We start from the raw sequence: 57671 nt of genomic DNA, 5'->3' as shown, positions 1-57671 counted from the left end.
TGAAGTACATCGTCGCGCCCGCCTGCTTCGCGGCCTCGACGACCTGCTCGTCGCGGACCGAACCGCCGGGCTGGACCACGGCCTTGACGCCGGCGTTCAGCAGGATCTCCAGTCCGTCGGGGAACGGGAAGAACGCGTCGGAGGCGGCGTACGCGCCCCTCGCGCGCTCCTCGCCCGCACGCTCCACCGCGAGCTTCGCGGAGTCGACGCGGTTGACCTGCCCCATGCCGACGCCCACCGACGCGCCGCCCTTGGCGAGCAGGATCGCGTTGGACTTCACGGCGCGGCAGGCGCGCCAGGCGAAGGCCAGCTCGGCGAGTTCGCCGTCGGACAGGGCCTCGCCGGTGGCGAGCGTCCAGGTCGACGGGTCGTCGCCCTCGGCCTGGAGCCGGTCGGTGACCTGCAGCAGCGCGCCGCCGTCGATCGCCTTGACCTCGACCTCGTCGGACGGGGCATCGGGGCAGACGAGCACGCGGATGTTCTTCTTGCGGGCCAGCACCTCGACCGCGCCGTCGTCGTAGCCCGGCGCGACGATGACCTCGGTGAAGATGTCGGCGACCTGTTCGGCCATCTCCACGGACACCGGGCGGTTGACGGCGATCACGCCGCCGAAGGCCGACAGCGGGTCGCAGGCGTGCGCCTTGCGGTGCGCCTCGGCGACGTCCGCGCCGACGGCGATGCCGCACGGGTTGGCGTGCTTGATGATCGCGACGCACGGCTCGGTCTGGTCGTACGCGGCGCGCCGCGCGGCCTCCGTGTCCGTGAAGTTGTTGTACGACATCTCCTTGCCGTGCAACTGCTCCGCCTCGGCGAGGCCGCCCGTGCCGGAGGTGTAGAGGGCCGCCGGCTGGTGCGGGTTCTCGCCGTACCGCAGCACGTTCTTGCGCGCGTACGTCGAACCGAGGAAGTCGGGGAGACCGCTGTCGTCGGCCGCCGCGTAGTCGGCGGCGAACCAGGAGGCGACCGCGACGTCGTACGCCGCCGTGTGCTGGAAGGCCTCGGCCGCGAGACGCTTGCGGGTCGTCAGGTCGAAGCCGCCGCCCTTGACGGCGTCGAGGACGTCGGCGTACCGCTCGGGGCTGGTGACGACCGCCACGGAGGGGTGGTTCTTGGCGGCGGCGCGGACCATCGAGGGGCCGCCGATGTCGATCTGCTCGACGCACTCGTCGGCGGTGGCGCCGGACGCGACGGTCTCCTTGAACGGGTAGAGGTTGACGACCACCAGGTCGAACGGCTCCACCCCCAGTTCCTCCAGCTGCGCGCGGTGCGCGTCGAGCCGCAGGTCGGCGAGGATGCCGGCGTGCACGCGCGGGTGCAGCGTCTTGACCCGGCCGTCGAGGCACTCGGGGAAGCCGGTGAGCTCCTCGACCTTGGTGACCGGGACGCCGGCCGCGGCGATCTTCCCGGCGGTGGAGCCGGTGGAGACGAGGGTGACGCCCGCCTCGTGCAGGCCGCGGGCCAGCTCTTCGAGGCCCGTCTTGTCGTAGACGCTGACCAACGCGCGGCGGATGGGCCGCTTCGTACCTTCGGCGGTCACTGGATAACTACCTTTCGTCCCTCGATGTGAAAGCCGTTACGGGCCAGGCGCCCCACGACATCGACGAGCAGCCGTCGCTCGACTTCCTTGATGCGCTCATGAAGAGCTGCACCACCGTCTTCGTAATCCTCGTCCCGGACCTCGACCACGCCCTGCGCGATGATCGGGCCGGTGTCGACACCGTCGTCGACGAAGTGGACCGTGCATCCGGTGACCTTCGCGCCGTACGCGAGAGCGTCGCGTACGCCGTGGGCCCCGGGAAAGCTGGGGAGCAGGGCGGGGTGGGTGTTCACGCAGCGGCCCCCGAAGCGCGCGAGGAACTCCCTCCCGACGATCTTCATGAAGCCGGCCGACACGACCAGGTCGGGCTCGTACGCCGCCGTGGCCGCGGCCAGCGCCGCGTCCCACTCCTCGCGGGTGCCGTAGTCCTTCACGCGGCACACGAAGGTCGGCAGCCCGGCGCGCTCGGCACGTTCGAGACCCGCGATGCCGTCCCGGTCGGCGCCGACGGCGACGACCTGCGCGCCGTACGCGGCCGGGTCGTCGCCGATGGCGTCGAGCAGGGCCTGGAGGTTCGTACCCGAACCGGAGACCAGCACGACGAGTCGGGCGGGAGCGGCGGGGGGAGGGGAGGAAGGGGGCGGGGAGGCCACAGCGGGTCTCTTTCTCGCGGATGGTGCGGTTTGTGTGGTCGTACGAACGAATCGTGTCCCCCGATACGGGGAACTCTACGAAGGCGCCAACCGTCGGCAACGATACCGGCACACCGAGCGGCCCCCACGGGACGGGTGCGTGGCCGGGAGGTAGCGTCAGGGGACAGGTTCGTACTGCGGACTGCGACAATCCGTCTCCGGACGGGAACAGATCGACACACAAGACCCGTGTGCACCGGGTCTGAGGGGAAGACGTTCACCAGATGACGGACCGACGCCGCCGCGCGGCTCTCCGCCTGCCGCTTTCCGCGACGCATGCCGGACAGCGGGGTTCTCAGTTGCTGCTGCGGGAACGCCAGTCCTCGTCGACCCCGCCTCCGTCGCCGCAGGGCGACGACAACCCCTTCGCGCCGCCGCCCGAGGGGCAGCCCGACCAGCCGTGGCAGCCGCGCAAGCCGGCGAACGACGGCGGTCAGGACGACGACGGCCGGGAGCAGCAGGACGGTCCGCCGACCGGCCAGTGGAGCCCCCGCCAGCCGGGCCGCCAGAGCGGCGGATTCGGCGGCCCCAAGCGCCCGTCCGACCCCGAGGGGTCCGGCGGAAGCGGCGGCAGCGGCCCCGGACTGCGCTGGGACCCCACGGACCCCGCACAGCGCCGGGCGCGTTACGCGCTGCTGTCCGGCATGTGGGCCTTCTTCTTCGCGCTGTTCGATCTCCCCGAGGTCGCGCTCCTGCTCGGCGCTCTGGCGTTGTACTGGGGCATCAGCGCGCTGCGCGCGAAGCCGGGCCGGGGCCAGGACACCGCCACGGGCAGCGCCGCGCCGGCATCCTCCGCACCCGCGCCGGGCACCGGCAGGCCGCTGACGACGGCGGCGGTGAGCGGCCTGGTCACGGCGGTGCTGGCGCTGGTGATCGTGGCGACGACGTTCACGGTCCAGCTGGTCTACCGCGACTACTACACGTGCGTACAGGACTCCCTTACGCAGTCCGCCCAGGCGTCCTGCAACGACCTGCTGCCCAAGCCCCTGCGGCCGGTCTTCGGCGTGAAGGAGTAGCCGGGGCTTCCCGCGCTTGCTGCCTCTTCTCGTAGCTCGGTCCGCCCGGTTCTCCTAGCTAGGTCCGTCCGGCGGGTCGTCGGGTGGGGCCGGGGTGACGGGCGGTGGCTGGGCGGGTGGGGCCGGAGGGGGTTGCGGCGGTTCCCGGTCCGGCGACCGCTCGGTCTGGGGGCCGGGGACGACGGCGGGAAAGTCGGCCATCAAACCGCCGGACGCCTTCTTCAGGGCCGCCCATCTGACCTCGCGCGATCCGCTCTCGTGCCAGTCGGCGCCGACCGTCGCGTCGGGGTCACCGACGGGCAGGAAGTCGGCTTCACCGTCGTACGGATCGTCGTCGCTCCCGGCGCCGCCGGGCCGCCACCACGACGCGGCGCCCACGCCGCTCTCCGCCGCACCGTCCCGCCCGCGCCGCTCACCCCGCCCCAGCCGCCACCACCGACGCCTCGCACCGCCGGCCGGCTTCCCGACCCCGTCGGCCGCTTCCCCGTCGGCCGCTTCCCCGTCGCCGCCGCCCGCTTCACCGCTCGCGCCCGCCGCTTCCTCGTCGCCGCGCGCCGCACCCTTCACGCCGACCGCCGCCCCGCTCACGTAGGCCGCTTCGCCGTTCCCGGACACGAAGCTCGCCTCCCCGCTGCCGGGGCGCCCCCAGCGCCACCACCGGCGCTTCGCCGGACCGGCGGCCCCCGCTGCGACCGTCTCCTCTCTCTCCTCCTTCACCACCCGGCGCCAGGACCAGGGGGTCCGGTCCCGCAGCCGCCACGCGCGCAGGACCAGCGCGGCCGGGACGCCCAGCACCACGGTCCACGCCGCCGCCGCGCCGCCCGTCAGCCACCACACCGGCCCGAACTCCGCCAGCGCCCCCACCCCCAGCGGTCCCCCGGCGAGCGCCGCCAGCACCGCGGCCCCCATCCCGCAGCCCATACCGGCGAGCGCCGCCGCGGCGGCCGTGTCCCGGGCGGACCAGGCTTCCTCCCGTACGGCGAAGGGCGGGGCGGCGGTGCGTACCGTGCACCAGGCGACCGCGCCCGCCGCCACGACCGGCACGGCCAGCGTCGCCCAGTGCGCCGGCGCGGCTCCACCGGCCGGCAGCACCGCGACCAGCGGGAAGTGCGGCAGCGCCGGGGTCCCCGCCACCCCCAGCGGTGCGGCGGTCGCGCCCGCCCCGAGGGCGAACCCGGGACCGAGGCCGTACGCGGCGCCCCACACGGCGGCGTTGGGCGCGAGCGCCAGGACCAGCAGCGCCAACGCGAAGCGCCCCGACCAGTCCCCCGCGAGCTGGAAGAACGTCGCCTGCGCCGCCCCCGCGTGCCACACGAGAGCCGCCAGGGCGACCACCGCGCCACCGCCCAGCAGCCCCGAAACGCCCGCCCCCGCAGCACGCACGGCCACCCGGAACCGGGGGCGCGCAACGGCCTCACGCACGCCGCCGGGCACCCAGCCCGGCAGCGCCCAGAGCCGCCCGCCGACCGTCCACACCCCGGCCAGGGCCGCCACGGCCACGAGAAGGGGCACGTGGAGCGCCGTGCTGACGAGCCCGGCCGGGAGCGGCCCACCGTAGGCGTACAGGAAGGCGGCAGCGCCCACCGCCACGTACCCGCCGGCGATGCCGCAGAAGGCCACCCGGCCCGACACCCGGTAGCCCCTGATTCCGCCTTCCTCACCTTCGCCTCCGTCCATGGCGTCGCGAGCGGCGCGGTGGACGAGCCAGACCGGCAGCACGACGAGGAGCATCGGAGTCAGCCCGACGGGCGCGGGAAGGCCGGACAGCGTGTCGTACCGGACGAGCTCCACGCCGTGGGCGAGCAGCCACAGCCCGGCGGCGACCCGCAGGGCCCCACCGGGCCCGCTGTCGGGGTGCGGCGAGCTGATCCACAGCACCGTCACCAGAACGGCGAAGGAACCGAGGCCGAGCCCCGCGGCGACCACCCCGCGCACGAAACAGGCGGCCTGCGCCGAGGAGCGGCTGGGGATGGACGGCACCCAGGTACCGCGGTGGGTCACTTGAGTCACCCGGCCATGCTGTCAACGACACGCGCTCAATCCGTGTAACAGGCGAATGACTGCCGTGTCGCTCAATATACGTTTATGTACTTGTTCGCTCGGAGTAGCGCCGCGGGGGGACTTTCGTGACGCAGAGCATGGAAACCGCCCCTGCCGCCACGCTGCCCTCCCCCAAGGAGCGGCGCAGGCTGCGCGAAGCGAAATCGCTGACCCAGGAGCAGGTGGCGGCGGCCCTGGGCATCACGCGCGAGACGCTCAAGGCCTGGGAGTCCGGCCGCGTGAACCCCACGCGCCGGAAGCGAGCGGCGTACGCCAAGCTGCTCGCCTCCTTCCGGGACGAGACCGCCGTCGGAGCACTGGACCCGGTGCCAGGAGGGGACGGGCCGGGGCGCTCCCCGCAGGGTGCCGAACGCGACGTCGCCGAACAGGCCGACGTACCCGAACGTTCGGCGCCCGAGGGGACGCCCCGGCACGGCACCCCACCCGAAGCCCCCGCCACCGCACCCCCGGTCACCGCCGAAGCCCCCGCCACCGCACCCCCGGTCACCGCGGAGGAACCCGCGCCCGCACCACGAACCCCCGCCCAGGCCTTCGACGCGCTCTACGGGCACTGCGCCACCGCCCTGCTGAGCCAGACGTTCCTCCTCACCGGAAACCGGACACTGGCCCGCGAGTCCGTCGAGTACGCCTTCCGCCTCGCCTGGGAGCGCTGGCCCGCCGTGGCCACCGACCGCGACCCGGCGGGCTGGGTCAGGGCGGCGGCGTACGAGTACGCGCTCTCCCCCTGGCACCGCCTGCGCCGGGTGCGCAGGCGCCAGGAGCGCCCCCCGGCCGACCGCGACCGCCGCGTTCTGCTCCAGGCCCTCCTCGCACTGCCGCCCGCCCACCGCCGCACCCTGCTCCTGTACGAGGGCCTCGGCCTCGACCTCCCCGACACGGCGGCCGAGACGGAGGCGAGCACCCCGGCCACGGCGAACCGCCTGCTCCACGCGCGCGCCGCGATCGCCCACCGCCTGCCCGAGTTCGCCGGCGCCGGCACGCCCGCCGAACAGTCCGCGCTGCTCAGGGACCGTCTCGGTCACCTCGCCGAGATGGTCACAGCGCCGCCCGTCAAGCTGCCGCCCGCCCGAGCGGTCCGCGCGGGAAGCGAGCGCCGGAACCGGTTCTGGACGCGCGCCGCGCTCTTCTTCACGGCGGTGATCGTCAGCGCGACGGGGTTCACCCTGGTCACGGCTCCCACGCGGTACGAGCCCCCGCAGGCACCCGGCGAACCGGTGCGCGGCGTTCCGATGCGCGCCGGCCCGCAGCCGCTCACTCCCCAGGACGAGGAGCTGCGCGGCCTGCTCCACGAAGCGCCCGTCACGGGCCCGCCCCGCCTGGTCCCGGAAACGCGCTGACCGCCGAACGCGGACGGGCCCGTACCCCCTGACCAGGGGATACGGGCCCGTACTGAGTCACCACCGCGCCGTACGGAACACCGACGGCGGCGGCGAACTAACCCGCCAGGATCGCGCGAGCCAGCTTGGCCGTCTCGGTGGGCGTCTTGCCGACCTTGACGCCGGCGGCCTCGAGGGCCTCCTTCTTGGCCTGTGCGGTGCCAGAAGAACCGGAGACGATGGCGCCGGCGTGGCCCATGGTCTTGCCCTCGGGCGCCGTGAAGCCCGCGACGTAACCGACGACCGGCTTCGACACGTTCTTCGCGATGTAGTCCGCGGCACGCTCCTCGGCGTCGCCACCGATCTCGCCGATCATGACGATCAGGTCGGTGTCGGGGTCGGCCTCGAACGCGGCGAGCGCGTCGATGTGCGTCGTACCGATGACCGGGTCGCCACCGATGCCGACGGCGGAGGAGAAGCCGATGTCACGGAGCTCGTACATCATCTGGTAGGTCAGCGTGCCGGACTTCGACACGAGACCGATGCGGCCGGGCTTGGTGATGTCGCCCGGGATGATGCCGGCGTTGGACTGGCCCGGGGTGATGAGACCGGGGCAGTTGGGGCCGATGATGCGGGTCTTGTTGCCCTTGGCACCGGCGTACGCCCAGAACGCGGCGGAGTCGTGGACCGCGATGCCCTCGGTGATCACGACGGCCAGCGGGATCTCGGCGTCGATCGCCTCGACGACGGCGGCCTTCGCGAAGGCCGGCGGCACGAAGAGGACCGACACGTCGGCGCCCGTCTTCTCCATCGCTTCCTTGACGGAGCCGAAGACCGGGACCTCGGTGCCGTCGAAGTCGACGGACGTGCCGGCCTTGCGCGGGTTCACGCCGCCGACGATGTTGGTGCCGTCGGCCAGCATGAGCTTGGTGTGCTTCATGCCCGTGGCGCCGGTCATCCCCTGGACGATGACCTTGCTGTCCTTGGTGAGGAAGATAGCCATGGTGTTGGAGTCCCTCGTCCTTTACTTCGCAGCCGCGGCGAGCTCGGCGGCCTTGTCGGCCGCGCCGTCCATGGTGTCCACGCGCTGAACGAGCGGGTGGTTCGCGTCGGAGAGGATCTTGCGACCCAGCTCCGCGTTGTTGCCGTCCAGTCGCACGACGAGCGGCTTGGTGACTTCCTCGCCCTTGCTCTTCAGCAGCGCGAGCGCCTGGACGATGCCGTTGGCGACCTCGTCACAGGCGGTGATGCCACCGAAGACGTTGACGAACACGGACTTGACGTCCGGGTCGCCGAGGATGATCTCCAGGCCGTTCGCCATGACCTCGGCGGAGGCGCCGCCACCGATGTCGAGGAAGTTGGCGGGCTTCACGTTGCCGTGGTTCTCACCGGCGTACGCGACGACGTCCAGGGTCGACATGACCAGACCGGCGCCGTTGCCGATGATGCCGACCTCGCCGTCCAGCTTGACGTAGTTGAGGTTCTTGGCCTTCGCGGCAGCCTCGAGCGGGTTGGCTGCGGCGTGGTCCACGAACTCCTCGTGGCCCGGCTGGCGGAACTCGGCGTTCTCGTCGAGAGACACCTTGCCGTCGAGGGCGATGATGCGGCCGTCGGCGACCTTCGCGAGGGGGTTGACCTCGACGAGGAGCGCGTCCTCGGCGACGAAGGTGTCCCACAGCGTCACCAGGACCTCGGCGACCTGCTCGGCGACCTCGGCCGGGAACTTCGCCTGGGCGACGATCTCTCGGGCCTTCTCGATCGTCACGCCGTCGTTGGCGTTGACCGGGACCTTCGCGAGGGCCTCGGGGGTCTTCTCCGCGACCTCCTCGATGTCCATGCCGCCCTGTACGGAGGCCATGGCGAGGAAGGTGCGGTTCGTACGGTCGAGGAGGTACGAAACGTAGTACTCCTCGGCGATCTCGGGTGCGGTCTCGGCGATCATCACCTTGTGGACCGTGTGGCCCTTGATGTCCATCCCGAGGATGTCCGTCGCCCGGGCGACGGCCTCGTCCGGCGTCGCGGCGAGCTTGACGCCGCCGGCCTTGCCGCGGCCGCCGACCTTCACCTGCGCCTTGACGACCGACTTGCCGCCCAGCCGCTCAGTGGCCTCGCGCGCCGCCTCAGGCGTTTCGATGACTTCACCGGCCAGCACCGGTACACCGTGCTTGGCGAAGAGGTCCCTCGCCTGGTACTCGAACAGGTCCACGCGCGTCCGTCCCTTTTCTGGTGATCGCGGTTCGTTGCGTTGTCTCCAATGGGCGTGCCGCGAAGGGCAACGTGACGGCGCTGTCACAAGGGAGGCGTAACGGTGTCCGGTACGCGGCATGTCCGTCTCGCAGGTTATCCCCGTGGGCCACAGGTCCCTAAATCGCAGATCACACCTGAGCGGTGATACCGGTCACAGCCGGTCACCGAGCGCGCGTGCTACCGCGCGGGGTGCCGGTGAGGCGCTGGTCGCGCGGCGCGGGAACGGGGCCGGGCGGCCTCCACCCCAATGGAGACCGCCCGGGGGACACCGGACCCGCCGGACGGGTGCCCTTGCCCTCTGTTGGATGCCGCGTCGGACGCGGTGGTGTGTCGCGTCCGGCGTGGTGGTGTGCGGCGTGTCGGACACGGTGCCTGGACGCGCCGGACACGGTGGTGTGCAGCGTCCGACGAAGCTGCGGCGCCGCGTCGGGCGCTCTGCCTCAGATGCCGTGGGTGAGGTACGCCGCGTAGCCCGGGGTGACCGAGTCGGCGGCGTCCTGGGTACCGGCGACCGCGTTGCCCGTGAGGGGGGTCGAGACGACGGTGCCGGAAAGGTCCCGCGCGAACGGCTGGACGTCGGACACGACGCCACCCGCGAACGGCGACACGTCACCCACGACGCCGTGCGCGAGGGTGTGGGCGCTGCCGCCGACGCCGTACGCGACGGGCTCGATGTGGTCGACGACGGTCCGGACGAGCGGCTGGACCGCGCCCTGGACGCCGCCCGCGAACGGGCCGACCTCGGACACGACGCCACCGGCGAACGGCGCGACACCGCTCACGACACCGCCCGCGAACGGCGTCACGTCACCGACCGCGCCGACGGCGAGGCCGCCGGCGTCACCGACCGCCTGCCCGGCGACCGGGAGCACGCCGTGGACGGCGCGGGCGGCGACGGGCGGCAGGGTGTCCTGGGCGACGGCGTGGGCGAGCGGGGTGGCGTCCGCGACGGTGCCGTGCACGGCGGCGGGGGCCTCGCTCCGGACCTCGCTCGGCGTCCGCTCCACGTCGGACGCGAAGGCGGACAGCGGGCCGAAGAGGTAGTCGATCTCGGCGTCGGCGTGGGCGTCGGCGTCGGTGGCGACGGCGGTGCCCGTGCCGGTGACATCGGCGGTGTCGTGACGCACGTCCTGGACGGCGGCCCGGGCGGTCTGCGTGGCGGTCTGCGTGGCGGTCGCGGGCGCCGTCTTCGGGGCGATCTTCGGCGCGATCTTCGAAGCGGCTGCAGAAGCGGCCTCCGAAACGGCTCCGGTCGAGGCGACCGCACCGGCGGCCTCACCCCGCGCGTCGGCCGCGATGTCCGTGACGTCTTCCACGGCGTCGGCCGCCTGGTCCGGGGAGGACAGCGGCACGGAGACGGGCAGCTCGGCCGCGCTCGCGGCGGCGGTGCCGAGGGCCCACATGCCACCGGCGGTTGCGGCGACGGCTATGGAACGGCGGATGTTCTTGTTCATGCTGGTGTCAGATCCTTCGAATTCGTTCGGCTGTCCGGGGTTCCGGACGGCGGGCAGACCTGTCCCGCCCCCGCGCGGCAGGTCATGGAGCGGGGACGGTCTGCCCTAGCCGGGGAATTCGAGAATTTCGTGCGGTCGGTCGTACGTCGGAGCGGCCGTCGCCGGCAGCGTGGCCCCGCGCACCGGACCGAACCGGGCGGCGCTCGTGAGCGCGGCCGCGTGCTTGTCGCCGGAACGTGCGGAGCTCCCGTCCCCGGCGGACTGCCGTACGCCGTCGCCGCAGGGCGCGGACGGCGTCGGTACGGGTGTCTCTCCGCACTTGGCGCGGCCCGGTCCGCCGTCCGCGTCGTGGCGCTGCGGAACGGGCAGTCGGTACGCGTACACGCTCTGCTCGGCCACCGCTGCCGGCGCCGTCGCCCCGGTCCCGGAATCCTGACCGGCCGCCTGCGAAGCCCGGTCGCCGGAACCCTGACGCACGGTCTGCTCCGGTTCCCCGGGCGAGTCGGCGCCGCCGCCGGCAGGCGGCGTCGGCACCTCTGGCATGGCGGGCGCTTGCGGTACGGGCAGGTCCGGTACGGGCAGCGCGGGTGGCGCCGGTATCCCGGGCAGGGTCGGCCGATGCTCGGCGACGCGGTCCGTCAGCTCGCCGACGGGCCGGGTGATGCCCCGTACGACACCGGCCGCCGGCTCCACGACCTCACGCACCGCGCCCTTCGGCGAGAGGTGTGCGTGAGCCGGGACTGCTGGGGCCGCCGGGACTGTCGGTACAGCCGGGGCTGTCGAGGCCGCCGGGGCGAGCGACGCCACCGCGTCCACGGTGGCGACGGCGGTGCGGTGGGGCGACGGTGCCTCGACGGCGTACGCCTGGCCACCCCACAGGAACCCCACCGCCAGCAGCCCTCCCAGAAAGAGCACCACCCGCAGCGCACGCCGCCGCCCCGCCCGGCGCAGTACGCGCAGGGCGACGAGGGGGTGAGCGGCCAGGGCGGTCAAGGGAGAACGGAGCCTTCGCACGAGGGGACGGAAAGAGGGGCGTCGGAACGCCCGACCATGATGACGGGTCGTACCGTCTGGGCGAACGACGGGGCGTGACGACGGGGTGATGCTCGCATGAGCCTCCTGGGGTCACGCAAGTCGGATGCTACTGATGAGTCGCCATGTCCGGTATGGGCAGGGGCCGTTTTTCGATCGCCGCGGCCATCACCTCCGGAAAGAGGTCCGGCGTACAGGCGAAGGCCGGTGCTCCGAGGGCCGCCAAAGCTGCCGCGTGCTCCCTGTCGTACGCCGGGGCGCCTTCGTCGGAGAGCGCGAGCAGGGCGACGAACTGCACGCCCGACGCCTTCATCGCCGCGACCCGCTTCAGCATCTCGTCGCGTATGCCGCCCTCGTAGAGGTCGCTGATCAGTACGACGACGGTGTCGGCGGGCCGGGTGATCTGCGACTGGCAGTACGCGAGGGCGCGGTTGATGTCCGTACCCCCGCCGAGCCGCGTGCCGAAGAGGACGTCGACCGGGTCGTCCAACTGGTCGGTGAGGTCGACGACGGCGGTGTCGAAGACGACGAGACGGGTGTCGACCGCGCGCATGGAGGCGAGGACGGCGCCGAAGACCGACGCGTAGACGACGGAGGCGGCCATCGACCCGGACTGGTCGATGCACAGGACGACGTCCTTCTTCACCGACTGCGACGCCCGTCCGTACCCGACGAGCCGCTCGGGGACGACCGTCCGGTACTCGGGGAGGTAGTTCTTCAGGTTGGCCCGGATGGTCCGGTCCCAGTCGATGTCGTGGTGGCGGGGCCGGCTGACCCGCGCGCTGCGGTCGAGGGCGCCGGTGAGGGTGGCCCTGGTGCGGGTGGCGAGTCGCTTCTCCAGGTCCGCGACGACCTTGCGGACGACGGTGCGCGCCGTTTCCCGCGTCGTCTCGGGCATGGCCTTGTTGAGCGACAGGAGCGTCCCGACGAGGTGGACGTCCGCTTCCACGGCCTCCAGCATCTCGGGTTCGAGGAGCAGCGCCGACAGCCCCAGGCGTTCGATGGCGTCGTGCTGCATGACCTGTACGACCGACGTCGGGAAGTACGTGCGGATGTCGCCGAGCCAGCGCGCGACGGACGGGGCGGATGCACCGAGTCCGGCTGAACGGCCGGCCGGACGGCCCGCATCGCGACCGCTGCCGTAGAGCGCGGCCAGCGCCGCGTCCATGGCGGCGTCCTGTCCGCCCAGCACACACCCGGTGCCGTCGGCGGCCTCGCCACCCAGCACGAGCCGCCACCGCCGCAGCCGCTCCGCACCGCCGTGCCCGCCGCCGCCTTGGCGGACGCCGCCCTGCTTGCCCTCGCCCAGCTCGTCGGAGCCCCGATCGCCGCAGCCCTGACCGCCGGCAGCGGCCTCGAAGGCGGTCGGCTGCGCCCGCAGGTCCGAGCCTCCCGGGCCCGTTCCGGGCGTCTCCTCGAACGCCGGGCCGGCAGCCGGCTGCAGCACCGCAGCGCCCTCCCCCGCCTCCGCACGCCGCTCGGGCGACGCCTCCGCCACCGCGGGGCCTCCCCCGGGCACGCTCGCGTCCACCGAACCGGACACGTCCCCCTCGACCCCGAGGAGCAGCCTCAGCACCGGCAGCACCGCGTCCGCGCGTTCCTCGTCGAAGCCGGTGCCGAAGCCGGGGGCACCGGCGGGGGGCCGGGCCGGGTCGGCGGTGGACGGGCCGCGGCGGAGCAGCTCCCCCAGAGTGCGCCGCACGCCCGGCTCGTACGCCGCGAACGTGCGGCGCAGCAGCGGCAGTACGCCGGTGAAGGCGTCGCCGGGCACGCCGGTGAGCCAGGCGTCGACGAGGCCGAGCAGCCTTTCGTCGTGCACGAGGAGCATTCCGCCGCCGGACGCCCCACCGACGAAGCCCTCGATCCAGGCCGCCGCTTCGGCCGGGGGTGTGCCGGGCGACAGCGCCAGCGCCATGAGGCGCGCCGCCTCGTCCTCCGGGAGCCGCCCGTCGTCCAGCAGCAGCCGCGCCGCCCGGCCGCGGATCACCCCCGCCACGCTGTCCCGCCCGGCGAGCCGGCCCAGTACCGCCGACCATCGCTCCCGCACGTCGCGACGGTTGCCCGGTTCGGTGCCGGCCAGGAGGCCGATCGCCGTGTGCACGGCGTCGAGGTGGCGGCGCATGTCCGCCGCGCCGTCCGCGTCGAGCGCGGTGCAGGCGGGCGGCAGGCCCACGCAGATCCGCTCGGCCAGTCCGGCCGCGACCTCGCCAAGTGCCACGGTGTCCGTGCCGCGCACGTCGCCGTACCGCAACGAGCGGGCGAGGGCGGGCAGGGCCTGGGCGAGGTGGCCGACGTCCGCGTCCAGCGCCGCGCGGTCGGCGAGGGCCCGCATGACGACCGGGAGGGCGTCGGGAAGGTCGGCCAGGAGGCACCGCTCGGCGAGCGCGGTGACCTCGGCGAGGACAGTGGCCGAGGCGGCCCGGGTCTCGGCCTTGGCGGTGGCCGCGGACAGCACGGTGGTGCCCCACACGCCCGCCTCCGCGACGCGCACCGACAGATCCGGCTCCCACCGCAGCCGCCAGGCCTCGCGGAACGTACCCGTGCTTCCCCGTGCCTCGGCCGGCTCGCCCCAGCCGATGGACAGCAGCCGCAGCCGGTGCAGCAACCGGCTGCGCGCCGCGTCGGTCTCCTTGCGCAGGTCGAGCTCCACCTCCCGCTCCCGGGGCTCGGGTTTGAGCCGCAGTCCGCGCTGCGTACGCGTCAGGTCGCGTTGCAGCGGCACCGCGGGCGCCGTGTCCGGGACCTCTCCGAGAACGTCGCCGACGACGAGCCGGTCGTGCACGAGCGCGAGCGGTACGTCGGAGCCCTCGCACATCACGGCCCGTACGGCGTCGGTGGTCTCGGTGAGGCCCGCGAGCGGCCGGCCCCGCATGACGGCGAGTGTCTCGGCGAGCCGTACGGCTTCGATGACGTGGGCGGGGGAGACCGTGCGGTCCTCATCGCGCAACAGCCCGGCGACCTTGGTCATCCAGCGCTCGACGGGCCGGTCCGGGGCGCCGAAGAGGTGTCCGTACCAGCCGGGCGACTCGATGCCCGCGCCGTACCCGCTGCGCCTGGCCAGCCTGCGGTGGGTCCAGGGCACCCACGTCATCTCGGCCTTGACCTTGGGGAGCCCCTTGAGCACCGCACGGTCGGCGGTCGCGGTCGCCACCTTCTCCCCGAGCGCCGGCAGGTGCCAGGCGCCGCAGACCACGGCGACGTCGTCGCCGAACTCCCGGCGCGCGGCGCGCAGCTGGAGCCGCATGTACGCCTCGCGGACGCCGTCGCGGCCGTGCCCTCCGTCCCCGTACGTCTCGCGCAGGGCGCCCATGGCTTCGGCGAGCGCCCGGAACGGCGCGAACGGATCCGCCGCCCCGCTCCCCCGGTGCTCGACCACGTCCTCCCACCACCGCTCCGGATCGTCGTACCCGGCGGCCTCCGCGAGGACCCCCACCGGATCCACGGCGAGGGCGGATGCCTGTGCCCCCTCGCCGTCGTCCTCCGCGTCCTCGGCGCCCTCCCGCTCGTCCTGCAACGCCAGTGAGTGAGCCGCCGGCAGATCGATGAAGCGGACCGGTACGCCGTGGCCGAGCGCCCAGCGGATCGCGACCCACTCCGGGGAGAACTCCGCCAGCGGCCAGAACGCCGCCCGGCGCGGGTCGTTCGTGACGTGCGCGAGGAGCGCCACGGGCGGGCGCATCGCCTCGTCCGCCGCGAGCGGCAGCAGCGCGTCCGCCTCCGGCGGCCCCTCGATCAGCACGGCGGGAGGCCGCGCCGCGTCGAGCGCGGCGAGCACCGCACGCGCAGAGCCGGGCCCGTGGTGACGCACGCCCAGCAGCAGGGGGCGGGGACTCATCCCGAGACCTCCCGGCAGGCGCGGTAGAAGTCCTTCCAGCCGTCCCGTTCGCGGACGACCGTCTCCAGGTACTCCTGCCAGACGACACGGTCCGCCGCCGGATCGCGCACGACCGCGCCGAGAACCCCGGCCGCCACGTCACCCGAGCGCAGCACCCCGTCGCCGAAGTGCGCGGCGAGGGCCAGGCCACCGGTGACCACGGAGATCGCCTCGGCCGTGGACAGTGTCCCGGAAGGGGACTTGACCTTCGTACGCCCGTCGGTCGTGACACCGTCCCGCAGTTCGCGGAAGACGGTGACGACGCGCCGGATCTCGTCGAACCCGTCGGGCGCGGCCGGCAGGTCGAGCGCGCGCCCGATCTGGTCGACGCGCCGGGCGACGATGTCCACCTCGGCCTCCGCCGTCTCGGGCAGCGGCAGCACGACCGTGTTGAACCGGCGGCGCAGCGCGGAGGACAGGTCGTTGACCCCGCGGTCGCGGTCGTTGGCGGTGGCGATGAGGTTGAAGCCGCGGACCGCCTGCTGCTCCTGCCCCAGCTCCGGGATGGGCAGCGTCTTCTCCGACAGGATCGTGATCAGGGTGTCCTGAACGTCCGCCGGGATGCGGGTGAGTTCCTCGACCCGCGCGGTCATGCCGTCGGCCATGGCGCGCATGACGGGACTGGGCACGAGTGCCTCGCGGCTCGGCCCGTGCGCGAGCAGCCGGGCGTAGTTCCAGCCGTACCGGATGGCTTCCTCGGGTGTCCCCGCGGTGCCCTGCACCAGCAGGGTCGAGTCGCCGCTGACGGCGGCCGCGAGATGCTCGGACACCCACGTCTTGGCGGTGCCCGGGACGCCGAGCAGCAGCAGTGCCCGGTCGGTGGCGAGCGTGGTGACGGCGACTTCGACGATCCGGCGCGGCCCCACGTACTTGGGCGTGATCACCGAGCCGTCGGGCAGGGTCCCGCCGAGCAGGTACGTCGCCACGGCCCACGGCGACAGCAGCCACTTGGCGGGCCGCGGCCGGTCGTCGGCCGCGGCCAGCGCCTTGAGCTCGTCGGCGAAGGCGTCCTCGGCGTGCGGCCGCAGGGCCTCGCCGTTGTTTTCGGACACGGACATGGATCCCCCTCCAGATTTCCCGGATGTGGGATCCACCGTGCACCACGCCACTGACAATCGGCCTTCGCCGCAGGTCAGAGGCCTGAGCTCAAGTGCGGTGGTGCCGCTGCTACTTCACGATCGGCGAGACCGCGATGCAGCCGAGCAGCGCCTTCTCGCCCTTCGCTTCCTTGATCGTCTCGCCCTTGTACACGACCTTGCAGGTCAGGTCGGCGGTGTCCTGGATGCTGATCGGGGAGACGGCGGGCGGCATGATGCCGCGGAGCGTGACCGTCTTCTTCCACGGCAGCGGCGGGTTCTTGACCGATTCCATCTTCGGGTCCATGGCGGTGCCCTTGCCGCCGGCGAACTCGATGGACTCGACGCCCTTGCCCGTGACCTCGTACGTGACCTCGTACTTCTCGTCCATGGACTTGTCGACCTGCTCGACTGCCTCGTCCTTCGCGGCTTCGGTCACGTCGCAGGCGCCCAGACCGAACGAGAGGCCGGTGACGGCGGCGGCACAGACAGCGGTACGGATGAAGCGGTTCATAGGGATCCCCCCGGATCTGAATGTGTGCAAGGAATCGCACCCAATCGCAAAGGCTTGGGGGAGTCAAGTCTTCAGGACCGGCAAAACCGCAGGTCGGAGCGATTGTCAGTGGCGGCCCGTAGCGTCTTTCCCATGAATCAGCAGGGGGTGCGCTGGACCGCGGAACAGGTGCTTGCTCTGGCTCCTGACGCCGCGTCACGCAAGGCGGGAAGCAGGCTCGGTACGGCCGGGCCGTGGTCGGAGGCGGGGAGCAGCGGCTCGGGGGCGGTGTGGGGTCTCTGCAAGGGAAGCGGTCGTACGCCGTACCGGACCGTGGTCGACACGGCGGGCGGCAGCCCCGCGTACAAGTGCAGTTGCCCGAGCCGCAAGTTCCCCTGCAAGCACGCCTTGGGGCTCCTGCTGCTCTGGGCGTCCGACGAACCGGTGGTGAAGGGCGGGGAGGCGCCGGACTGGGCCGAGGAGTGGCTGGCAGCCCGCAGAACGAAGGCAGCGGCGGCCACGGGAGACACGGCCCGCCCGGCCTCGAAGACGGCTGATCCGCAGGCCGCGAAACGTCGGGCCGAGCAGCGCGCCGAGCGGATCACCCTGGGCGTGGCGGAGCTGGAGCAGCGCCTGAGCGACCTGCTGCGCGGCGGCCTGGCCGCCGCCGAGCAGAGTGGCTACGGGCTGTGGGAGGAGACGGCCCGCCGCATGGTCGACGCCCAGGCGCCGGGGCTGGCGGCCCGGGTGCGGGAGCTGGGCGCCGTACCGGCGTCGGGGCCGGGCTGGCCGGCACGGCTGCTGGAGGAGTGCGCGCTGCTGCATCTGCTGGACGCGGCGTGGCACGCACGCGAGCGGTTGCCGGAGCCGCTGGCGGCGACCGTGCGCGGCCGCGTCGGGCTCACCACGTCCGCCGGCGGGCCGCCGGTCCGTGACCGCTGGCTGGTGCTCGCCCAGTACGACACCCCGGACGGCAAGCTCGTGACGCGCCGCGTCTGGCTGTACGGAAGGGAGTCGGGGCGTACGGCACTGATCCTGTCCTTCGGGGCGGTCGGCAGGGCGCCGCAGATCACCCTGCCCACCGGCCTGACGCTGGACGCGGAGCTCACCTTCCATCCGAACCGGCTCAGGGCCGAGATCGGCCACCAGTTCGCCCCTCCCGCCCCCCTCGACTCGCCGCCACCGGGAGTGGACACCACCGAGGCGCTCCACGCCTACGGCGACGCGCTGCGGGACGACCCGTGGCTCGACTCCTGGCCGGTGACGCTCCATCACGTGATCCCGGTCCCGTCCGGCACCGGGTGGCAACTCATGGACGCACAGGCTCCCTTCGCCCTGCCCGTCGCTCCGACAGCCTTGTCCCGTCCCGGGTGGTGGAAGCTCGCGGCCGTGTCCGCGGGCGCCCCCGTCACGGTCTTCGGCGAGTGCGGCCACCGCGGCTTCACTCCGCTGACGGCCTGGGCCGACGGCTCGACGGAAACCGTCCCGCTGACCGAAGCCTGACCGTACGGAGGGCCCCATGACCAGCACCCAGCGCACCAGGACACGCCCCGCCACGGCATCGGGAGCCGCCCTGCCGGGAGGGGACGTGCCGGGGCGCTCCCCGCAGGGCGTCGCACACGACCAGCAGCACGACCAGCAGCAGGACCAGCCGGAGAGGATGCCCGTGCCCGAACGTTCGGCCCCCGAGGAGACGTCCCGGCGCGGCACCGGCCCCCGCGCGCCCGAAGCCGCCGCTTCGGCCGCAGCCGCAGCTGCGGTCGCCTGGGAAGAGCTCGTCACCATCGCTCTGCTCGGCACCGACCGCCGCACGCTGCCGCCCGGTCTCGCCGGGCCGGCCAAGGACGCCCCGGCCGCCCTGCTCGACGCTGCCGCGCACCAGACCGTACGGCGCAGGGCTGCCCTGGTCCCCGCGCCCGCCGCACCGCGCCCCGCTCCCGCACCGCACGACCCGCGCCCCCCACTGCCCGCGGCCGCGCGGCGGCGGCTCGCGCACCTGCTGGCCGGCCGCTCCGCGTCCCCGTCTGCCACCGGGGGCAGACGCGGCACCGCGCCCGACCTCACCGAGCTGCTCCCGCAGTGGCTCGCCGCCGCGAACCGGCGCCGCTACCAGGCCCCGCCGGCCCTGCTCCCCGCCGTGCTGGACGCCGCCCGCGCCCGTACGGACCTGCGCCCCCAGGCGCTCGCCTTCGCCGGTGTGCGGGGGCGGTGGCTGGCGGGGCTGAACCCGGACTGGCGGTTCGCGCGGCGCGGCGCGTCCGGCGGCGGCGCCCTGCCCGATCCCGACGACACGGCGGCGGTGCGAAGCCTGTGGGACGAGGGCCTGTTCGCCGAACGCGTCGGTCTTCTCACCACCGTCCGCGCCAAGGACCCGGCAGCCGCGCTCGCCCTGCTCGCCACCACCTGGTCCACCGAGCGCGCCGAGGACCGCCTGATGTTCCTCGACTCCCTGCGCTCCGGCCTGTCCGACGCCGACGAGCCCTTCCTGGAACGCGCCCTGTCCGACCGCAGCCGCAATGTGCGGACCACCGCGGCCGAACTGCTCTCCGCGCTGCCGGGCTCCGCCCTCGCGGCGCGGATGGCGACCCGGGCCGCCACCTGCGTCAGCCTGGACCGCTCCGGCCGCACGGCGGGCGGCGAGCGCGTCACCGTGGAGGCCCCGCACGAATGCGACGCGGACATGCAGCGCGACGGCGTGTCGCCCACCCCGCCGGCCGGGCGCGGCGAGCGGTCCTGGTGGCTGGGTCAGCTGGTCGAGTCCGCCCCGCTGCACACCTGGCCGAGCCGAATGGGCGGCCGTACGCCGCAAGAGATCGTCGCCCTGCCCGTGAGCGACGACTGGAAGGAGGAGCTGCACGCCGCTTGGTGCCGCGCGGCCGTGCGCCAGCTGGACGCGCAGTGGTCCCGCGCGCTGCTGGGCGTTCCGTCCGCTCCACCGGCGGCCGGTCCCGGTACGTCGTCCTTCGCCGAGCGGGCGAAGTTGTTGGCGACGCTGCCGGACGGTGAACGGGCCGAGTGGGTGGCCGCGTTCGTCGCCGCGCACGGTCTGTCCGAGGCGTTCCAGCTGCTGGCGGTGTGCACGGTGCCCTGGTCGGAGCCGCTGGGCCGCGCGGTGGTCGACGCGCTGGACATCGCGCGGGACGCGGGGAGCTATCCGTGGAGTTTCAGCGGCGTCATGGGCCTGGCGGAACGCTGCCTGGATCCCGGCGAGGCAGACCGCCTTGAGATCCTCACGACGACGCCCGACGAGCAGGAGGACGCGTCGCCCGGCGCGGCCGGCTACTGGTCGGAAGCGTTCCAGCGCCTGGTCGGCACGCTGCGCCTCCGAGCGGCGATGCTCGCGGAGCTGTCGGAGGTGTCGGAGCCACCGGGCGGCCAGGAGCGCCCGGACCCCGTACAGCCCACCGACCCCGTACGGCCCTCTGACTCCGCATCGCCCCCGGAGCCCGCACCACGCCCAGTGCCCGCAGCGCACCCACATCCGGGCTAGCCGCCCACCCCGCTGGGGTATCCAGGCGGTACCCGGGCCGGCTGGGGCACCCGGGGCCGGTGCGGCCGGCCCCGGGCCCCGCGGAGGGGCGGCTCTACGCCTGCGCCGCCTGGCGGACGTGGGTGTTGACCCACGCGACGATCGACTGCGTCGTGGCGCCCGGCGTGAAGATCTCGGCGACGCCCTTCTCCTTCAGCGGCGCGATGTCCGCCTCGGGGATGATCCCGCCGCCGAAGACCTTGATGTCCTCCGCGTCGCGCTGCTTGAGCAGCTCGATGACCTTCACGAAGAGCGTGTTGTGCGCACCCGAGAGGATGGACAGCCCGATCGCGTCGGCATCCTCCTGGATGGCGGTGTCCACGATCTGCTCGGGCGTCTGGTGAAGTCCGGTGTAGATGACCTCCATACCGGCGTCGCGCAGGGCCCGTGCGATGACCTTCGCCCCGCGATCGTGTCCGTCGAGTCCCGGCTTGGCGACCACCACGCGGATCGGCCCGGTCACACCCATCACTGCCTCCATGTACCGACTGCGCCGTCTTTGGCACGCGCCCCGCACCGCTGCGGACGGGGAAGTGAACGAACGTTATCGACAGCATCCCGCACACGCTCGTTTCACGGTGGACAGGGAGGGGGAAATCACACATGGGACATGTTCGCTATGCGTCGTTCCTGCCACATCAGGCGCTACGGCGGCACCAGCCGCAGCAGCCGGGACGGCCGCAAGGGGAGCCGCGACGAGGCCGTCGTTCCACCGTGCCGTCAGCCGCACGGCACGGTGGAACGGCCGCCGAGTCCTCGGTACGGCACCCCATGAGGGCACACGGGGGCGGAGCCGCCTCCCCGCGTGCCGTTCGGGAGGTCCGCCATGAGGGTCCTGCCCTTCTCCATTCCGCCCTGCCCGGCCCGGCTGCGCCTGTCCGCCGCGCTCCTGCGAGCCACCGCCCTGGAGCTCGCGATCCTCGCCGGACACCTCGTCCTCTACCCGTCCGGCATCGCCCAGGAGCGCCGCCACGGCGGTGTGCCCGCCCCCGAGCCCGCGCCGCCCGAGGCCACCGCGCTTCCCACCGGCGTGCTTCCCGCCGCCGGCCGCGACCGCCCGCCCGTCGTGCTCCTCCACGGCTTCGTGGACAACCGCTCGGTCTTCGTCGTCCTGCGCCGTTCCCTGGCCCGGCACGGCTGGCGGCACCTGGAGTCCCTCAACTACTCCCCGCTCACCTGCGACATCCGTACGGCGGCCGAGCTGCTCGCCCGCCACGTGGAGGAGATCTGCGACCGTACGGGCCACAGCCGGGTGGACGTCGTCGGTCACAGCCTGGGCGGCCTGATCGCCCGCTACTACGTGCAACGGCTGGGCGGTGACGTGCGCGTCCGCACCCTCGTCACGCTCGGCACCCCCCACACGGGCACGAGCGTCGCCCCGCCGATGAGTGCCCACCCCCTCGTGCGGCAGATGCGGCCCGACTCCGACGTGATCGAGGAATTGCGCAGGCCGGCGCCTTCGTGCCGCACGCGGTTCGTCAGTTTCTGGAGCGACCTCGACCAGCTGATGCTCCCGGTGACCACCGCGTGCGTCAGTCACCCGGATCTCATCGCCCAAAACATCCGGGTGACGGGAATCGGCCATCTCGCGTTGCCCGTTCATCCGGCGGTCGCCGCCGGCATCCGTACGGCACTCGAGGAGCAGGACGCGGCGGCGGGCACCTCGGACGCGGTCTCGGTCGCCTGAAGCTCCCCGAACCGCAGTCGAACATCTGTCGAACGCAACATCAAAGCTATGCCCGGCGTCGGCCGAAAGGCGGCCGATTGCCCGTTTCCGGAACGCGAAAAATCTGGCGAAGATTGTCGCCGTCCCTTACCGCCGGGTACAGTCGCGCCACTGCTTTGCCTCTGGGGCCCCCTACCCGGGACCCCAGCCCCCACAGGTCCCGCATTGCCGAGGCGAGAGAGAAGTTGGTGGACGACCAGCACGCCCACGCCGGGTACGACGGCTACTCCACCGGCAGCTTTCAGACGGATCCCCTCTTCGGTGCGCTTCCCTCCCAGGACAGCCACTACGACGCCGGCCACAGCGGCCAGTACGACACCGCCCAGTGGAATGCCACGGGCGCCCAGCCCACGGTCGGTTACGACGCGTACGACGCGCACCAGCAGTACGACGGCACGGGAACGTGGCCCACGGCCGGCCACCAGACGGCGGCCGACATCCCCACGCAGTCCACCGGCCAGTGGGACTCCAACGCCTGGAACCAGACAGGCCAGTTCGACACCAGCCACTTCACGACCGGCCAGTTCACGGCAGGCCAGTTCGCGACCGGCGCGTACGAGACGGGTCAGTACGACACCACTCAGTACGGGACGGGCCAGTACGACGCGGCGCAGTTCGCCCAGGCCGCCGACACCACCGGCCAGTGGAGCACGACGCCGGCCTACGACACCGGCGCGTACGACGCCACGGCCTGGAACTCCGGCCACACGGACGGCGGCTCCGACGGCCACACCGGTGTGCACGAGACCGTCACCGCGCAGCAAGTCTTCTACGAGACGGCCGAGTTCGCCCAGGCCGACCTGGCCGAGGCCCTCGCGGCGTACGCCCCGGAAGCACCCGACGCGTCCGACCCGTCCGAGGCGCCCTATGAGGCGACGTCCGACGGACCCGGCAACACGCCCGGCGCGGAACACGAATACACGTCGGAGTACGCGTCCGCACACGAGCCCGAACCCGGCGCGGAAACCGAAACAGACCTCGAACAGGCCCCGGCCGCCGCGTCGGTCGCGTCAGCCGCCCCCGGCACCCGCTCGTCCCGCCGCACCGCCGGCAACTCCGGCCGAGGCCGCCGCCGTACTCCGGCCAAACGCTCCGCACTCCTGACCGTCGCCGTCCCCTCCGCCTGCGTGATGGGCGTGGCCGGCATCGCCGCCGCCTCGGTCGGCAACGTGGGCGGTGGCGCTCCCGCCGAGGAGAAGAAGGACACCACCACGACGGCGTCGGCGGCCGACCCCGGCTCGGTGAAACCCGTAGCGGTCAACAACAAGCTCGACACCCAGCTGGCCAACCTCAGTACGGACGCCGAGGACTTCGCCGACCGCGCCAGCCGCACGCAGGAACGTATCGACCTCCAGGCGCGCCAGGCCGCCGAGAAGAAGAAGAGGGCCGAGGAGGCCGCCCGCAAGGAGGCCGCCCGCCCGAAGTTCGCGCTCCCGGTGGCGCAGCACGGCCTCAGCGCGTACTACGGCCAGGCCGGCGTCAACTGGATGTCCGTGCACTCCGGCATCGACTTCCCCGTCGGGTACGGCACACCGGTGATGGCCGCGACGGACGGCACGGTCCGCACGCAGTTCAACACCGCCTACGGGAACATGGCGATAGTGACCGCGGCCGACGGCACAGAGACCTGGTACTGCCACCTCAGCAGCACCAAGGTCCGCTCCGGCTCGGTGCAGGCCGGCGACGTCATCGCGTACGCGGGCAACTCCGGCAACTCCACGGGCCCGCACCTGCACTTCGAAGTGCGCCCCGGCGGTGGCTCAGCCATCGACCCCCTGCCCTGGTTCCGCAGTCACGGCCTCAGCCCGACCTGATCCCAGGCTCCGAGTGCCCCCGGGCCCGGGCCTGAAACCAAGAAGCGGCGCCCCGGCCCCGGAATGCGACGCGGAAGCCGCCGCGCCCCGGAGCGACGGCCCCGGGGCGCGGCGGTGAAGGGCTCGCGCCCTGCCGGATCTTCTACAGCTTCTCGACCGGCGCGTACCGCAGGAGCAGCTTCTTCGGGCGCTCGTCGCCGAAGTCGATCGTCGCCTGCGCGTCCGACCCCGTCCCCGTCACCGTCATCACGGTGCCGAGCCCGAACTGGTCGTGCGTGACCCGGTCCCCGACGGACAGCGCGACCACCGGCTTGTCCGACGCCCGCCGGGTGGCAAACCCCGAAGCGCCGCCGCCCCCGCCCCGCGAGCGCGAGGCCAGCGAGGCCGACAGCGACGAGGCGACGCCCGACACCGGCCCGGCCGGCACCTGCGCGCCCTTGCGCTTCCACGTCAGGTAGGTGTCCGGGATCTCCTCCAGGAACCGCGACGGCGGGTTGTACGACGGCTGCCCCCACGCACTGCGCATCGACGCCCGCGTCAGGTAGAGCCGCTCGCGGGCGCGCGTGATGCCGACATACGCGAGCCGCCGCTCCTCCTCCAGCTCCTTCGTCTGGCCGAGCGCGCGCATGTGTGGGAAGACGCCGTCCTCCATGCCCGTCAGGAACACCACGGGGAACTCCAGCCCCTTCGCGGTGTGCAGCGTCATCAGCGTGATGACGCCCGACCCTTCCTCGTCCTCGTCGGGGATCTGGTCGGAGTCCGCGACGAGCGCGACCTTCTCCAGGAACTCGGCCAGCGTCCCGGGCTCGTCGCCCTCGCGCTCCTGCTCGAACTCCAGGGCCACGGCGGCGAGCTCCTGGAGGTTCTCGATGCGCGTCTCGTCCTGCGGGTCGGTCGAAGCCTGCAACTCGGCGAGGTACCCGGTCCGTTCGAAGACGGCTTCGAGGACCGTGGCGGGCCCGGCGCCGGACTCGACGATCGTACGGAGCTCCTCCATCAGCGTGTTGAAGCGCTTCACGGCGTTCGCCGAGCGGGCCGCCATGCCGTACGCCTCGTCCACGCGCCGCAGCGCCTGCGGGAAGCTGATCTTCTCGCGCAGCGACAGCGCGTCGATCATCGCCTCGGCCCGGTCGCCGATGCCCCGCTTGGGTACGTTCAGGATGCGGCGCAGCGGGACGGTGTCCTCGGGATTGGACAGGACGCGCAGGTAGGCGAGGACGTCCCGGACCTCCTTGCGCTCGTAGAAGCGGACGCCGCCGACGACCTTGTAGGGCAGCCCGACGCGGATGAAGATCTCTTCGAAGACGCGGGACTGGGCGTTCGTACGGTAGAAGACGGCGACGTCGCCGGCCTTGGCGTCGCCCGCGTCCGTCAGCCGGTCGATCTCCTCGGCGACGAACTGGGCCTCGTCGTGCTCGGTGTCCGCGACGTACCCGGTGATCAGGGAGCCGGCGCCGGCGTCGGTCCACAGGTTCTTCGGGCGGCGGTTCTCGTTGCGCTCGATGACGGCGTTGGCGGCGGTGAGGATGGTCTGCGTCGAGCGGTAGTTCTGCTCCAGCAGGATCGTCTTCGCGTCCGGGTAGTCCTCCTCGAACTGGAGGATGTTGCGGATCGTCGCGCCGCGGAAGGCGTAGATCGACTGGTCGGCGTCACCCACGACGCACAGCTCGCCGGGCGCCCGGCCCTCGCCCGAGGGGCCCACCAGCTCGCGTACGAGTGTGTACTGAGCGTGGTTGGTGTCCTGGTACTCGTCGACCATGACGTGCCGGAAGCGCATCCGGTAGTGCTCGGCGACGTCCGGGAACGCCTGGAGCAGGTGGACCGTGGTCATGATGATGTCGTCGAAGTCGAGGGCGTTGGCCTCGCGCAGCCGCGCCTGGTACATCGCGTACGCCTGCGCCAGCGTCTTCTCGAAGCCGTCGGCGGCCTGGCCCGCGAAGGTCTCCTCGTCTATCAGCTCGTTCTTCAGGTTCGAGACCTTGGCGCTGAAGGCCTTCGGCGGGAAGCGCTTCGGGTCGAGGTCCAGATCGCGGCAGACGAGCGCCATCAGGCGCTTCGAGTCGGCGGCGTCGTAGATCGAGAACGAGGACGTGAAGCCGAGCTTCTTCGACTCGCGGCGCAGGATCCGCACGCACGCACTGTGGAAGGTGGAGACCCACATGTGGCCCGCGCGGGGGCCCACCAGCTGCTCCACGCGCTCCTTCATCTCGCCGGCGGCCTTGTTCGTGAAGGTGATCGCGAGGATCTGGCCGGGGTGCACACCCCGCTTGGCCAGCAGGTAGGCGATGCGGTGGGTCAGGACGCGGGTCTTGCCCGAGCCGGCGCCGGCCACGATGAGCAGCGGGGACCCGGCGTGCACGACAGCGGCGCGCTGCTCCTCGTTCAGCCCTTCGAGCAGCGCGGCGGCGTCCACGACGGGGCGCGGCGCGCCGTCCCTGTAGTGCGCGTCCCTGGGCGCCGGGGGTGCGTCGAAGGCGCCCCCGAACAGGTCGTGCGGGACCGGCTCCGGGGCGTGGTCCTCGGGGGGCGGCGGGGCTGTGTCCTTTGCGTACTCCGCGTGCTGGAGGTCGGCCAGGAAGCTGTCGTCAAAGAGGCTGCTCATCGTCTACCAAGCTTAGGCGGCACCACCGACAGCCCGCCCCGGATTCTCCCGGGCCGGTCGGAACGGACCGGCCGGACCCGGTGCTCCGCACGTCCGCGCGCCCGCCACCGCGCCGTGTGACCTTGCGCACGCCCGGTGTCCGCTCCCGGGGCCGCACCCCTGGGCCGGGCGCCACCGGCCGGAGCGGCGCGCAACGGAATCGGCACGGCCAGGTCACGGAGATGTATCGGGCATATCGAACATCGGGCTTCCCAGTGGTCGTGCCTGTTGGCTAGCGTGCCGACTCGGGCTGCTCGTACCCCAGCCGGCGAACAGCGCCGGAGCGGGCGGTCCACGCCGAATCCGGCCTGCCGCAGGGCAGTTCGGAACCGGGGACCCACGCGCACCACCTGGGGTGAATCGGTCCGCAGTCCCACGGACCGTAGGGCACCTTCCGTTTCTCCCGCCCGAACCCGACAGCTAACCCGGTAGGCGGTCCACGGAAGGAGATGCCGGCCTTGGCGTCGCATCGCAAGCCGCGTACCCGGGTACGCACCACCGCACCCGCCCTGGGTGTCACCACGGCGGCTCTCGCCTCAGTCGGTCTGCTCGCCCAGTCCGCGGGAGCGGCGCCGGCCGACCCGTCGGCTCCCAAACCGTCCGTCGAAGAGGTGCAGAAGAAGGTCGACGACCTCTACCGGCAGGCCGGCACGGCCACGCAGAAGTACAACCTCGCCAAGGAGGCCACCGACAAGCAGCGGAAGTCGGTGGACGGCATGCTGGACTCGGTCGCCCGGAGCACCGAGAGACTGAACGACGCGCGGCGCAAGCTGGGCACGTACGCGGCCGCGCAGTACCGGTCGGGATCGGTCACGCCGACCGCCGCGCTGCTCCTCGCGGACAGCCCGCAGGCGTACTTCGACCAGAACCGGCTGATGGACCGGATGACGGAACGCCAGCGGGCGGACGTCACCGACTTCCAGAAGCAGCAGGAGACGGCGTCCGAGGAGCGCGCCGAGGCGACGCGGAGCCTGGAGAGCCTGACCGAGTCGCAGGCCTCCCTGAAGTCCTCGAAGCAGGACGTGCAGCGCAAGCTCGCGGAGGCGCGCGACCTGCTGTCGCGGCTGACCGCGCAGGAGAAGGCGCGGCTCGCGAAGCTGGAGAAGGAGCGCGAGGCCGAGGCGCGGCGCAAGGCCGAGGCGAAGGCCAGGGCGGAGGCGGAGGCCGCGGAGAAGGCGGACGCGGAGCGCGAGCGCGAGCGGCGGGAAGAGGCGCAGAGGGACGAGAGCGGCACGGGCGCCGGTACGGGCGCTGCCCCCGGCGCCGGTACGAGCCCCGGCACCGGCACCGGCTCCTCCTCCGACGCGTACGCCGCCAAGGCCGAGAAGGTGCTGGCCTTCGCCCGCGCCCAGATCGGCAAGCCGTACGTGTGGGGCGCGGCGGGCCCCAGTTCGTACGACTGCTCCGGTCTGACCCAGGGCGCCTGGAAGGCCGCCGGCGTCACTCTGCCCCGTACCACCTGGGACCAGGTGAACGTCGGCAACCGGGTGGCGACCGAGAACCTCAAGCCGGGCGACCTGGTCTTCTTCTACGACGACATCAGCCACGTCGGCGTCTACATCGGCGGCGGCAAGATGATCCACGCGCCCAAGCCCGGCGCGTACGTCCGCGAGGAGTCGATCTTCTACATGCCGATCCACGGCAGCGTCCGCCCCGCGTAGCCCCGAGCGGCCCCGCGCCCCCCGGGCGCGGGGCCGCGGGCAACGCGTCCGTGCGGCATCGGACTCAGGTCCAGAGGACCGCGATGAAGATGTTCGCGACGGTCAGCCCGCCGACGGCGCCGAAGAGCGCCTTGTCGGCCTTCTCCTCGTCCCGCTTCACGTAGACCAGGCCGAGGATCACCACCAGGATCGCGAGCTTGACGCCGATCTTGAGGTTGTTCACCGTCTGGTCGTCGGCCTGGTTGAGACCCACCAGCGCCACGCCCGTCACGAGCATGGTCAGCGCGCCGTGCAGCATCGCGGGGGTGAACCGGGCGGTGCCGGCGCTCATCGCCTTCATCTGGGTCAGGAAGCCGCCGAGGAGCGCGGCGATGCCGATGATGTGCAGGCCGACGAAGACATTGATGAGTACGTCCATGCAGCGGAGCCTAGACCCGGCCATAGCAGGCCCGGCGGCCGGGTTGCCGGGCCATCGCCGTATCGGTCGCGGAAGCGCGGAATGCTCGCTTCCGGCGGGAGCGGGGCTCTCAACCGTGTTCATACGACGCCCTGTTTCGACCACTGTCGGTCAATGCGCCGCAGCCCCGTGACCGCCACGTTTAGCGTCCTTCCCCAGGTGACCGACTCCCCACCGCCGTTTCTCCCCGGAACGGCAGTCGGCCGCCCCGCCGAGAGTCCGGCGGCGGTCCGTTCCCCTGTGCGGGGCGCCGCCGGATGCGAGCGGCTCGACGTACAGCGACGTACCGGACGGAAGGACGTGGACGCCCTCGTGGCCACGCACCGAAAGCCCAAGCAGCGCACGCTCAACGGCAGCACCGCCCGCACCGCCTTCACCTTCGTGCTGGCCGGGGCGGCGAGCGCCACCGCGTTCGACGGCATCGGGCACGCGGAGCCCGCCCTCACCCCCGCTCAGGTGAAGGCGAAGGTGGACCAGCTCTACCACGACGCCGAGGTCGCCACGGAGAAGTACAACGGCGCGAAGGAGAAGGCGGGCGCCGCCGTCGAGTCGCTGGACGCGCTGCGCGACGAGGCCGCCCGCGGGACCGAACGCCTCAACACCGCGCGCAACGCGCTCGGTTCGCTCGCCACCTCGCAGTACCGCACCGGCGCCGTCGACCCGGCCGTACAGGTCGCGCTGACGTCCGACCCGGACCAGTTCCTGCGCCGCGCCTCGATCGCCGACCGGGCGGGCGACCGGCACGCCGCGACCGTGAACGGGATACGGCAGCAGCTCGGGCGGATCACCCGACTGCGCGAGGAGGCGGACGACCGCCTGGCCGAACTCAAGTCCCACCAGCGGGACCTGCGCGAGCACAAGACGAGGATCCAGGACAAGATCGGCGCGGCCGAGAGCCTGCTGTCCCGCCTCACGGCGGAGCAGCGCGCGCGGTACGCCGAGGAGGACGGCCACGGCGTCTCGCCCGCCGCCGCCCGCGCGGACCGCGCCGCGCCGCGCGCCGTCCCGGCGGCCGAGGCGGCGCCCGGCTCCCGCGCCGGGCAGGCGGTCTCGTTCGCGTACGGGGCGATCGGCAAGCCGTACGTCTGGGGCGCCACGGGGCCGAACGCCTTCGACTGCTCGGGCCTGACCCAGGCGGCCTGGAAGGCGGCGGGCGTCTCGCTGCCCCGTACGACGTACACGCAGATCAACGCGGGGCGGCGGGTCTCGCGCGCGGAACTGGCCCCCGGAGACCTCGTCTTCTTCTACTCCGGCATCAGTCACGTGGGTCTCTACGTCGGCGACGGCCAGATGATCCACGCGCCACGACCGGGCGCGCCGGTCCGGCTGGCCCCGCTCGACCAGATGCCGTTCGCGGGGGCGACGAGACCGGCGTGACCGCGTCCGTCCGGCTTACAGACACGGGTCCCCGGGTCTGGAACCGCCCGGGCGGGGTACACGGCGTAGGAGAGCGTGCGGTACGCCGTACCGCACACCCCGTGCCACATGCCGCACGCCGTGTGGCGTGTCACCTGTCACGACCGTGAACGGAGGGCCGACCATGCCGGGCATCATCAACCGGATCAAGCAGTACGCGAGCAGCCCGCAGGGGCGCCGGACGATCGCACAGGCGCGCCGGGCGGCGTCCGACCCGAGGAAGCGCAGCCAGGCGAAGCAACTGCTGGGGCGCCTGCGGGGCCGAAGGCACTGAAGCCGCCGGGCGTACGGCACGGAGCGGGGCGGGACACCGGAGAGGTGTCCCGCCCCGTCCGCGTCCCCGGGTGTGGCCCACGTCACTCCCCAGAAGCGCTTCCTGACCGATGATTCGGGAGCGGGGCGGCGGTCTGCCCTGCCGTACACCCGAAATGAGCCGGAGGAGAGACCCCATGCGCATCGTGATCAGTGAGTTCATCAGCCTGGACGGCGTCGTGCAGGCCCCGGGCGGTCCCGAGGAGGACACCGACGGCGGCTTCGCCAACGGCGGCTGGTCGCACCCGTTCTTCGACCCGGAGGTGGTGGGCGGCGCGTTCGACGACGTGGTGTCCAAGGCGGAGGCGCTGCTGTTCGGACGCCGGACCTGGCAGACGATGGCGGGGGCGTGGCCCGGGCGGGCCGGCGACCCGTTCGCCGACCGGATGAACGCCCTGCCGAAGTACGTCGTGTCCCGGACCCTGAGCGACGACGAGCTGACGTGGGAGAACACCACGCGCATCCCCGGCGCGGAGGCCGTCGCCGGCATCCGGAAGGTCCGTGAGAGCGACGGCGGCGACCTGGTGGTCATGGGCAGCCCCACGCTGGTGCGCACCCTGCTGAGCGAGGGCCTGGTCGACGAGCTCCGGCTCATGATCATGCCGGTGCTCGTCGGCGGCGGTAAGACGATCTTCCCCGAGGACGGTGGGCTGCGCACGCTGGAACTGGTCTCTACGGTCACCAGCGACGCGGGCGTGCACGTGTGCACCTATCGGCCGGTCACCGGGCGGTAGGCCCACGGCGAAACAACGGACGGGGGCGGCGAGCGGCAACGGGACGGAGACGGGGGACGGGACCGACCCGGGTGGCAGAGGGAACGGGCGGCGGCAAGCCGGCACCGTGCGCGGACAATTGCCTTGAGGCGGCCGGCCGCCGTGTGCGACGGTGCGCCCATGCCGAACGACCGTCGCCGTACCCCTTTGCCCAAGTCCGTCCAGGAAGCCGTCACCGCGGAGCACACCGCCGACGCGCGCCTGCGCTATCTCTACTTCTGGGGTCACCGGCCCACTCCCGGCGCCGCGGCGGGTCCCGGCTGTCTCAGCCAGTGGTGGCCCGTGGAGTTCACCGAGGACGGTCACACCTACCGCTCCGCCGAGCACTACATGATGGCCCACAAGGCCTGGCTCTTCGACGACCCGGAGTCCGCCGCGAAGATCCTCGCCGTCGAGCATCCCGCCGAGGCCAAGTCGCTGGGCCGCCGGATCACCGGTTTCGACGAACGGACCTGGCGCGAGCACCGCTACGCAATCGTCGTACGGGGCAGCATCGCCAAGTTCGGACAGCACGACGCCCTCCTGCGGTACCTCCTCGCCACCGGCGACCGCGTCCTCGTCGAAGCCAGTCCGCTCGACCGGATCTGGGGCATCGGCCTCGCGGCCGACGACGCCCGCGCCGCCTCCCCCACCACGTGGCGCGGGCTCAACCTGCTCGGATTCGCCCTGATGGACGCCCGGGAGGCACTGGCCGAGGCAGCGTGAACCGCCGGGGGGTCACACCAGCCGGCGTGCCGTGGCCCATCGCGTCAGCTCGTGCCGGTTCGACAGCTGGAGCTTGCGGAGCACCGCCGAGACGTGCGACTCGACCGTCTTCACCGAGATGAAGAGCTGCTTGGCGATCTCCTTGTACGCGTAACCCCGCGCGATCAGCCGCAGCACCTCGCGCTCGCGCTGCGTGAGCCGGTCCAGGTCCTCGTCGACCGGCGGCGCGTCCGTCGACGCGAACGCGTCCAGGACGAAGCCGGCGAGCCGGGGCGAGAACACCGCGTCGCCGTCCTGCACCCGGAAGATCGAGTCGACCAGGTCGGTGCCCGTGATCGTCTTCGTGACGTATCCCCGGGCGCCGCCGCGGATCACGCCGATCACGTCCTCCGCCGCGTCCGACACGGACAGCGCCAGGAACCGCACCGGGTTCTCCACCGCCCCCATCATCGGCGCGCACCGGCGCAGGACCTCGACGCCGCCGCCGCCCGGCAGGTGCACGTCGAGCAGGACGACCTCGGGGCGCGTCGCCGTGATGACGGTGACCGCCTGGTCGACGTCGGCGGCCTCACCGACCACCTCGACCCCGGTCGAGTCGGTCTGGCCGATCTCGGCCTGAACTCCGGTACGGAACATCCGGTGGTCGTCCACCAGCACCACCCGTACCCGCCGGTCCCCGGTTCCCTCGGTCTCGGTCATGCGTCCGCCGCCCTCTCCATCTCAAGCTCGACCTCCGTGCCCCCGTCGGGCGCGGAACGCAGCCTCGCCGTACCGCCGTTGCGCTGCATACGGCCGATGATTGATTCTCGTACGCCCATGCGGTCTCCGGGCACCGCGTCCAGATCGAACCCCGGCCCCCGGTCCCGTACGGAAACGAAGACCCTACGGCCCTCGACCTCCGCGTACACCTGCACCGCCCCGCCCTCGCCACCGTACTTGGCGGCGTTCACCATCGCCTCGCGCGCGGCCTGCATCTGTGCGACGAGTTTGTCGTCGAGCGGGCAGTCGCCGACGACCACGACCTCCAGTGGTACGCCGTGCTTGTCCTCGACCTCCGCCGCCGCCCGCTTGACCGCCTCGGCGAGGGTGTCGGGCTCCTCCGCCTCGTCCTTGCCGGTGCCCTCCGGCCGGTAGAGCCAGTTGCGCAGTTCCCGCTCCTGGGCGCGGGCGAGGCGTCGTACCTCTGAGGCGTCCTCCGCGTTGCGCTGGATCAGCGTCAGCGTGTGCAGCACCGAGTCGTGCACGTGGGCGGCGACCTCGGCGCGCTCCTGGGCGCGGATGCGCATCAGCCGCTCCTCGGACAGGTCCTGGGTCATCCGGACCAGCCACGGGCCGGCGAGCAGCGCGATGCCGGTGACGACCGCGAGGGCCGCGGTGAGGACGTTGCCGAGCTGGGCCGCGGAGCCCCGGACCACCAGGAACGCGGTGAGCCCGACGCCGACCAGCGCCACGCCCGCCATGCCGCGTGCGAGCTGCAGCATCCGGCGGCGGCTGCCGGTCTCCGTCCAGTGGGCGCGGCGCGCGTTGTCGGCCTGCCTCCATACGAGGACGACGCCGAGACCGATCAGCAGGGCAGGCCAGACGTACCGCCCGGCCTGCCCGCCGACCTCGACGTTCATGACGAAGGTGACGGCGCCGACGAGCAGCGCGCAGAGCGCGAAGACCTGGCCCTTGTCGGGCTTGCGGAGCTTGCGGCGTCCGTCGGGTGTGGTCTCGAACGCCGAGCGCGGCGCGTCCACGCCGCCCACGCCGAGCGGCACGACGAACCAGAAGACGGCGTACAGCAGCGCGCCCAGGCCGTCCGAGAGGAAGAGCGCGAGGAAGACGATCCGCACCCAGACGACCGGCACCCCGAGGTGACCGGCGAGCCCCCGCGCGACGCCGCCGAGCATCCGGCCTTCGGCGCTGCGGTAGAGCTTGCGCGGCTGCGGCGGCTCCTCCGGTTCGGGGGCGCGGGGGTTCGCGGCTCGGCGGGGCGTGGCGACTGGCATGCTCCGATCGTCACACGTACGGGTGGGGCCGGGCATCAGGGTCGGTCCCCTACATGCCCCTGACGGGCCGGTCCCGGGCCTGCCGCCGGACGCGCCGCCCGACTCGGGGTCGAAATCAGGGATCGTCCAGGGTCGGTTCGGGTGCCCCGCCGCCGTACCGCACCTCACCATGGACGTATGACACAGCCGTACGACGCCGCCGCTCCCCCGGGGCCCCCGGACGACCCGTCGGAGCAGCCCGCATCCCAGCCGCCGCTGCGCCGCAGCAAGCGGCAGAAGCTGGTCGGCGGCGTCTGCGGCGGGCTCGGCCGGCACTACGACCTCGACCCGGTGATCTTCCGGGTCGGTCTCGGCGTACTGGCCGTCACCGGCGGTCTCGGCCTGATCTTCTACGGCTTCGCCTGGCTCTTCGTCCCGCTGGACGACGAGGACGAGAACGAGGCCCGCCGGCTGCTGACCGGCCGCGTCGACGGCGCCACCCTCAGCGCCGTGCTGTTCGCCCTTATCGGCTGCGGTCTCTTCCTCTCCATGCTGAGGAACGGCACCGTCCTCGGCTTCGCCGTGATGCTCTCGATCGCCCTCACCGGCGCCGCCTACTGGTCACAGCGCCGCCGCCTCGCCGACCCCGGGACCGGCCCGGTCGACCCGGTGGCCGCGCAGGTCGCCTCGGTCGCGCCGCCCGAGACGCAGGCGCCGCCCGTGCCGGGCGCGCCCTCCTGGTGGCGCGACCCCATCGTCAAGGACGGCACGACGGGCCCGGTCGGCACCGGCTACCTGTGGGGGCCCCAGAACGCGGTGGTGGAAGAGGCGCCGGAACGGGCCCGGAGCGCGGCCCCGGCCCCCCGCCCGCCGCGGCGGCCCGATCCGGCGTCGCGCGGGCCGCGCGGCATCGGCGGACGGGTGTTCCTGCTGGCGGTGCTCGCGGGCGGGCTGGGCACCGGCCTGTCGTGGGACGCGCGGCCGCTCGGCACGAGCCTGCAGATCGGCCTGTCCTGCGCGCTCGCCGTCTTCGGGCTCGGCATCGCGGTCAGCGCGTTCCGCGGCCGCACGGGCGTCGGCACGATCCTGCTCACCGTGATCACGGCGCTGCTGCTCACCGGAGCCTCCGCGCTGCCCAAGCAGATCTCCACCGACTGGATGCGTACGAACTGGCAGCCCGCCTCGGCCTCCGACGTGCGGCCCCGGTACGCGCTGGGCTCCGGGGTGGGCACCCTCGACCTCAGCGACGTACGCATCCCGGCGGACGGGTCGGTGGCGACCCGGGCCGAGGTCGGGGCCGGCCGCCTCAAGGTCGTCGTACCGAAGGACGCGACGGTGGAGCTGCGCATGAACGTGGGGCTCGGCGACGTCCGGCTGCCCGGCGAGCGGCGGCAGGACTTCGACCTCCGGACGGAACACTTCCGCGACGAGACGCTGAAGCCCCCGAAGCCGTCCGGGGCGGCGCGGAGCGACAAGCCCGCCGGAACGCTGCGGCTGGACCTCGAAGTCGGCGTCGGACAGGTGGAGGTGGCCCGTGCCGCGAAGTGACTGCCCGGACAGCCGGGTCCCCGGGACGCGCCCCTCGCGCTTCCGGCACGAGTTCCGGCCCGGCAAGCTGATCAGCGGCCTCGCGGTGCTGGCCACGGCGGCGGCGTACACCGCGGACGCCGCGGGCGCCTGGCGTGTCCCGGCCTACCTGGCGCTCCCGGTGATCTTCCTCGGGCTGCTGCTGGCGGGAGCGGCGAGCTGGGTCGCCTACAGTCTGCGCCGGCGGCGCGCCGCGAGGGCTGCGTCGACGGAGAAGTACGCGGCTCCGGCCAGCACCAGTGGCAACCAGGCCATCAAGTAGGCGAGGTCGTTCCCGTAGTAGTACGGATCGGACGCCCAGCTCACCGTCAGCCACAGGCTCAGCGAGATCAGCGCCCCGCCGAGTGCGGCGAGGCGGGCGAGCAGCCCGATCAGCGTGCCGATGCCGACGGCGAGTTCACCGAAGGCGATCGCGTGGCCGAAGCCCTCGGGGTTCTTGAGCGCGAGATCGACGAGGGCGGGGACGGCCGACGTGTCGCGCACGCCGCGCATCATCTCGCCGATCGACCCGGTGCCGCTCGCCGCCAGGAACTGGCTGTCCGTCAGCTTGTCGAGGGCGGCGTAGACGAAGGTGACGCCGAGGAAGATCCGCAGGGGCAGGAGCGCGTAGTGGCGGGCCGTGGCCCGCAGGCCACCGCCGTGCGGACCGTCGCCCGGGCCCGCGCCCGCTCCCCTGCCCGCCACGATGCCGTTGCCGCCGGCCCGATGCCCGTGACTCATGGTCTGGTCCCGCCTCTCCGAAGCGTCAGCGCCGTACGGCGCGGGCACGATGATGCCCGCGCCCCTCGAAGAGGGATACGTATGCAGCGGTGGTCCGGCTCAAACAGCAGGTCACGACTGGGTTTCAGTCGGTGACGTCGATCGTCACCCGGTCGGTCTCGACACCCGCCGCCGTCACCACCCGTACGTCGACGCGGCCCGGCTCGACCTCCACCGGCACCGGCACGGTCAGCACCGTGTCCGTCGGGTTGGCGAAGCCGCCGGGCACCGGGATCAGCGGCACGTGGACGTGCACCGTCCCGATCCGTACGACCATCCGGGCCAGCCGGTCGGGCGTCCCGGCACCCGGCGGCACGAACCCCGCGCCGCGGATCTCGATGTCGTCACCGGTACGGATCGGCGCGTCCAGGTCGCCCGCCTCCCTGGCCCGTACGACCGAGAGCACCACCGGGCGGCCGCCCTCGGCGAACTTGGCCGCGAAGTACGTCGCCGCCGAGACCACGACCAGCAGCGCCAGCCCCCACGGCAGGTCGGGCAGCTGCTCGGGCCGCCGGGCCAGCCGGACCGCCGCGAAGACCACCGCCACCGCGCTCACCAGGACGTACTGGACGTCGGCGAAGCTGCCCCGGCCCGCGTCGTCGGTGAGCAGGTCGGCGGCGCGGGGACGGTCGGCGCGGACCTTCTGCAGACGCTGGGAGAGGACGCGCACGGTCACCACATGACGGACGACCACGGCGACGGCGCAGGTCAGCGCGAGGACGGTCAGCATGCCGAGGCCGCGGGCGAGTTCGAGGCCGGCGATGAGCGCGTCGCGGTCGGCGTGGTCGGAGGCGGCGGCGAGCTGGATGGCGATGACCAGCACCGCGAAGACGACGAGCAGCACCCAGCCCGCCGCGACGGCGCGCGAGGTCGACAGCCGGTTGTCCTCGCCGATGAGAGGCGCGAGGAGACCGCCGCGCGCCCGGTGCGCACGCGCCGCGCCGGTCAGCAGGGCGGCGGTGACGAGTGCGGCGAGGAGGCCCGCCGTACGGGCCGTGGTCCAGCCGGCGCCGATGGCGGTGAACGCCTCGGCGAGCACCAGCACGATCACCGCGCCCCACACCACGCACAGCGTGGCGCGCCACACCATGGCGAGCCACGCCTCGCCCGCCGCACGGCTGCGCTCGGCGACCGCGCGGGCCGACTGGGTCAGCTCGTCCGACACCCACTGGCGCGAGGCCCCGGCGGAGTGCGCGACGGCAGCGGGCAGCCCCTGGCCGGCGGCCAGCCCGTCGCGCTTGGCGAGGAAGGCCGCCACCGCGCGGCGGTGGCCCTCGCGGGCGCCGTGCGGGCAGTCGCCGCACGTACAACCGCCACTGTGCGTGCTCTGTCGTGCCTCTTGCACAGCCACGGAAGTTGCCGCCCTCTCGAACTCATCGAAGTCACGGAAGGGAACTGCCCTCCGGTGTAGGGGAATTCTGCCGTACGAAGGGAGGTCCCCGCGTCACCCGAAGGGGGCTGAGGGCGGGCTACTCGAACAGCTCCGGTTCGGTGCGGCTGATCCGGCTCCACAACGGCTGGTGGTTGATCCACGCGACGAGGTCGCTCCCGAGCTGGTCACGCGTGGCGACGGCGTCCTCGTGGTCGATCAGTACGGGCCGTCCCGCCGCCTTCGCGGCGAGCTGGACCTGGCAGCAGCGCTCCATCGCGATGAACCACCAGGCCGCCGCGTCCACCGAGTCGCCGACGGTCAGCAGCCCGTGATTGCGCAGGATGACGGCCTTGTGCGGTCCGAGCGCGCCCGCGATCCACCGGCCCTCCTGCTCGTCGACGGAGACGCCGGTGTACGCGTCGTACAGGGCGTGGTCCTCGTAGAAGGCGCAGGCCTCCTGGGTGATCGGATCGAGCAGCTCGCCCAGCGCGGACAGCGCGCGGCCGTGGAGGGAGTGCGTGTGGGCGACGGCCACGACGTCCGGCCTGGCCCGGTGCACCTGCGCGTGGACGAGGAACGCCGCCTGGTTGACGTGGCGGCGGCCCTCGACGACCTGACCGTCACCGTTGACGAGGATCAGGTCGCTCACGGTCATGTCGGCGAAGGCGAGCCCGAAGGGGTTCACCCAGTAGCAGTCGGCGTACTGCGGGTCGCGGGCCGTGATGTGCCCCGAGACGCCTTCCTCGTACCCGTACCGCCCGAAGAGCCTGAGCGCCGCCGCCAGCCGTTCCTTGCGGTGCCGGCGCTCCTCGGCGGCGGTCGCGTGAGTGGGCGGCATCGCGAAGTGCAGCTGCTCGACGGGTACGGGCGCCGGGCCGGGCGCGGGTGTCTCGGACGTCATGGGGCGGAAGCTACCGTGCGGTACGGCCGAGGAACAGGGGGGTCTGCCGCTTATCGCGCAGGCGTCTACAGCTCGTCGATCGCGGCCAGGTCGATGTCGACGGTGAAGGGAACCGACAGCTTCAGGCGATCGTGGTGGATGCCGACAAGGCCGTACGCCTTGGTGGCGGGGTCGAGTTCGTAGACGTACACGGCCGGACGGCCGTCGTCGCCGCGTTCCACCCGCCAGAAGTGGGCGATGCCTCCCTGGGCGTAGATCTGCGGCTTGCGCTCACGGTCGCGCTTCTCGGAGTCGGGGGACACCACCTCCACGGCGAGGAGCACGTCCTTGGCCCGGTAGTGGGTCTCCTCCGAGTCGGTCACCGCCGCGGCGCGGATCACCGACACATCGGGCTCGGGGCCCTGCCTCTTGTCGACGACGACCGTCATCTCCCGCCGCACCCGAAGATCCTTCGGGACTGTCGCGCGCAGGCCTGTCTCCAGCAGGAACATCGCCAGAGAGTGGAAACTCCTCTGCGGGCTCACGAAAACCAGGCTCCCGTCGATCAGCTCGGTGTGCGGCGGGAGGTCGGGCAGCGTCAGCAGGTCGTCCACGGTGTAGCCGTCCTGCGGCGGCACCGGCCACGAGATCTCGGTGGGCAGCGGCTCAGCGGTCATGGTTCCTCCCATGGACGGGATTCTCGGGCCTGCGGCCAGCGTACCGAGCGGGTACGACGATGCCGCCGCCCAAACGAATGAGCGACGGCATCGGCGTTGACCATGGAAACTACTGAGCGGGGGTCACTCCCACTCGATCGTGCCCGGCGGCTTGCTCGTCACGTCGAGCACCACGCGGTTGACGTCCGCGACTTCGTTGGTGATGCGGGTCGAGATCTTCGCCAGTACGTCGTACGGCATCCGCGTCCAGTCCGCCGTCATCGCGTCCTCGGACGAGACGGGGCGCAGCACGATCGGGTGGCCGTACGTCCGGCCGTCACCCTGGACGCCCACGGACCTTACGTCCGCGAGCAGCACGACGGGGCACTGCCAGATGTCGCGGTCGAGACCGGCCGCCGTCAGCTCCTCGCGGGCGATCGCGTCGGCGTCGCGCAGCAGGTCGAGGCGCTCCTTGGTGACCTCGCCGACGATGCGGATGCCGAGGCCGGGGCCGGGGAACGGCTGGCGCTGGACGATCTCCTCGGGGAGGCCGAGCTCCTGGCCGACCATCCGGACCTCGTCCTTGAACAGCTGGCGCAGCGGCTCGACGAGCTCGAACTCGATGTCGTCGGGCAGGCCGCCCACGTTGTGGTGGGACTTGATGTTGGCGGTGCCGGTGCCGCCGCCGGACTCGACCACGTCCGGGTAGAGCGTGCCCTGCACGAGGAACGCGACGTCCTCGCCCTCCGCGCCGGCCTCGGCGACGATCTCCGCCTGGGCCTGCTCGAAGACGCGGATGAACTCGCGACCGATGATCTTCCGCTTCTCCTCGGGGTCGGAGACCCCGGCCAGCGCGTTCAGGAAGCGTTCCTGCGCGTCGACGACCTTCAGCTGGACGCCGGTGGCCGCGACGAAGTCCTTCTCGACCTGCTCGGTCTCGCCCTTGCGCATCAGACCGTGGTCGACGTACACGCAGGTCAGCTGGTCGCCGATGGCCTTCTGCACGAGCGCCGCCGCCACGGCGGAGTCCACGCCGCCGGACAGGCCGCAGATCGCGCGCTTGGTGCCCACCTGCGCGCGGATCGAGGCGATCTGCTCCTCGACGACGTTGTGCGTGGTCCAGTCGGGCTCGATGCCCGCGCCCCGGTAGAGGAAGTGCTCCAGGACCTGCTGGCCGTGCGTGGAGTGCATCACCTCGGGGTGGTACTGCACGCCGTACAGCTTCTTCTCGTCGTTCTCGAAGGCGGCGACCGGCACGACGTCCGTGGACGCGGTGACGGTGAAGCCCTCGGGCGCGGCGGAGCAGGCGTCGCCGTGCGACATCCAGACCGACTGATCGGTGGGGGTGCCCTCGAAGAGCGTGGAGCCGGCCTTGGAGACGGAGAGAGGAGTACGTCCGTACTCGCGCGCACCGTTGTCGTCGACGGCGCCGCCGAGCGTGGTGGCCATCAGCTGGAAGCCGTAGCACATGCCGAAGACCGGCACACCGGCCTCGAAGATCTCACGGTCGAGGGTCGGGGCACCCTCGGCGTACACGGAGGACGGGCCGCCGGAGAGGATGATCGCCTTGGGGTTCTTGGCCAGCATCTCCGCCACCGGCATGGTGCTGGGGACGATCTCGCTGTAGACCCGGGCCTCACGGACACGGCGGGCGATGAGCTGGGCGTACTGCGCGCCGAAGTCGACAACGAGGACGGCGTCGGGGGCGGCGGGGGGCACTGCTGGCACGGGGCGGCCTTCCGGCGGTGAAGGGTGTCGGGACTGTCAATTCTAACGGGGACGCGACATTCGCTTCGTCTCACCATACGAACCCCTGCGGCGACCGCCGGACGGCGGCGGGCATACTGGCCCCATGCACGAGCAGCTGAGCTTCCTCTTTACCTATGGCACCCGGTCCGACCGGTGCCGTGGTCGAGCTGCTTGAGCTACTGACAAGCGACTTCACAGGCGCCCCGGGCCGACAAGGCCCGGGGCGCTCTGTCGTTTCCGGGCCTCGCCGCCCCGGGGAGCCGTACCCCTTCACGCCAGGAGTTACGGACATGAGCACCCCCACCGCCACCACCCTCCCCCGCACCGAGCAGACCGGCGCCCGCACCGAAGAGGCCGCGGGCCTGATCGGCCACGCCCGGGAGCGCATCGACTCGCTCGACGACAGGATCATCGGGCTGATCCAGGAACGGATGGCGGTCTCGGCCGTCATCCAGGAAGCCCGCATCGGTTCGGGCGGGCGCCGCGTGAACCTGTCGCGCGAGATGGAGGTCCTGGCCCACTACAGGGACGCCCTGGGGAAGCCCGGCACGGCGCTCGCGATGACGATGCTGGAGCTGTGCCGGGGCCGTGTCTGAGCGGTGTGCGGGGCCGGCCGTACCCGAGTTCGGGCGCATCCTCACCCGTACGGCGCGTGACCGGGCCCGGTGGCCGTTCGTTGGTCCCGGTGTCCGCACCAGCCAGGGGCGGCGCGCAGGTAGAGAACCACGCGTGGCTCCGCCGGGGCGTGCGGCGTACTGCAAGTGCGTCGTGGGACCTCGCCCCGGCGCGCGTGACCGGTCGGCAGGGGACAGCAGCCCGGTCACCCAAGGCGGTCGGTTCCGGGGACGCCCGGAACCGGCCGGCCGTGTCCCCTCCTCACCCCCGGGATGTCGTCGAAACTGTTGCGCGGGTCGCGAGCCGTCCCCCACGATGCGAAGGCAGCCCCCGTCCCCCGGACGGCCGCCGCACGGTCGGCACCCCCGGAGCGCGCCCGCCTCGCGCGCTCCCTCGCACAAGCCAGCGGCGCACCCCCCGGCGCCGCCCCCCGCGGCACCGGCGCTGCCCTGACGCCGGTGCTGACGGCCTGGGGCCCCGCGGATCTCCCCCGTCCGCGGGGCCCTTCGCTCGTGCGCGGGCCCGCTCGCCGGCGCCCGCGACCTGCTGTGATGCAGACCACATGAGAAACGTGTGAGTTTCCGGGCAACCCTTTACGCCAGTCACAGGTCATCCATGCGAAACAAAGGCCACCTGTGCACCCCCAAGCCCGGCGGCCCTCACATCTCGTGCTGCTATCCATGCGGCACGCCAGACTTTCTGAGGTCTACATGAAGCTTCGCCGTGCCATGGCCGTCGCGGCCGCGACGGCCGTCATAGCTCCCGCCGCCTTCCTGGCCGCGCCGGCCGCGCACGCCGACGGTGACCCCACCTCCACCACGCAGACCGACCCGGGCCTCGCGACCGACCCGGCCCCGGAGACGGACCCGCAGACGGACCCGGCGGACACGACCGACCCGGCCGACGACACGGACCCGGCCGACGAGAACCCGGAGACGGACCCGGCGACGGACCCCGACGGCGAGACCGACCCGGCGGACGAGACGGACCCGGCGACCGACCCGGCCACCGACCCCGCGACGGACCCGGCGACCGACCCCGCCACCGACCCCGCGACCGACCCGGCCACGGACCCCGACGGCGAGACCGACCCGGCCACGGACCCGGCGACCGACCCCGACGGCGAGACCGACCCGGACGGCGAGCCGGAGGAGCCCGGCACCGACCCCGGCGAGGAAGACCCGGCGGACCCGACGGACGAGTACCAGCCGTGCGAGCCGGAGATCGACGAGAACGGCGACTACGTCGACCCCAAGTCCGACCTCCAGCTGAGCATCGACGGCCTGCCCGGCAAGATCGTCGCCGGCAGCGGCTGGCACAACTTCACGATGACCGCCGCCAACCCCACCGACGCCGCGCTCGGTGAGGTCCAGTGGATCGCGTTCGTCGACAACGAGTCGATGAGCGACGACGAGAACGACTGGCTGAGCAGCCACCTGCAGTTCGACTACTTCGACGAGGGCACGCAGTCCTGGGAGGAAGTGGGCGGTCCGGAGTTCCTCGGCCAGACCGAGCTCGGTGCCAAGGACGTCGTCGACATCGAGCTGCGTCTGAACATCAGCGCGAAGGCCCCCGCCGGCGCGAGCTTCGCCATCGGTTTCGGCGGCTACATCGACGCCGACGAGGAGTGCATCCGTACGTCGATGGCGTACTGGGAGTTCGACGTCCTCGCCGCGGGCAGCGACAACGAGAACCCGGGCAAGCCCAAGCCGGTCGACCCGCCGGCCGGCACCCCGGTGCCCACCCCGGAGCCGCAGGGCGGCGCCAAGGAGATCCCGGTGACCGGCAGCCTCGCCGAGACCGGATCCTCGTCCGCGATGCCGATGTTCGCCCTCGCGGGTGGCGCGGCCGTGGCGCTCGGCGTCGGTGCGATGTTCGTCGTACGCCGCCGCAAGGCCGGTTCGGAGGCGTGAAATCGCCGAACCTGGTGACCCGGTGACACACCGGTAGAGCCGGCACGAGGGGCTGCACTCGGAGGGGGGTGCAGCCCCTTTTGCCTGCCCGCTCAGCTCTTGGGCGGGACCGTCGGCATCCCGAGGAACGGCAGCCTCAGCGCGCCGAACGCCTCCTTCGGGACCGCGGGCGCCTTCGGCTCGACCGCCGCGAGGCGCTCGTACGCCGCGCCCTGCGCCGGGCGCACGTCCGGCTCGCCCTTGTTGGGCCAGTACGACATGGCACGCTCCGCCTGCGCGGTGATGGTCAGCGACGGGTTCACCCCCAGGTTGGCGGAGACCGCCGAGCCGTCGACCACCGAGATGCCCGGGTGCCCGTACAGCCGGTGGTACGGGTCGATGACGCCCTGCTCCGGCGTGGCCCCGATCGGGCAGCCGCCGAGGAAGTGCGCGGTCAGGGGCGTGCCCATGAGCTCACCGACGTTGCTGCCGGCGAAGCCGTTGATCTCCTCGGCGAGGAGCGTCGCCGCCCGCCCCGCCTCGCGGATCTGCTTCGGGTTCGGGGCGCCGTGGCCCTGGCGGGCGGTCAGCAGGCCCTTTCCGATGCCGCTCGGTTTGCGGTACGTCGTCAAGGAGTTGTCCAGCGACTGCATGACCAGGCCGATGATGGTCTTCTCCGACCAGCGGTAGTTGGACAGCGACCGCGCGGTCAGGACCGGGTGCCGGGCGACGTTGCCGAGCCAGCCCAGGGCGCGCGGGAACTTGTCGGCGTACGGCACCTGGAGGATCGACAGGGCGCCCATCGCGTTGGAGCCCCTGCCGTAACGGACCGGCTCGATGTGGGTGCTGTCGTTGGGGTGGATCGACGACGTGATGGCGACGCCCCGGGTGAAGTCCGCCTTTCGGCCCCCGTGCTTCCTGCGGTAGCGGCGGTCGGTGGTCTGCGAACCGACGAGGGCCTCGGAGTTGGTACGGGTCAGTTCGCCGAGCCTCGCCGAGACGCGGGGCAGGTCGCCGCGGTCCTTCATGGTGTGCAGGAGCGTCTGCGTGCCGTACGTACCGGCGGCGACGACGACCCGGCGGGCGCGCAGGGTGCGCGGCGTGGTCCTGCGGCGGGCGTCGGTCGGGACGGTGGCGACGCGGTAGCCGCCGTCGGGGTGCTCGGCGAGGCCGACGACGGAGGTCATGGGGTGGACGACGGCGCCGGCCTTCTCGGCCAGGTAGAGGTAGTTCTCGTTGAGGGTGTTCTTGGCGCCGTGCCGGCAGCCGGTCATGCACTCGCCGCACTCGGTGCAGGCGGTGCGGGACGGTCCGGCGCCGCCGAAGTAGGGGTCGGGAACTTCCCCGCCGGGCCGGGCCGTTGTGCTTCCGTCGGCGTCCTTGCCGTCGCCGTAGAAGACGCCGACCGGTGCCATGTGGAAGCTCCTCCCCACTCCCATGGCCTCGGCGGTCGCCTTCAGGTGCACGTCGGACGGCGTCATGGTCGGGTTCAGGCGCACCCCGAGCATGCGTTTGGCCTGGTCGTAGTACGGGGCGAGCTCGGCCTGCCAGTCGGTGATGTCCGCCCACTGCCGGTCCTGGAAGAAGGGAGCGGGGGGTACGTACAGCGTGTTGGCGTAGTTGAGGGAGCCGCCTCCCACGCCCGCGCCGGCCAGGACCATGACGTTGCCGAGCAGGTGCACGCGCTGGATGCCGAAGAGGCCGAGCGCGGGCGCCCACAGGTAGTTCTTGATGTCCCAGGAGGTCTTGGGCAGGGTCGCGCGGGTGAAGCGGCGGCCCGCTTCGAGCACGCCGACCCGGTAGCCCTTCTCCGTCAGGCGCAGCGCGGAGACGGACCCGCCGAAGCCGGACCCGACCACGATGACGTCGTAGTCGTACGCGGAATCGTCCGCAGCCTCCTGGCTGCGGACAGAGCTCTCCTGTGACATGGCGCTCCTCGTCGGAAAAGCTGGGATCAGCGGAAACGCAGGACCTTGAGTGCCTTCAGGCTGGTGCTCATGAACGCCGCGTACTTCTCGTCGTCCATGCCGAAGGACGGCGCCATCGGGATCAGCCGCTGGTGGGCGACGGTCTGGGCCTCGGTGTACTTGAGGATGCCCTCGGAGCCGTGCCGGCGGCCGAGGCCGGACTCCTTCATGCCGCCCATCGGCGCCTGGACGCTGCCGTAGGCGGGTGCGTAGCCCTCGTTGATGTTGACCGTGCCGGTGCGCAGCCGGGCGGCGACCGCGTGGCCGCGCTTGGCGTCCTTGGTCCACACGCTCGAATTGAGGCCGTACGGCGTGGCGTTGGCCTGCGCGACGACCTCGTCCTCGTCGGTGAACCGGTACAGGGAGACGACCGGGCCGAAGGTCTCCTCGGTGCACACCGCCATCGGCGCCTCGACGCCGTCCAGGATGGTGGGCTCGAAGAAGAGCGGGCCGATGTCGGGGCGGGCGACACCGCCGGCGACGAGCGTGGCGCCCTTGGCGACGGCCTCCTCGACGTGGCGCTTGACGTTCTCCAGCTGCCGCTCGCCGGCGAGCGAGCCCATGTCGGCGCCGTACGCGAGGGAGGCTCCGAGGCGCATCGCCTTCGTACGGGCGGCGAACCGGGCCACGAAGTCGTCGGCGATCGACGCGTGGACGTACAGCCGCTCGATGGAGATGCACAGCTGCCCCGCGGAGGAGAAGCAGGCGCGGACGGCGCCCGCCGCGGCCTTCTCGACGTCGGCGTCCTCCAGGACCAGCATGGCGTTCTTGCCGCCCAGTTCGAGGGACACGCCGATGAGGCGGGCGGCGGCGCCCTGGGCGACCTCGCGGCCGGTGCGGGTGGAGCCGGTGAACGACACGTAGTCGGCGTGCTTGACGATCTCGGGGCCGACGACCGGGCCTTCGCCGAGGACGACCTGGAAGACCTCGGCGGGCAGACCGGCCTCGACGAGGAGGTCGCGGGCCCACAGGGCGGTCAGCGCGGTCTCGGTGTCCGGCTTCATCACGACGGCGTTGCCCGAGACGAAGGCGGGGAGCGCGTCGCCGATCGACAGCTCGAAGGGGTAGTTCCAGGGGGCGATCTGGCCGACGACACCGCGCGGCTGGCGCAGTTCGGTGACCTTGGTCAGGGTCGGGATCGCGCCGGTGCGCCGCTTCGGCTTGAGGTACGACGCTGCCTTGCGCCCGTAGTGGCGGGCGGCTATCGCGACGGCCTGGATCTCCTCGTGAGCGTGCAGCCGGGCCTTGCCGGTCTCCAGCTGGATCAGGTCGAGCACCTCGGCCTGCCGCTCCAGGACGAGGTCGTGGAAGCGGAGCAGGATCGCGGCGCGCCGTCGCACGGGTACGGCCGCCCAGACGGGCTGCGCGGCGCGGGCGCGGTCGAACGCTGTGGCGACGTCCTCGGGGGTGGACTCGGGCAGGTCGGCCAGCTTCTCCCCGGTGAGGGGCGTGTGGTTGGCGGTGCGGCCGGAGCCGACCACGTCCCGCGTGAGCTGGGCGACCACCTCGGGGGTGACCACGTCGGCCGCGGTACGCGCGCCTGCGGGGGCGGCGGCGAGGGGGTTCGTGCCGAGGGCGGCTGCGAGGGCCTGCGAGTCCGTCATGAGGGCGAGAGTAAGCCTCCCGCGAGCCTTTTGGTACCCGTCGGTAATACCTTTTCACCGGCCCCTCCCCACCGCGCCAGTGTTCACTGGCAAATAACGCCTGATCAGGGCCTTGTGCCGACGCTCGCAGCCCGGCTGTGGCCGCCTCAGTCGCGGACGAAGGAGTCGAGGGCGGTGTCGAAGTGCCGCTTGGCGTCGTCCTGGAGGCGGACCGGCGCCGAGACCCACACGTCGTACATCAGACCGCCCTCCTCCCAGCACAGGTCGTACGTGTGCCGGTCCTCGTCGCCCGGCTCGAAACCGTCGCCGACGAACACCCACAGCGCGGCGGCCAGCCCGTTGTGCGTGGTCGGGGTGACCTTGCCGGCGCGGTAGCCGGGGTGGGTCTCGGGGCCCTTCTGGTGCGCCCGCCGCATCGCGCCGAGCGGCCCGCCGGGTACGGGGCTCTGCTGACGTACGCCGATCCTGATGCTCTTGTCCGGCGACAGGTACGCGACCCGGCTGTCGTCGGCCGAGCGGTCGTAGCCCTCGGGAACGGCGAGGGTGAAGCCCGCCGGGTCGCTCACCCTGCGGTAGCCGGGCGGCGGCGTGCGGGCCGCGTCGGACGTGCCGGTCGGGGGCCCTCCGCCGCCGGGCCGCGTCGACACGGTCGAGGTGACCGTGCGGGTGGGCGCGGCGTCCGTGCGGCCGCCCGCCCGGCCGTCGCCGTCGCTCTCGCCGTCCCGCAGGAACAGCGTCGCCGTCGCCGCGCCGGCCCCCGCCATCACGGCGACCAGCACACTGGCGACGAGCGCGCCCCGGACGCCGCCGAACCTGAGCCGCACCGCCCTGGGCACGAGGGGCACGTGGGACTGGGTGGCCGGACAGGGCGGCGCGGTCTCGGGGGCGAGGCCGGTCGCGAGGAACGCGAGCAGCAGCCGTTCGGCCTCGGCCGCGCCGAGTCTGCGCTCCGGATCGCGCTCCAGGAGGCGGCGTACGACGGGCAGCAGCGGGCCCGCGGCGGCCGGCGGCACGATCGGGTCGTGCATGACGGCGCACAGGACGCCGCCCAGGGAGTCGCGGTGGAAGGGCGATTCGCCGCTCACGGCCGTGCACAGCAGCACGCCGAGCGACCACAGGTCGGAGGCCGGGCCGGCGGCGCGGCCCTCCATCCGCTCGGGCGCGGTGTACTCGGGCGAGCCGACGAAGGACCCGGCGTCGGTGATCGTCGTACCGCCGTCGAGCCGGGCGATCCCGAAGTCGGTGAGGACGACCCGGCCGGTGCCCGCCTCCAGCAGCACGTTGTCGGGCTTGAGGTCGCGGTGCAGTACGCCGCGCTCGTGGGCCATGTGCAGCGCGCCGACCAGCGCGAGGCCGATCCGCGCGGCCTCGCGGACGTCGACCGGGCCCTCGGCGGCGATCCGGTCGGCGAGCGAGTCGCCGTCGATCAGCTCCATGATGATGTACGAGAGGCCGGTGCCGGCGTCCTCGACGATGTCGTGCACGACGATCACGTGCGGGTGCACCAGCTGGGCCACGGTCCTGGCCTCGCGCAGCGCGCGCTCGCGCCGCAACCGCGCGTCGGCGGTGGGGACGCCCGGTTCGTCGCCGCCGAAGTGCAGCACCTTGACGGCGACCTGCCGGCCGAGCAGTTCGTCGGTCGCCTGCCACACCGTCCCCATGCCGCCGCGCCCCACCCGGTCGCCCAGACGGTACCGCCCGGCGATCAGGCCGCTGTCGCCCCCTGTTCCGCCGGTCATCGCGTGTGAGTGGTCCACGTCATCTGTCCTGCCCCGCGTCGTGGAGGCCCATGGGCCTGGTCAGCCGCCTGGCACCCGGTAGGCCGCCGTGGCCTGTTCGTAGATCTCGGTGATCTCGTCGCGCTGGGCTTCCGGTCCGATCACCTGGACCACGTGGTACCGGTCGCCGACGATCATCGCGAGGTTGCGCACGTACACATCGCGTCCGCTGCTGTCCTGCCAGGTGAACTGGCCTTCCGCCATGGCCTGCCGGCCCACGTCGATGCGGCGCAGACCGTTCTGGGTCGACCAGGAGGAGTTCCGCACGGCCTGCAGTTCGCGCTCCTTCTTGAGCTGGTAGTCCATCGGGTCGCCGCCGTGCTCCTTGACCGTGTCGCGGCCGGGGACGACCAGCAGCTCGAAGCCGCTGCCCCGGTAACGGACCTGGCCGGCGTCGTTGATCGGCCGGCGCTCCCAGTCCTTGTCGACGGCGATCTGGAATCCCTCGGGGTCCTTGCGCAGCTCGTACCCCTTGGCGAGGTCGGCGGCCGGGCCGGAGGTCTGCGGCTGCTGGGAGCTCGGCGTCCGCCGCGGCGGCGGCTCGGACTCCTCCCCCGAGGAGGGGCCGGGTGTGGCGGGCGCGCCGGTGCTCCGGCCGGCGCCGGCCCGCACGGGGGCACCGCCCCGGCTGCTGTCCTGGCCGCCGTTCTCCTCGCCGGCCTTCGGCATGAAGACCATCGCGTAGACGAGCGCCGCGGTCAGGCCGAGGAGGATCAGGACGAGGAGCGTGCGCCCGAGCGAACGCGGGCCGCCGCGCTGCTTCTTCTGGATCCGCGGCTCCTTGATGCGCGGCTCGCGCGGCGGCCTCGGCTCGCGCGGCTCCCGCTGCTCCGCCTTGCCTCTGGCGGCCCTGGCCTTCTTGTGCCGGTGGCGGCCGTGCACGTCGGACGACGCGCCGCGGCGTCTGCGGACGAGCTCACCGCGACGGCGCACGATGGGCAGTCGCGTGGCGTCCACGGACGGCAGCGGCACGATGTCGGCACCGGCCTCCGGCTCGGGCGCGGACCGTACGAGCGAGCGCAGCCAGCCGCGCAGCTCCTCGAAGTCGGGCCGCTCGGTCGGGTCCTGGCGCAGCAGCGACTCGACGACCGGCCGCAGCGGACCGCACTCCTCGGCGAAGGCGGGCGGCTCGGCGCAGACGAGCTGCACCAGCTCGATGGCGCTCTCCTCCGGGTACGGGGCGTGGCCCTGCACGGTACGGAAGAGGAGCGCGCCGAGGGCCCAGAGGTCGGTCGAGGGGCCGATGGGCGGGGCGAGCTGCCAGTTGCCGTGCACGGACCCGGCCTGCTCGGGCGCCCAGCGTTCGGTGACGGGTCCGACGACGGCGATCCGCGCCTGCCGGGCGCGCTCGGCGGCGAGCGGCGTGGCGGGCCCCCGGAACGGCGGAACCGGCCCGCCCTGGCCTCCTTGCCCACCCGCCACGACCTCTTCCCAGCTCCGGGCGTGGGCCGGGGCGGGCGGCGCCTCCGCTGACGGGTGCGGTCCGCGGCGCAGGCCGTCCGCCCGCATGCCGTCCGCTCGCATCCCGTCGGCCCGCATGCCGTCGCCCGCCGGGGAGCGCGGGACCGCGCCGTGCCAGGTGCCGGCCGGCTCCTGGCGGCGGGGGCGCTCGGCGTGCGGGGGCTGGGCGCGCGGGGGCTCGGGCGCCGGCTCGGGGTCGAGGTCGACGTACGGGCTGATCGCGCGCGGGGCCCCGGCCGACGGGCACTGGGCCGGGACCGCGCCCGTGCCGTCCGGGCGCTGCTCCTCGGTGACCCGGGCCGCCGCGCGGGCTCCGGCACGGTACGCGGCGATGGCCCCGGCGCGCGCCGCGCGCACTTCGGCGGCGGGGTTCTGGCCGGCGGCGGGCAACGCGGTGCGCACGCCGGCGCCGGGAGCGGGCGCGGCGGGACCGCCGTACCGCGCGGGCGCCTCGTGGTCCGGCCCGGCGCCGGGGCTGCCCCAGCTTCCGCCGCTCTCCTCCTCGTCCTGGGCCGGCTCCGCCGGCACCGGCACGGGGGCGTATCCGCAGAGCGCCTCCTCCGCCGCGCCGGCCGCGAGGCCGGTCAGCACGATGCGGCCGTCGTCGCAGACGAGCACGGTGCGGACGGTGATGTTGCGGTGGGTCCAGCCGTGCGCGTGCAGCACCCGCAGGGCGGTCAGCACATCGGCGGCGATCTCCGCCGCCCGGTACGGGTTGAGCGGCTTCTCTGCGAGCAGCGCCGCGAGTGGCCGCGCGGCCACCAGTTCACTCACTATCCACAGCGAGCCGCCCTCGGCGAAGACGTCGAAGACCTGGTCGAGCCGGGGGTGGTCGGGGATCTGCGCGGCGGCCTGGGCCGCCTCGATGGCCCGGCGCACGGCGGGATCGGTCGGCCGCCGGGTCGTGCGCCCGGCCGCGCGCCGCTGCGCCGCCGTCCCGCCGCCCTCGCCGTCCAGGAACTCCGCGTCCACGACCTCGGGTAACGGGACCTGGCGGACCAGCACTTCCTGGCCGCTGTAGGTGTCGAACGCCCTGGTCTCCACCAGTTCGTACGCATCGGAAGGCGGCAGGGGAAGGCGGTAGCGGTCGGCAAGCACCCGACCCGCGTAGTCATCCACGACGCCTCCCCAGAGCGCGCTGTACCTCCGACCCGGTGACCGCACCAAGTCGTCAATTCCGGTCGCGTACGGTCAGTCCACGAGCTCTCACGATACGTGGCCGGACCCGGCCGTGCCGCCGGGTCTCGGCAACCCGGCGGATCCGTACGTCAGTCCTTCGGCTGGAACGTGTCGTGCGCGGTCTTCCGCAGCGTCCGGCACTCCTTGCCGTTCCACTCGTCCGCTTTGCAGGTCACCATGATCGCGTAGCCGCGCTTCGCGTCGACCTTGAAGCCCCTGTTGAGCACGTGAACCCGCATCCCCGCTTCGTCGCGCTCGAACTCCCAGTCGGCGGTGGTGGGGTAGCCGTTGTAGTCGACCGGCCGTATGCCCAGGTGCTTGTAGTTGTCGCTGGCCGCATCTACGCCCGCCATGGCCGCAGCCCAGGCCGCACGCGCGTCGCCACCGGGGCTGTCGGTGAAGTCGACCTGCACGCGCGGATATCCGCCGGCCTTGTTGTATTTGCCGCCGGAGTTCGAGCCCGCTATGCCGTTCCGCGCGAACCCCTTCGGCATCGCCATCGTGAAGTGGAACCGGTCGTCGGTGACCTTCACGTACCCCTCGGGCAGTCCGCCGTCCTTCGGCGGGTCGTCCGTCTTGGAGTCGTCCGCACCCTGGTCGTCGTCGCCGTCGCCGCCCTTGCCGGCGTCGTCGCCCTGGCCGTCGTCCGGCTTCTTGTCCTGTCCCGGGTCCTGGCTCTGGCTCTTCCCGCCGTCCGTGGCCTTGCCCTGGTCCGCGCCGCCCTTGGCGTCACCGCCGGCGGTCGCGCCGCTCGACGCGGACGTGTCGTCCTTCGGCTTGCCCTGGGTCCCCTCGTCGCCACCGGTCAGCGCGACGGCGAGCACGGTGCCGATCACCGCGAGTGCCGCGACCACCGCCACTATCACCAGCGTGCGGCGCGGTACGACGTCGGTGAGCGACGCCCGCTCCGGCGGCCTCGGGCCCACCGGGGGCTGCTGCGAACGCGCCGGGGAGGACTGCTTCTGCTTCGCCGCCTGGGCCGCCGCGGCGTTGCGTACGGACTTCAGCGCCCCGCGCACCCGTTCGCCGGCGGCCGGGCCGTCCGACGCGGCGCCCTTGGCCGGCCGTACCGTGCGGAGCACGTCGTCGGGGACGGGCGGCAGTGCCACCACCCGGGTCGCCTCCAGCGACGGCTCGGGCTCGTCCGTCGTCTCGGACAGGTGGATCACGTCGTTGAGGAGGGCTCGCGCGCCCGCCTCGTCGAGCCGCTGCCCGGGGTCCTTGGCCAGCAGGCCGTAGATGACCTCTTCCAGGGGGCCCGCGTTCTTCGGCGGGTCGAGCGGCTCGGTCATCACGGCCGTGAGGGTCGCGATCGCGGACCCCTTGTCGTACGGCGGTGTGCCCTCGACCGAGGCGTACAGCAGACCGCCCAGCGACCACAGGTCGGCGGCGGGGCCCGGCTTGTGACCACGGGCCCGCTCCGGCGAGATGTACGACGGCGCGCCCACCAGCATGCCGGTCGAGGTGATCGACGGGTCGCCCTCGACCTGCGCGATGCCGAAGTCGGTCAGCACGACCCGGCCGTCCTCGGAGATCAGGACGTTGGACGGCTTCACGTCGCGGTGCAGGATGCCCTGGCGGTGCGCGGCACGCAGTACGTCGAGGATCGCGAGGCCCACCTCGGCGGCCCGTCGCGGCGTCAGCAGGCCGTCCTGGCGCACCACATCGGCGAGCGACTTGCCCTCGATCAGCTCCATGACGATCCACGGCCGGTCGTCCTCGTCGACGACGTCGTAGACGGTCACGGCGCCGTTGCTGCGGATGCGGGCGATCGCCTTCGCCTCACGCAGTGTGCGCGTGATGAGCCGGCGCTTCTCCTCGTCGTCGATGCTCGTGGGGAAGCGCAGTTCCTTCACCGCGACCGTGCGGCCCAGCGTCTCGTCGACCGCGCGCCAGACCGTACCCATGCCGCCCCGGCCGAGCACCTCTCCGAGCCGGTACCGCCCAGCGAGAAGACGCCCCTCGGGGTCCTTGGACTGCTCCGCCTCCGACATGCGTCCCCTCTGCGATCCCTGATCTTCGCCCGCGATGGCTGCGTTCCAGGGTGATGCGGTAACGCGCCCTGGCAGAGCCTTCATTGTCCCTCACCGCGCGACCGATCGTGGTCCCGGGTCGCCGGGGCCTTTCCCCCGGGCGAACAAAACGGACCACGCGCAGGTCACAGCAGTGTCAAGGTGGCTCCACCGAACCTCCCCACCACCCGGCCGAGTTCGCCGCATCACGGCCAGTCACTGGATCGGCGCGATGTCCGGCGCCCCCAGCCGCGCCGCGTCGGCCGTCAGATCGTCCGGCTGGCGCTGCGACTCCCGCTCCGCCTCTACCCGCTTCTCGTAGTGCTCGACCTCCTTCTCGATCTGCCCCTTGTCCCACCCGAGCACCGGCGCCATCAGCTGCGCGCACTCCCGCGCACTGCGTGTACCCCGGTCGAACGTCTCGATGGAGATCCGCGTACGCCGGGTCAGCACGTCGTCCAGGTGCCGCGCCCCCTCGTGGGAGGCGGCGTACACGATCTCGGCGCGCAGGTAGTCGTCCGCCGCGCTCAGCGGGTCGCCGAGCCCCGGGTCGCGGGCGATCAGCTCCAGCAGCTCCTCGGCCAGCGAGCCGTACCGGTTCAACAGGTGCTCCACGCGCACGACATGAAGCCCCGCCCGCGCCGCGATCCGCGCCCGCGCGTTCCACAGGGCCCGGTACCCCTCGGCCCCCGCGAGCGGCACGTCTTCCGTCACGCACTCGGCGACCCGCTGGTCGAGCGCGTGCACGGCCTCGTCCACCGCGTCCTTCGCCATCACGCGGTACGTCGTGTACTTGCCGCCCGCGACCACGACGAGCCCCGGCACCGGGTGCGCCACCGTGTGCTCGCGCGAGAGCTTGCTCGTGGCGTCCGACTCCCCGGCCAGCAGCGGCCGCAGGCCGGCGTACACGCCCTGCACGTCGTCGCGCGTCAGGGGCACCGCCAGTACCGAGTTCACGTGCTCCAGGAGGTAGTCGATGTCCGCGCTGGAGGCCGCCGGGTGGGCCTTGTCGAGGTCCCAGTCGGTGTCGGTCGTGCCCACGATCCAGTGCCGCCCCCATGGGATGACGAACAGCACCGACTTCTCGGTCCGCAGGATCAGACCGGTCGACGAGTGGATCCGGTCCTTCGGGACCACCAGGTGGATGCCCTTGGACGCCCGTACGTGGAACTGCCCGCGCTCGCCGATGAGCGCCTGGGTGTCGTCCGTCCACACCCCGGTCGCGTTGACGACCTGCCTGGCCCTGACCTCGTACTCGCCGCCGCCCTCCAGGTCCCGCACCCGGGCCCCGACGACCCGCTCGCCCTCGCGCAGGAAGCCGACGACACGCGCCCGGTTGGCGACCTGGGCGCCGTACTGCGAGGCCGTGCGCACCAGCGTCGTCACGAAGCGCGCGTCGTCCATCTGGGCGTCGTAGTACTGCAACGCGCCGACCAGGGCGCCCTTCTTCAGCGCGGGCGCCACCCGCAGGGCGCGCTTGCGCGAGAGGTGACGGTGCATCGGCAGGCCGCGCCCGTGCCCGGACGACACCGACATCGCGTCGTACAGCGCGACACCCGACCCGGCGTACCACCGCTCCCATCCCTTGTGCTGGAGCGGGTAGAGGAACGGCACGGGCTTCACCAGGTGGGGCGCGAGGCGCTCCAGCAGCAGTCCGCGTTCCTTCAGCGCCTCGCGCACGAGCGCGAAGTCGAGCATCTCCAGATAGCGCAGCCCGCCGTGGATCAGCTTGCTCGACCGGCTCGACGTGCCCGAGGCCCAGTCGCGCGCCTCGACCAGTCCGGTCGAGAGCCCGCGCGTGACGGCGTCGAGAGCCGTCCCGGCACCGACCACTCCCGCGCCCACCACGAGCACGTCCAGTTCACGCTCGGCCATCGCCGCGAGCGCCTCGGCGCGCTCGGCGGGTCCCAGTGTCGCTGTCCTCACTGCTGCCTCCCGTAGTGGTCGGGTGGCCGGGATCACTCCCCGCCTCCTCGATTCTGTCTGTGCCGCCCGCCTCCGGCCACCGCCTGTGGACAACACTCCCGCACCCCGGCCTCACACAATGCCGCATAACGGTCATATTTACGCTTAGTCTGAAATTGCGCTCGCCCGAACTGTCCACAGGGCTTGCGTGTTGCCTCCCCTCCGGCTATTGGGAAGGACGGCCCACCGCCATGCCCGCAGATCTCGCCGTCATCGGACTCGGCCACCGCGGCCTGCCCCTCGCCCAGGCCGCGGTCGCCTCCGGCATCGACACCATCGGCTTCGACACCGATCCCCGCCGCCTCACGGAGCTCGCCGCCGGGCGCGCCCCGGCCGACGGCTCCCTCACCGCCGCCGACCTGCGCCGCATGCTGGCCGGCGGCTTCCGCACTGTCAGATCCCCGGCCGAACTGGGCCGGGTCCGTACCGCCGTCATCTGTGCCCCCACCCCGCTCGGCGCCGACCGCACGCTCGACCTGAGCCACGTCGGCGACGCCGCCAGGACCCTGGCGGCGCACCTGCGCCCGCACACCACCGTGCTGCTCGAATCGGCCGCATACCCCGGCACCACCGAAGAATTCCTGCGCCCCCTCCTCGAAGAGGGCTCCGGACTGCGCGCGGGACGCGACTTCCACCTCGCCTACTCCCCCAGTCGGGTGAATCCGGGCAGCAGGCTGCACGGTTACGCCAACACCCCGCAGGTCATCGGCGGCCTCACGCCCGCCTGCACCGAATCGGCCGCCGCCTTCTACGGGCGGCTCACCGACAAGGTGGTGCGGGCGCGCGGACCGCGCGAGGCCGAGACCGTCGGCGTACTCGAAACGAACTACCGGCACGTCAACATCGCCCTGGTCAACGAGATGGCCGTGCTCTGCCACGACCTGGGCGTCGATCTGTGGGACGTCATCCGCTGCGCCGAGACCAAGCCCTTCGGCTTCCAGGCGTTCCGCCCGGGCCCGGGCGTCGGCGGCCACGGCGTACCGGTCGACCCCAACTACATCCCGCACAGCAGTGGGACCCCCGGCCACCCCTTGCGCATGGTCGGGCTCGCCCAGGAGATCAACGACCGCATGCCGCAGTACGTGATCCAGCGTTGCGCCACGCTCCTCAACGAGCACGGGAAATCCGCGCGCGGCGCCCGCGTCCTGCTGCTCGGCGTCACCTACAAGCCGGACCTCGCCGACCAGCAGGGCTCCCCCGCCCCGGAGATCGCCACCCGGCTGATGGACCTGGGTGCCCAGGTCGGCTACCACGACCCGCACGTCCCCGACTGGCGCGTGCGCGACGTACCGGTCCCGCGCGTCGACTCCCTGTACGAGGCGGCGGCCAACGCGGACCTGACCGTGCTCCTGCAGAACCACCGGACGTACGACCTCCAGGCCCTCGCGGTGAAGGCCCAGCTCCTCCTCGACACGCGCGGGGCGTCCCCGACGGGGGCGACCCACCGGCTCTGAGCATCCCGGCGCCCGGAATCCACGGGTGCTCTCTCGTACGGCACTGCTAGCGTTCGGCGTCACTCGTCGCACGTCCGTGCGCATCCACGGTGCACCACATCCCTTGGGGGGGATCTTCACCATGAGCCAGTCCGTGCCGCCGCCTCCGCCCGGCAACCCGTTCGCCGACCACGCCTACCCGCAGGCCCCCGCCCCCGCCCCGGTGCGCGACAACGTCGGCCTCGGCGTCGCCGCCGCCTTCGCCGCCGCGCTCGTCACCGCCGGCATCTACGGCGGCATCATCGGCGCCACCGAGTACCAGATCGGCTACGCGGCGGTCGGCGTCGGCTACCTCATCGGCCTGGCGGCAGGGAAGGCCGGGGGCGCCAACCCCGCCCTGCCGGTGGTCGCCGCGATCCTCTCGCTGGGCGCGGTGTACTTCGGCCAGCTCCTGGGCCTCGCGATCGCCGCCTCGGACCTGCTCCACGTCACCGTGACGGAGCTGCTCTTCCAGCGGTTCGAGTTCCTGACCTCGCTGTGGAAGGAGGACGCCGGCCCGATGACCTTCCTCTTCCTCGCGATAGGCGCCTACGCCTCCTTCGCGGCCGCGAAGAAGTCCGCCGCCTGAGCGCCCTTTTCACCCGCTCCCACCCGTACGAGAAACAAGAAGAGAACCACACATCGTGTCCAGCACTCCGCCGCTGTCGCGGCCGGTGTTCGACCCGTTCGCACACCACCCGTCCCTCGCGACACTGCGCACCGCGTGCCACGCGAGGGACTGGGGAACGGTCTCGGACTTCTTCGCCGCCCTCGGTGACGAGGACGAACGCGCCTACGCCTCGTCCGTCGTCGCCGACCTCCCCGGCAGCGAGCACCTCCTGGAGCAGGCCTCGGCCGCCCACCCCGGCGACCCGCTGCCCAGGACCCTCCTCGCCGACCGTTACATCCGCATCGGCTGGT

At 72.7% G+C, this 57671-nt stretch carries 44 protein-coding genes, 1 pseudogene and 1 riboswitch (2 of these 46 only partly in view); of the genes and pseudogenes, 18 read left to right on the top strand and 27 right to left on the bottom strand.

What is annotated here, in order from left to right:
• Both purH and purN read right to left on the bottom strand, forming a co-directional pair.
• Positions 1-1537, bottom strand: partial view of a bifunctional phosphoribosylaminoimidazolecarboxamide formyltransferase/IMP cyclohydrolase gene (purH, locus tag IE185_RS16940; protein ID WP_138897205.1) — the 5' portion only. It extends 26 nt beyond the left edge of the window; 1537 of the gene's 1563 nt are visible here — the first part of the coding sequence; it begins with the start codon at positions 1535-1537; its stop codon lies beyond the left edge, outside the window.
• Positions 1534-2190 carry a phosphoribosylglycinamide formyltransferase gene (gene purN / locus IE185_RS16935; RefSeq protein WP_189715431.1) on the bottom strand — a complete coding sequence of 219 codons (657 nt, stop codon included), beginning with the start codon at positions 2188-2190 and terminating at the stop codon, positions 1534-1536. The genes purH and purN overlap by 4 nt, the downstream gene beginning before the upstream one ends.
• A gap of 263 nt (positions 2191-2453) precedes the next feature.
• Here purN and IE185_RS16930 point away from each other — a divergent pair, with 263 nt between their 5' ends.
• Complete coding sequence (locus tag IE185_RS16930; RefSeq protein WP_138910000.1) at positions 2454-3245, top strand: hypothetical protein; 792 nt, start codon at positions 2454-2456, stop codon at positions 3243-3245.
• Positions 3246-3299: 54 nt separating this feature from the next.
• Here the strand turns inward: IE185_RS16930 and IE185_RS33705 are convergent, their stop codons facing one another.
• On the bottom strand, positions 3300-5255 hold the full coding sequence (locus tag IE185_RS33705; protein ID WP_189715429.1) for a cell division protein PerM: 1956 nt from the start codon (positions 5253-5255) through the stop codon (positions 3300-3302).
• A 128-nt stretch (positions 5256-5383) separates the two neighbouring features.
• Between IE185_RS33705 and IE185_RS16920 the strand changes: the two genes are divergently transcribed.
• Entirely contained in the window at positions 5384-6643 is a 1260-nt protein-coding gene (locus IE185_RS16920) for a helix-turn-helix domain-containing protein (protein WP_189715427.1), read from the top strand.
• 97 nt (positions 6644-6740) lie between these two features.
• Here the strand turns inward: IE185_RS16920 and sucD are convergent, their stop codons facing one another.
• The 8 genes and pseudogenes from sucD to IE185_RS16885 form a co-directional block, all read right to left on the bottom strand.
• Complete coding sequence (sucD, locus tag IE185_RS16915; RefSeq protein WP_069927371.1) at positions 6741-7625, bottom strand: succinate--CoA ligase subunit alpha; 885 nt, start codon at positions 7623-7625, stop codon at positions 6741-6743.
• Between the two features lie 21 nt (positions 7626-7646).
• Positions 7647-8828, bottom strand: a complete 1182-nt coding sequence (gene sucC, locus IE185_RS16910) for an ADP-forming succinate--CoA ligase subunit beta (RefSeq protein ID WP_069927372.1) — start codon at positions 8826-8828, stop codon at positions 7647-7649.
• 481 nt (positions 8829-9309) lie between these two features.
• Positions 9310-10323 (bottom strand): hypothetical protein, encoded by a 1014-nt coding sequence (locus IE185_RS16905; protein WP_138896350.1) that lies wholly within the window; start codon positions 10321-10323, stop codon positions 9310-9312.
• Between the two features lie 105 nt (positions 10324-10428).
• On the bottom strand, positions 10429-11316 hold the full coding sequence (locus IE185_RS16900; protein ID WP_138896351.1) for a hypothetical protein: 888 nt from the start codon (positions 11314-11316) through the stop codon (positions 10429-10431).
• A 148-nt stretch (positions 11317-11464) separates the two neighbouring features.
• A complete protein-coding gene (locus IE185_RS33995) occupies positions 11465-12253 on the bottom strand; it encodes a VWA domain-containing protein (RefSeq protein WP_373303732.1) in 789 nt (262 codons plus the stop codon).
• Between the two features lie 651 nt (positions 12254-12904).
• A pseudogene (locus IE185_RS33990) lies at positions 12905-15190 on the bottom strand (DUF5682 family protein); the annotation flags it as partial.
• Positions 15187-16287, bottom strand: a complete 1101-nt coding sequence (locus IE185_RS16890; protein ID WP_138896353.1) for an ATP-binding protein — start codon at positions 16285-16287, stop codon at positions 15187-15189. The gene IE185_RS16890 and the pseudogene IE185_RS33990, both read right to left, overlap by 4 nt.
• A gap of 109 nt (positions 16288-16396) precedes the next feature.
• Positions 16397-16819 carry a hypothetical protein gene (locus IE185_RS16885; protein WP_138896354.1) on the bottom strand — a complete coding sequence of 141 codons (423 nt, stop codon included), beginning with the start codon at positions 16817-16819 and terminating at the stop codon, positions 16397-16399.
• A gap of 132 nt (positions 16820-16951) precedes the next feature.
• Between IE185_RS16885 and IE185_RS16880 the strand changes: the two genes are divergently transcribed.
• Positions 16952-18301 (top strand): SWIM zinc finger family protein, encoded by a 1350-nt coding sequence (locus IE185_RS16880; protein ID WP_189715426.1) that lies wholly within the window; start codon positions 16952-16954, stop codon positions 18299-18301.
• A gap of 157 nt (positions 18302-18458) precedes the next feature.
• Positions 18459-20288, top strand: coding sequence for a DUF5691 domain-containing protein (locus tag IE185_RS16875; protein ID WP_229843555.1), 1830 nt, complete (start codon positions 18459-18461; stop codon positions 20286-20288).
• A 94-nt stretch (positions 20289-20382) separates the two neighbouring features.
• Here the strand turns inward: IE185_RS16875 and icmB are convergent, their stop codons facing one another.
• Positions 20383-20796, bottom strand: a complete 414-nt coding sequence (gene icmB, locus IE185_RS16870) for a coenzyme B12-dependent isobutyryl CoA mutase small subunit (RefSeq protein ID WP_138899033.1) — start codon at positions 20794-20796, stop codon at positions 20383-20385.
• Positions 20797-21153: 357 nt separating this feature from the next.
• Between icmB and IE185_RS16865 the strand changes: the two genes are divergently transcribed.
• Together IE185_RS16865 and IE185_RS16860 are read left to right on the top strand one after the other, a co-directional pair.
• Positions 21154-22014: a lipase family alpha/beta hydrolase gene (locus tag IE185_RS16865; protein WP_189715424.1), complete on the top strand. Its 861-nt coding sequence runs from the start codon at positions 21154-21156 to the stop codon at positions 22012-22014.
• 227 nt (positions 22015-22241) lie between these two features.
• Entirely contained in the window at positions 22242-23867 is a 1626-nt protein-coding gene (locus IE185_RS16860; RefSeq protein WP_138898596.1) for a M23 family metallopeptidase, read from the top strand.
• A gap of 142 nt (positions 23868-24009) precedes the next feature.
• On the opposite strand, the gene pcrA is transcribed toward IE185_RS16860, so the two are convergent.
• On the bottom strand, positions 24010-26469 hold the full coding sequence (gene pcrA, locus IE185_RS16855) for a DNA helicase PcrA (protein ID WP_189715423.1): 2460 nt from the start codon (positions 26467-26469) through the stop codon (positions 24010-24012).
• A gap of 324 nt (positions 26470-26793) precedes the next feature.
• Positions 26794-26959, top strand: a riboswitch (cyclic di-AMP (ydaO/yuaA leader).
• Between the two features lie 7 nt (positions 26960-26966).
• Here pcrA and IE185_RS16850 point away from each other — a divergent pair.
• Positions 26967-28169, top strand: a complete 1203-nt coding sequence (locus tag IE185_RS16850) for a C40 family peptidase (protein WP_138897466.1) — start codon at positions 26967-26969, stop codon at positions 28167-28169.
• 64 nt (positions 28170-28233) lie between these two features.
• Here IE185_RS16850 and IE185_RS16845 read toward each other — a convergent pair whose 3' ends face one another.
• On the bottom strand, positions 28234-28587 hold the full coding sequence (locus IE185_RS16845) for a hypothetical protein (RefSeq protein ID WP_138897465.1): 354 nt from the start codon (positions 28585-28587) through the stop codon (positions 28234-28236).
• Positions 28588-28938: 351 nt separating this feature from the next.
• On the opposite strand from IE185_RS16845, the gene IE185_RS16840 reads away from it, so the two are divergent.
• The 4 genes from IE185_RS16840 to ybiA all read left to right on the top strand — a co-directional run bounded on the left by IE185_RS16840 (position 28939) and on the right by ybiA (position 31832).
• Positions 28939-30003 (top strand): C40 family peptidase, encoded by a 1065-nt coding sequence (locus IE185_RS16840; RefSeq protein WP_229843551.1) that lies wholly within the window; start codon positions 28939-28941, stop codon positions 30001-30003.
• A gap of 163 nt (positions 30004-30166) precedes the next feature.
• Positions 30167-30316, top strand: coding sequence for a hypothetical protein (locus IE185_RS16835; protein ID WP_167368021.1), 150 nt, complete (start codon positions 30167-30169; stop codon positions 30314-30316).
• A 175-nt stretch (positions 30317-30491) separates the two neighbouring features.
• Positions 30492-31088 (top strand): dihydrofolate reductase family protein, encoded by a 597-nt coding sequence (locus tag IE185_RS16830; protein ID WP_138897463.1) that lies wholly within the window; start codon positions 30492-30494, stop codon positions 31086-31088.
• A gap of 159 nt (positions 31089-31247) precedes the next feature.
• Positions 31248-31832 (top strand): riboflavin biosynthesis intermediates N-glycosidase, encoded by a 585-nt coding sequence (gene ybiA, locus IE185_RS16825; protein ID WP_138897462.1) that lies wholly within the window; start codon positions 31248-31250, stop codon positions 31830-31832.
• A 12-nt stretch (positions 31833-31844) separates the two neighbouring features.
• Here the strand turns inward: ybiA and IE185_RS16820 are convergent, their stop codons facing one another.
• Positions 31845-32531 (bottom strand): LuxR C-terminal-related transcriptional regulator, encoded by a 687-nt coding sequence (locus tag IE185_RS16820; RefSeq protein WP_138897461.1) that lies wholly within the window; start codon positions 32529-32531, stop codon positions 31845-31847.
• Positions 32528-33823: an ATP-binding protein gene (locus tag IE185_RS16815; protein ID WP_138897460.1), complete on the bottom strand. Its 1296-nt coding sequence runs from the start codon at positions 33821-33823 to the stop codon at positions 32528-32530. Before IE185_RS16815 ends, IE185_RS16820 begins: the two co-directional genes overlap by 4 nt.
• A gap of 177 nt (positions 33824-34000) precedes the next feature.
• Between IE185_RS16815 and IE185_RS16810 the strand changes: the two genes are divergently transcribed.
• Together IE185_RS16810 and IE185_RS16805 are read left to right on the top strand one after the other, a co-directional pair.
• Positions 34001-35350 carry a PspC domain-containing protein gene (locus tag IE185_RS16810; protein ID WP_189715420.1) on the top strand — a complete coding sequence of 450 codons (1350 nt, stop codon included), beginning with the start codon at positions 34001-34003 and terminating at the stop codon, positions 35348-35350.
• On the top strand, positions 35337-35651 hold the full coding sequence (locus tag IE185_RS16805; RefSeq protein WP_229843550.1) for a hypothetical protein: 315 nt from the start codon (positions 35337-35339) through the stop codon (positions 35649-35651). The genes IE185_RS16810 and IE185_RS16805 overlap by 14 nt, the downstream gene beginning before the upstream one ends.
• On the opposite strand, the gene IE185_RS16800 is transcribed toward IE185_RS16805, so the two are convergent.
• The 5 genes from IE185_RS16800 to guaA all read right to left on the bottom strand — a co-directional run bounded on the left by IE185_RS16800 (position 35558) and on the right by guaA (position 40784).
• On the bottom strand, positions 35558-36109 hold the full coding sequence (locus tag IE185_RS16800; RefSeq protein WP_138897697.1) for a DoxX family protein: 552 nt from the start codon (positions 36107-36109) through the stop codon (positions 35558-35560). The two genes, IE185_RS16805 and IE185_RS16800, sit on opposite strands and share 94 nt — an antisense overlap.
• A gap of 124 nt (positions 36110-36233) precedes the next feature.
• Complete coding sequence (locus IE185_RS16795; protein ID WP_138897698.1) at positions 36234-37499, bottom strand: hypothetical protein; 1266 nt, start codon at positions 37497-37499, stop codon at positions 36234-36236.
• A 118-nt stretch (positions 37500-37617) separates the two neighbouring features.
• Positions 37618-38421 (bottom strand): class II aldolase/adducin family protein, encoded by an 804-nt coding sequence (locus IE185_RS16790; RefSeq protein WP_138897699.1) that lies wholly within the window; start codon positions 38419-38421, stop codon positions 37618-37620.
• A 65-nt stretch (positions 38422-38486) separates the two neighbouring features.
• Positions 38487-39077 carry a Uma2 family endonuclease gene (locus IE185_RS16785; protein ID WP_138897700.1) on the bottom strand — a complete coding sequence of 197 codons (591 nt, stop codon included), beginning with the start codon at positions 39075-39077 and terminating at the stop codon, positions 38487-38489.
• Between the two features lie 123 nt (positions 39078-39200).
• Positions 39201-40784: a glutamine-hydrolyzing GMP synthase gene (gene guaA / locus IE185_RS16780; protein ID WP_138897703.1), complete on the bottom strand. Its 1584-nt coding sequence runs from the start codon at positions 40782-40784 to the stop codon at positions 39201-39203.
• A gap of 311 nt (positions 40785-41095) precedes the next feature.
• Between guaA and IE185_RS16775 the strand changes: the two genes are divergently transcribed.
• Positions 41096-41401: a chorismate mutase gene (locus tag IE185_RS16775; protein WP_189715418.1), complete on the top strand. Its 306-nt coding sequence runs from the start codon at positions 41096-41098 to the stop codon at positions 41399-41401.
• Between the two features lie 729 nt (positions 41402-42130).
• A complete protein-coding gene (locus tag IE185_RS16770; protein WP_229843549.1) occupies positions 42131-43333 on the top strand; it encodes an LAETG motif-containing sortase-dependent surface protein in 1203 nt (400 codons plus the stop codon).
• 92 nt (positions 43334-43425) lie between these two features.
• Here the strand turns inward: IE185_RS16770 and IE185_RS16765 are convergent, their stop codons facing one another.
• From IE185_RS16765 to IE185_RS16740, 6 genes are all read right to left on the bottom strand, one after another.
• Positions 43426-45240 (bottom strand): GMC oxidoreductase, encoded by a 1815-nt coding sequence (locus IE185_RS16765; RefSeq protein WP_138898265.1) that lies wholly within the window; start codon positions 45238-45240, stop codon positions 43426-43428.
• A gap of 26 nt (positions 45241-45266) precedes the next feature.
• Positions 45267-46883 carry a succinic semialdehyde dehydrogenase gene (locus IE185_RS16760; RefSeq protein ID WP_138898264.1) on the bottom strand — a complete coding sequence of 539 codons (1617 nt, stop codon included), beginning with the start codon at positions 46881-46883 and terminating at the stop codon, positions 45267-45269.
• A 146-nt stretch (positions 46884-47029) separates the two neighbouring features.
• The gene (locus IE185_RS16755; protein ID WP_138909124.1) at positions 47030-48622 is read right to left on the bottom strand and encodes a serine/threonine-protein kinase; all 1593 of its coding nucleotides are present in this window, start codon (positions 48620-48622) and stop codon (positions 47030-47032) included.
• A 60-nt stretch (positions 48623-48682) separates the two neighbouring features.
• Positions 48683-51241 (bottom strand): serine/threonine kinase C-terminal domain-containing protein, encoded by a 2559-nt coding sequence (locus IE185_RS16750; RefSeq protein WP_189715416.1) that lies wholly within the window; start codon positions 51239-51241, stop codon positions 48683-48685.
• A 149-nt stretch (positions 51242-51390) separates the two neighbouring features.
• Entirely contained in the window at positions 51391-53295 is a 1905-nt protein-coding gene (locus IE185_RS16745) for a serine/threonine-protein kinase (protein ID WP_138897760.1), read from the bottom strand.
• Positions 53296-53529: 234 nt separating this feature from the next.
• A complete protein-coding gene (locus IE185_RS16740) occupies positions 53530-55239 on the bottom strand; it encodes a glycerol-3-phosphate dehydrogenase/oxidase (protein WP_138897759.1) in 1710 nt (569 codons plus the stop codon).
• A 230-nt stretch (positions 55240-55469) separates the two neighbouring features.
• Between IE185_RS16740 and IE185_RS16735 the strand changes: the two genes are divergently transcribed.
• The 3 genes from IE185_RS16735 to IE185_RS16725 form a co-directional block, all read left to right on the top strand.
• Complete coding sequence (locus IE185_RS16735; RefSeq protein WP_138897758.1) at positions 55470-56732, top strand: nucleotide sugar dehydrogenase; 1263 nt, start codon at positions 55470-55472, stop codon at positions 56730-56732.
• Positions 56733-56853: 121 nt separating this feature from the next.
• Positions 56854-57339 (top strand): hypothetical protein, encoded by a 486-nt coding sequence (locus IE185_RS16730; protein WP_189715415.1) that lies wholly within the window; start codon positions 56854-56856, stop codon positions 57337-57339.
• 55 nt (positions 57340-57394) lie between these two features.
• Positions 57395-57671: the 5' portion of a hypothetical protein gene (locus IE185_RS16725; protein WP_229843548.1), read on the top strand. 671 nt of this gene lie beyond the right edge of the window; the window shows 277 of its 948 coding nt (coding positions 1-277); its start codon is at positions 57395-57397; the stop codon falls past the right edge of the window.

The organism is Streptomyces chryseus, assembly GCF_014650755.1.
GTDB classification, from domain to species: domain Bacteria; phylum Actinomycetota; class Actinomycetes; order Streptomycetales; family Streptomycetaceae; genus Streptomyces; species Streptomyces chryseus.
This window is presented reverse-complemented; position numbering and strand designations above follow the sequence as displayed.

Coding starts and splice junctions, on each gene's coding strand:
- IE185_RS16815 (WP_138897460.1), bottom strand. CDS start 33,823: ATGCCAGTCGCCACGCCCCGCCGAGCCGCGAACCCCCGCGCCCCCGAA.
- IE185_RS16755 (WP_138909124.1), bottom strand. CDS start 48,622: ATGACCGGCGGAACAGGGGGCGACAGCGGCCTGATCGCCGGGCGGTAC.
- IE185_RS16820 (WP_138897461.1), bottom strand. CDS start 32,531: ATGACCGAGACCGAGGGAACCGGGGACCGGCGGGTACGGGTGGTGCTG.
- IE185_RS16835 (WP_167368021.1), top strand. CDS start 30,167: ATGCCGGGCATCATCAACCGGATCAAGCAGTACGCGAGCAGCCCGCAG.
- pcrA (WP_189715423.1), bottom strand. CDS start 26,469: ATGAGCAGCCTCTTTGACGACAGCTTCCTGGCCGACCTCCAGCACGCG.
- IE185_RS16800 (WP_138897697.1), bottom strand. CDS start 36,109: ATGAGTCACGGGCATCGGGCCGGCGGCAACGGCATCGTGGCGGGCAGG.
- IE185_RS16865 (WP_189715424.1), top strand. CDS start 21,154: ATGAGGGTCCTGCCCTTCTCCATTCCGCCCTGCCCGGCCCGGCTGCGC.
- icmB (WP_138899033.1), bottom strand. CDS start 20,796: ATGGGTGTGACCGGGCCGATCCGCGTGGTGGTCGCCAAGCCGGGACTC.
- IE185_RS16735 (WP_138897758.1), top strand. CDS start 55,470: ATGCCCGCAGATCTCGCCGTCATCGGACTCGGCCACCGCGGCCTGCCC.
- IE185_RS16760 (WP_138898264.1), bottom strand. CDS start 46,883: ATGACGGACTCGCAGGCCCTCGCAGCCGCCCTCGGCACGAACCCCCTC.
- IE185_RS16775 (WP_189715418.1), top strand. CDS start 41,096: ATGAGCACCCCCACCGCCACCACCCTCCCCCGCACCGAGCAGACCGGC.
- ybiA (WP_138897462.1), top strand. CDS start 31,248: ATGCCGAACGACCGTCGCCGTACCCCTTTGCCCAAGTCCGTCCAGGAA.
- IE185_RS16890 (WP_138896353.1), bottom strand. CDS start 16,287: ATGTCCGTGTCCGAAAACAACGGCGAGGCCCTGCGGCCGCACGCCGAG.
- IE185_RS16770 (WP_229843549.1), top strand. CDS start 42,131: ATGAAGCTTCGCCGTGCCATGGCCGTCGCGGCCGCGACGGCCGTCATA.
- IE185_RS16790 (WP_138897699.1), bottom strand. CDS start 38,421: ATGACGTCCGAGACACCCGCGCCCGGCCCGGCGCCCGTACCCGTCGAG.
- IE185_RS16930 (WP_138910000.1), top strand. CDS start 2,454: ATGACGGACCGACGCCGCCGCGCGGCTCTCCGCCTGCCGCTTTCCGCG.
- sucD (WP_069927371.1), bottom strand. CDS start 7,625: ATGGCTATCTTCCTCACCAAGGACAGCAAGGTCATCGTCCAGGGGATG.
- IE185_RS16905 (WP_138896350.1), bottom strand. CDS start 10,323: ATGAACAAGAACATCCGCCGTTCCATAGCCGTCGCCGCAACCGCCGGT.
- IE185_RS16730 (WP_189715415.1), top strand. CDS start 56,854: ATGAGCCAGTCCGTGCCGCCGCCTCCGCCCGGCAACCCGTTCGCCGAC.
- IE185_RS16765 (WP_138898265.1), bottom strand. CDS start 45,240: ATGTCACAGGAGAGCTCTGTCCGCAGCCAGGAGGCTGCGGACGATTCC.
- IE185_RS16810 (WP_189715420.1), top strand. CDS start 34,001: ATGACACAGCCGTACGACGCCGCCGCTCCCCCGGGGCCCCCGGACGAC.
- IE185_RS16745 (WP_138897760.1), bottom strand. CDS start 53,295: ATGTCGGAGGCGGAGCAGTCCAAGGACCCCGAGGGGCGTCTTCTCGCT.
- IE185_RS16920 (WP_189715427.1), top strand. CDS start 5,384: ATGGAAACCGCCCCTGCCGCCACGCTGCCCTCCCCCAAGGAGCGGCGC.
- IE185_RS16880 (WP_189715426.1), top strand. CDS start 16,952: ATGAATCAGCAGGGGGTGCGCTGGACCGCGGAACAGGTGCTTGCTCTG.
- IE185_RS16875 (WP_229843555.1), top strand. CDS start 18,459: ATGCCCGTGCCCGAACGTTCGGCCCCCGAGGAGACGTCCCGGCGCGGC.
- IE185_RS33995 (WP_373303732.1), bottom strand. CDS start 12,253: ATGCCCGAGACGACGCGGGAAACGGCGCGCACCGTCGTCCGCAAGGTC.
- IE185_RS16845 (WP_138897465.1), bottom strand. CDS start 28,587: ATGGACGTACTCATCAATGTCTTCGTCGGCCTGCACATCATCGGCATC.
- IE185_RS16830 (WP_138897463.1), top strand. CDS start 30,492: ATGCGCATCGTGATCAGTGAGTTCATCAGCCTGGACGGCGTCGTGCAG.
- IE185_RS16785 (WP_138897700.1), bottom strand. CDS start 39,077: ATGACCGCTGAGCCGCTGCCCACCGAGATCTCGTGGCCGGTGCCGCCG.
- IE185_RS16885 (WP_138896354.1), bottom strand. CDS start 16,819: ATGAACCGCTTCATCCGTACCGCTGTCTGTGCCGCCGCCGTCACCGGC.